The sequence below is a fragment of the Streptomyces sp. NPDC002734 genome (genome assembly GCF_040295685.1).
Taxonomy (GTDB): domain Bacteria; phylum Actinomycetota; class Actinomycetes; order Streptomycetales; family Streptomycetaceae; genus Streptomyces.
In genome coordinates, this window is the sequence record NZ_JBEOVU010000011.1 from 78,482 (window position 1) to 136,152 (window position 57,671).

Annotated in this window: 44 protein-coding genes and 2 pseudogenes (1 of these 46 cut by a window edge); 25 read left to right on the top strand and 21 right to left on the bottom strand. The window is 71.2% G+C overall.

Going from position 1 to position 57,671, the window contains the following annotated elements; translation table 11 throughout:
• Positions 1-993, top strand: the 3' portion of a protein-coding gene (locus tag ABT026_RS12435; protein ID WP_351114166.1) for a DNA cytosine methyltransferase. It extends 342 nt beyond the left edge of the window; the window shows 993 of its 1,335 coding nt (coding positions 343-1,335); the start codon falls outside the window, past its left edge; it ends in the stop codon at positions 991-993.
• Positions 994-1,036: 43 nt separating this feature from the next.
• On the opposite strand, the gene ABT026_RS12440 is transcribed toward ABT026_RS12435, so the two are convergent.
• The 3 genes from ABT026_RS12440 to ABT026_RS12450 are packed head-to-tail and all read right to left on the bottom strand — an operon-like array spanning position 1,037 to position 5,006.
• Complete coding sequence (locus tag ABT026_RS12440; RefSeq protein ID WP_351114167.1) at positions 1,037-1,912, bottom strand: DUF6339 family protein; 876 nt, start codon at positions 1,910-1,912, stop codon at positions 1,037-1,039.
• 2 nt (positions 1,913-1,914) lie between these two features.
• The gene (locus ABT026_RS12445; protein ID WP_351114168.1) at positions 1,915-2,895 is read right to left on the bottom strand and encodes a hypothetical protein; all 981 of its coding nucleotides are present in this window, start codon (positions 2,893-2,895) and stop codon (positions 1,915-1,917) included.
• A complete protein-coding gene (locus ABT026_RS12450; RefSeq protein ID WP_351114169.1) occupies positions 2,892-5,006 on the bottom strand; it encodes a helix-turn-helix transcriptional regulator in 2,115 nt (704 codons plus the stop codon). The genes ABT026_RS12445 and ABT026_RS12450 overlap by 4 nt, the downstream gene beginning before the upstream one ends.
• Positions 5,007-5,688: 682 nt before the next feature.
• Here ABT026_RS12450 and ABT026_RS12455 point away from each other — a divergent pair.
• The 5 genes from ABT026_RS12455 (at position 5,689) to drmB (ending at position 18,042) form a co-directional block, all read left to right on the top strand.
• Positions 5,689-6,081 carry a hypothetical protein gene (locus ABT026_RS12455; protein ID WP_351114170.1) on the top strand — a complete coding sequence of 131 codons (393 nt, stop codon included), beginning with the start codon at positions 5,689-5,691 and terminating at the stop codon, positions 6,079-6,081.
• A 282-nt stretch (positions 6,082-6,363) separates the two neighbouring features.
• Positions 6,364-11,079, top strand: coding sequence for a DEAD/DEAH box helicase (locus ABT026_RS12460; RefSeq protein ID WP_351114171.1), 4,716 nt, complete (start codon positions 6,364-6,366; stop codon positions 11,077-11,079).
• Entirely contained in the window at positions 11,076-12,986 is a 1,911-nt protein-coding gene (locus tag ABT026_RS12465) for a UvrD-helicase domain-containing protein (RefSeq protein ID WP_351114172.1), read from the top strand. Before ABT026_RS12460 ends, ABT026_RS12465 begins: the two co-directional genes overlap by 4 nt.
• Positions 12,983-16,198, top strand: a complete 3,216-nt coding sequence (locus tag ABT026_RS12470; RefSeq protein WP_351114173.1) for a helicase-related protein — start codon at positions 12,983-12,985, stop codon at positions 16,196-16,198. Before ABT026_RS12465 ends, ABT026_RS12470 begins: the two co-directional genes overlap by 4 nt.
• Positions 16,195-18,042, top strand: coding sequence for a DrmB family protein (gene drmB, locus ABT026_RS12475; protein ID WP_351114175.1), 1,848 nt, complete (start codon positions 16,195-16,197; stop codon positions 18,040-18,042). The genes ABT026_RS12470 and drmB overlap by 4 nt, the downstream gene beginning before the upstream one ends.
• A gap of 97 nt (positions 18,043-18,139) precedes the next feature.
• On the opposite strand, the gene ABT026_RS12480 is transcribed toward drmB, so the two are convergent.
• The gene (locus tag ABT026_RS12480; protein ID WP_351114176.1) at positions 18,140-22,846 is read right to left on the bottom strand and encodes a sacsin N-terminal ATP-binding-like domain-containing protein; all 4,707 of its coding nucleotides are present in this window, start codon (positions 22,844-22,846) and stop codon (positions 18,140-18,142) included.
• 401 nt (positions 22,847-23,247) lie between these two features.
• Positions 23,248-23,478: pseudogene (locus tag ABT026_RS12485) on the bottom strand (DoxX family protein); the annotation flags it as partial.
• Positions 23,479-23,548: 70 nt separating this feature from the next.
• Between ABT026_RS12485 and ABT026_RS12490 the strand changes: the two are divergent.
• Positions 23,549-24,031 (top strand): hypothetical protein, encoded by a 483-nt coding sequence (locus tag ABT026_RS12490; RefSeq protein ID WP_351114177.1) that lies wholly within the window; start codon positions 23,549-23,551, stop codon positions 24,029-24,031.
• 992 nt (positions 24,032-25,023) lie between these two features.
• Here ABT026_RS12490 and ABT026_RS12495 read toward each other — a convergent pair.
• Positions 25,024-25,485, bottom strand: coding sequence for a DUF5707 domain-containing protein (locus tag ABT026_RS12495; protein ID WP_351114178.1), 462 nt, complete (start codon positions 25,483-25,485; stop codon positions 25,024-25,026).
• 328 nt (positions 25,486-25,813) lie between these two features.
• Between ABT026_RS12495 and ABT026_RS12500 the strand changes: the two genes are divergently transcribed.
• From ABT026_RS12500 to ABT026_RS12510, 3 genes are all read left to right on the top strand, one after another.
• Entirely contained in the window at positions 25,814-26,428 is a 615-nt protein-coding gene (locus ABT026_RS12500) for a DsbA family protein (RefSeq protein ID WP_351114179.1), read from the top strand.
• 284 nt (positions 26,429-26,712) lie between these two features.
• A complete protein-coding gene (locus tag ABT026_RS12505) occupies positions 26,713-27,780 on the top strand; it encodes a hypothetical protein (RefSeq protein ID WP_351114180.1) in 1,068 nt (355 codons plus the stop codon).
• 160 nt (positions 27,781-27,940) lie between these two features.
• Positions 27,941-28,399: a protease inhibitor I42 family protein gene (locus tag ABT026_RS12510; protein ID WP_351114181.1), complete on the top strand. Its 459-nt coding sequence runs from the start codon at positions 27,941-27,943 to the stop codon at positions 28,397-28,399.
• A 256-nt stretch (positions 28,400-28,655) separates the two neighbouring features.
• On the opposite strand, the gene ABT026_RS12520 is transcribed toward ABT026_RS12510, so the two are convergent.
• Positions 28,656-29,033, bottom strand: a complete 378-nt coding sequence (locus tag ABT026_RS12520) for a VOC family protein (RefSeq protein WP_351114182.1) — start codon at positions 29,031-29,033, stop codon at positions 28,656-28,658.
• 122 nt (positions 29,034-29,155) lie between these two features.
• Positions 29,156-29,662 carry a DinB family protein gene (locus ABT026_RS12525; protein ID WP_351114183.1) on the bottom strand — a complete coding sequence of 169 codons (507 nt, stop codon included), beginning with the start codon at positions 29,660-29,662 and terminating at the stop codon, positions 29,156-29,158.
• A gap of 267 nt (positions 29,663-29,929) precedes the next feature.
• On the opposite strand from ABT026_RS12525, the gene ABT026_RS12530 reads away from it, so the two are divergent.
• Both ABT026_RS12530 and ABT026_RS12535 read left to right on the top strand, forming a co-directional pair.
• Positions 29,930-30,577, top strand: coding sequence for a hypothetical protein (locus tag ABT026_RS12530; RefSeq protein WP_351114184.1), 648 nt, complete (start codon positions 29,930-29,932; stop codon positions 30,575-30,577).
• Between the two features lie 141 nt (positions 30,578-30,718).
• Positions 30,719-31,807, top strand: a complete 1,089-nt coding sequence (locus ABT026_RS12535) for a DNA polymerase III subunit beta family protein (protein ID WP_351114185.1) — start codon at positions 30,719-30,721, stop codon at positions 31,805-31,807.
• 121 nt (positions 31,808-31,928) lie between these two features.
• On the opposite strand, the gene ABT026_RS12540 is transcribed toward ABT026_RS12535, so the two are convergent.
• Positions 31,929-32,609, bottom strand: a complete 681-nt coding sequence (locus tag ABT026_RS12540; protein WP_351114186.1) for an NAD(P)H oxidoreductase — start codon at positions 32,607-32,609, stop codon at positions 31,929-31,931.
• 130 nt (positions 32,610-32,739) lie between these two features.
• On the opposite strand from ABT026_RS12540, the gene ABT026_RS12545 reads away from it, so the two are divergent.
• Entirely contained in the window at positions 32,740-33,726 is a 987-nt protein-coding gene (locus ABT026_RS12545; protein ID WP_351114187.1) for an AraC family transcriptional regulator, read from the top strand.
• Positions 33,727-33,829: 103 nt separating this feature from the next.
• On the opposite strand, the gene ABT026_RS12550 is transcribed toward ABT026_RS12545, so the two are convergent.
• Both ABT026_RS12550 and ABT026_RS12555 read right to left on the bottom strand, forming a co-directional pair.
• Positions 33,830-34,300 (bottom strand): winged helix DNA-binding protein, encoded by a 471-nt coding sequence (locus ABT026_RS12550; RefSeq protein WP_351114188.1) that lies wholly within the window; start codon positions 34,298-34,300, stop codon positions 33,830-33,832.
• Between the two features lie 144 nt (positions 34,301-34,444).
• Complete coding sequence (locus ABT026_RS12555; protein WP_351114189.1) at positions 34,445-35,188, bottom strand: SDR family oxidoreductase; 744 nt, start codon at positions 35,186-35,188, stop codon at positions 34,445-34,447.
• A 104-nt stretch (positions 35,189-35,292) separates the two neighbouring features.
• Here ABT026_RS12555 and ABT026_RS12560 point away from each other — a divergent pair, with 104 nt between their 5' ends.
• Both ABT026_RS12560 and ABT026_RS12565 read left to right on the top strand, forming a co-directional pair.
• Positions 35,293-36,141, top strand: a complete 849-nt coding sequence (locus ABT026_RS12560) for a LysR family transcriptional regulator (protein ID WP_351114190.1) — start codon at positions 35,293-35,295, stop codon at positions 36,139-36,141.
• A 136-nt stretch (positions 36,142-36,277) separates the two neighbouring features.
• On the top strand, positions 36,278-36,820 hold the full coding sequence (locus ABT026_RS12565; protein WP_351114191.1) for a GNAT family N-acetyltransferase: 543 nt from the start codon (positions 36,278-36,280) through the stop codon (positions 36,818-36,820).
• Positions 36,821-36,918: 98 nt separating this feature from the next.
• Here the strand turns inward: ABT026_RS12565 and ABT026_RS12570 are convergent, their stop codons facing one another.
• The 3 genes from ABT026_RS12570 to ABT026_RS12580 all read right to left on the bottom strand — a co-directional run bounded on the left by ABT026_RS12570 (position 36,919) and on the right by ABT026_RS12580 (position 40,341).
• A complete protein-coding gene (locus ABT026_RS12570; protein ID WP_351114192.1) occupies positions 36,919-37,434 on the bottom strand; it encodes a hypothetical protein in 516 nt (171 codons plus the stop codon).
• A 233-nt stretch (positions 37,435-37,667) separates the two neighbouring features.
• Positions 37,668-38,759, bottom strand: a complete 1,092-nt coding sequence (locus ABT026_RS12575) for a C40 family peptidase (RefSeq protein WP_351114194.1) — start codon at positions 38,757-38,759, stop codon at positions 37,668-37,670.
• 592 nt (positions 38,760-39,351) lie between these two features.
• Entirely contained in the window at positions 39,352-40,341 is a 990-nt protein-coding gene (locus tag ABT026_RS12580) for a hypothetical protein (RefSeq protein ID WP_351114196.1), read from the bottom strand.
• Between the two features lie 222 nt (positions 40,342-40,563).
• Here ABT026_RS12580 and ABT026_RS12585 point away from each other — a divergent pair, with 222 nt between their 5' ends.
• Complete coding sequence (locus ABT026_RS12585; RefSeq protein ID WP_351114197.1) at positions 40,564-40,884, top strand: hypothetical protein; 321 nt, start codon at positions 40,564-40,566, stop codon at positions 40,882-40,884.
• A gap of 86 nt (positions 40,885-40,970) precedes the next feature.
• On the opposite strand, the gene ABT026_RS12590 is transcribed toward ABT026_RS12585, so the two are convergent.
• Positions 40,971-42,269, bottom strand: a complete 1,299-nt coding sequence (locus tag ABT026_RS12590) for a trans-sulfuration enzyme family protein (RefSeq protein WP_351114199.1) — start codon at positions 42,267-42,269, stop codon at positions 40,971-40,973.
• A 117-nt stretch (positions 42,270-42,386) separates the two neighbouring features.
• Between ABT026_RS12590 and ABT026_RS12595 the strand changes: the two genes are divergently transcribed.
• The gene (locus ABT026_RS12595) at positions 42,387-42,884 is read left to right on the top strand and encodes an Lrp/AsnC family transcriptional regulator (protein ID WP_351114200.1); all 498 of its coding nucleotides are present in this window, start codon (positions 42,387-42,389) and stop codon (positions 42,882-42,884) included.
• A 95-nt stretch (positions 42,885-42,979) separates the two neighbouring features.
• Here the strand turns inward: ABT026_RS12595 and secD are convergent, their stop codons facing one another.
• The 4 genes and pseudogenes from secD to ABT026_RS12615 all read right to left on the bottom strand — a co-directional run.
• Positions 42,980-45,346 (bottom strand): protein translocase subunit SecD, encoded by a 2,367-nt coding sequence (secD, locus tag ABT026_RS12600; RefSeq protein WP_351114278.1) that lies wholly within the window; start codon positions 45,344-45,346, stop codon positions 42,980-42,982.
• Between the two features lie 134 nt (positions 45,347-45,480).
• Complete coding sequence (locus tag ABT026_RS12605) at positions 45,481-45,930, bottom strand: hypothetical protein (RefSeq protein WP_351114201.1); 450 nt, start codon at positions 45,928-45,930, stop codon at positions 45,481-45,483.
• Between the two features lie 100 nt (positions 45,931-46,030).
• Positions 46,031-46,735, bottom strand: coding sequence for a response regulator (locus ABT026_RS12610; RefSeq protein ID WP_351114202.1), 705 nt, complete (start codon positions 46,733-46,735; stop codon positions 46,031-46,033).
• A gap of 589 nt (positions 46,736-47,324) precedes the next feature.
• A pseudogene (locus ABT026_RS12615) lies at positions 47,325-48,266 on the bottom strand (HAMP domain-containing sensor histidine kinase); the annotation flags it as partial.
• Positions 48,267-48,713: 447 nt separating this feature from the next.
• On the opposite strand from ABT026_RS12615, the gene ABT026_RS12620 reads away from it, so the two are divergent.
• The 8 genes from ABT026_RS12620 to ABT026_RS12655 all read left to right on the top strand — a co-directional run bounded on the left by ABT026_RS12620 (position 48,714) and on the right by ABT026_RS12655 (position 56,418).
• On the top strand, positions 48,714-49,037 hold the full coding sequence (locus ABT026_RS12620; RefSeq protein WP_351114203.1) for a TraR/DksA family transcriptional regulator: 324 nt from the start codon (positions 48,714-48,716) through the stop codon (positions 49,035-49,037).
• A gap of 97 nt (positions 49,038-49,134) precedes the next feature.
• Entirely contained in the window at positions 49,135-49,782 is a 648-nt protein-coding gene (locus tag ABT026_RS12625; protein ID WP_351114204.1) for a TraR/DksA C4-type zinc finger protein, read from the top strand.
• A gap of 89 nt (positions 49,783-49,871) precedes the next feature.
• Positions 49,872-50,678 (top strand): rod shape-determining protein, encoded by an 807-nt coding sequence (locus ABT026_RS12630; protein ID WP_351114279.1) that lies wholly within the window; start codon positions 49,872-49,874, stop codon positions 50,676-50,678.
• Between the two features lie 71 nt (positions 50,679-50,749).
• A complete protein-coding gene (locus ABT026_RS12635; RefSeq protein ID WP_351114205.1) occupies positions 50,750-51,235 on the top strand; it encodes a GNAT family N-acetyltransferase in 486 nt (161 codons plus the stop codon).
• A 281-nt stretch (positions 51,236-51,516) separates the two neighbouring features.
• Positions 51,517-53,844, top strand: coding sequence for a bifunctional glycosyltransferase/CDP-glycerol:glycerophosphate glycerophosphotransferase (locus ABT026_RS12640; protein WP_351114206.1), 2,328 nt, complete (start codon positions 51,517-51,519; stop codon positions 53,842-53,844).
• A 153-nt stretch (positions 53,845-53,997) separates the two neighbouring features.
• Positions 53,998-54,915 carry a UTP--glucose-1-phosphate uridylyltransferase GalU gene (gene galU, locus ABT026_RS12645; RefSeq protein ID WP_502967959.1) on the top strand — a complete coding sequence of 306 codons (918 nt, stop codon included), beginning with the start codon at positions 53,998-54,000 and terminating at the stop codon, positions 54,913-54,915.
• 120 nt (positions 54,916-55,035) lie between these two features.
• Positions 55,036-55,527: an SRPBCC family protein gene (locus tag ABT026_RS12650; protein WP_351114207.1), complete on the top strand. Its 492-nt coding sequence runs from the start codon at positions 55,036-55,038 to the stop codon at positions 55,525-55,527.
• Between the two features lie 264 nt (positions 55,528-55,791).
• Positions 55,792-56,418, top strand: a complete 627-nt coding sequence (locus ABT026_RS12655) for a hypothetical protein (RefSeq protein WP_351114208.1) — start codon at positions 55,792-55,794, stop codon at positions 56,416-56,418.
• A 33-nt stretch (positions 56,419-56,451) separates the two neighbouring features.
• On the opposite strand, the gene ABT026_RS12660 is transcribed toward ABT026_RS12655, so the two are convergent.
• Positions 56,452-56,955: a DUF2267 domain-containing protein gene (locus ABT026_RS12660; protein ID WP_502967962.1), complete on the bottom strand. Its 504-nt coding sequence runs from the start codon at positions 56,953-56,955 to the stop codon at positions 56,452-56,454.
• A gap of 176 nt (positions 56,956-57,131) precedes the next feature.
• On the bottom strand, positions 57,132-57,572 hold the full coding sequence (locus ABT026_RS12665) for an Hsp20/alpha crystallin family protein (RefSeq protein WP_351114210.1): 441 nt from the start codon (positions 57,570-57,572) through the stop codon (positions 57,132-57,134).
• Positions 57,573-57,671 lie beyond the last annotated feature (99 nt).

Consider the following 57,671-nt stretch of genomic DNA (forward strand, 5'->3'; position numbering starts at 1 on the left):
ATCCACCGTCTCGTGGACGATCCCGACTCCTCCGACGTCATCGACAAGGAACTGTCGAGCGCGAAGATCGACGAGCGCACCGCTCTGGTGCTCGAACCCCTCCGGTGGATTCTCGGGGCCATCCTCGACGAGGACCGCAAGCCGTTCGAGACCATCATTCTGGAGCAGGTGCCGGCAGTTCTGCCCGTCTGGGAGGTCTACGAGCGGGTACTTCGCCATCGTCTTCCTAACGGGGTCCGGTACCGTACGGTGTCGGGAGTTCTCCGCACCGAGCAGTACGGGGTCCCTCAGACGCGTAAACGAGCGGTGCTCATCGCTCAACTCGGTGACGGACCTGAGCCGCTCCTGCCGAGGTCCACCCACCAGCCGTTCACACGGCTACGGGGGACAGAGGCTTTGGCCTTCGAGGCAGGCATTTCCGAGCCGCAGGCCATGTTCGACCTGGAGCCTGCCCCGCAGAGCGGCACCCGTGAGCCCAACGATCCCGCCCCGCTTCCTGTGACCATGGCCGCCGCGCTGGAGGCGGCACGAGAGCAGGTCGGCCCCGCCGCAGACCTTCCACCACGCTCCTCCTTCGTGGTGCGCTCCAACTACGGTTCCGGCGGGGACCCCAAGAAGAGGGGGGAACGCGCCCATGACGAGCCCGCCTTCACCGTCACGGGGAAGGTCTCCCGGAATGTGGTCATGAGCAAGGAGGGGGCGGACAAATTCAGCATTCCGGAAGCCGGCGTGCTGCAGACCTTTCCGGGCAACTTCCCCTGGGGAGGGAAAGACCGCGCTCAGCAGGTCGGGAACGCTGTTCCGCCACGCTTCGGAGTGCACTTGCTCGCAGCGGCCCTCGGAGTCGATGAAGCGGCACGCGACAGGGCTCTGGCAGGCATGGGGATCTGGCCGGGTGTGACGCCCGAACAGAGCAATGCGCTCCGCGAATTGGGATGCGGTACTCACTGCCCACCCACCCCGCCCCACCCCGCCCGCGAGGACCTTCGCTGATCCCGAGCGGCACCGTGGACCGGTTCCACGGCGCCGCCGCCTCCTATTCCTCCCGGCGCCCCCGCACCGACGCCTCGGCGAACAACCCCTCGAACCGTTCCTCCAGCCAGTCGACTGCGGCCCGCCGCACAGGTCCGTCGTCCGGGCCCTCCGGCAAGGCGCGGCGCGGGACTGGCGGGGCGAAGTCGACGTCCGCGATCCAGGCGGCCAGAGCGGAACCGTCCCACTCGTCGTCCTCGGCCAAGGCGTCGTAGAGGAGCGTGCTCGCCGCAGTGTTGGCAACGGTGGACAAGGCGTTGACCTCACGGCCCGTGGTGACCTTGCCCTTGTCGATCAGGCGTATGAGCGCCTGCGCGGTGGGCCGATGGTCGATGATGTCGAGTCGAAGGATCGTGTTGAGCACGTCCTGGTTGCCGCAGGCCACCGTGACCGGGTGGTAGTCCTTGCCGTCCCGGAACAGCTCGGCCGCCCACCACAGACGGGCGAATGCCTGGGTGTACTGGGCGCCGGTGAAGCGGGCCACCGGGACGCTGGGCGTACTCCGATGGCCGCCCTTCGGCAGGTGCCGCCAGAGGACGTAGTCCGGAGCAACTGCCAGAGCGATGAAGTTCCACAGCGCTCGGTCAGCCGCCTCCCTCCGAGTGAGCCGCAGCGCCGCATGGAGGCGCGGGGCCAACCAGGCGTCGGCCCTGGTGTGGGCCTCACTGTCGAACTCCTGCATCGCGAGGTCGATCAGGTCCCGCAGGTTGGACACCTCGGTGCGAGCGGACATGTCCTCGATCGGCTCGGTCACCTTGTTGAGTGCGACGTACGGGGGCGCTTCCTGGCCGCTGAGCAGTCCCCCGGTGAGGTACTTGGCCGCATTGACATCGGCGAGCAAGGCCAGCCGCTCGGGCAGATGCCCGGGCTTGTCGATCACGATCAGCTCTCCCTACGGACTGCGTCGAGCGTTCTGACGGCGGTGCCGAGGTTCCTGGCAACCTTGGCCCGTCGTCCTGCTGCGTAGTTGATGCGGGGCTGGAGCTCGCTCCAGCCGGCGGACTCGATACGTCGGGCGTGGATCTCCCGCAGTGCGTCGTCCGGGGACAGGTCGGGGAGGATGTCGCCGAGCATGCTCTTCAGCACCGCGTCCTTCCAGCCGCCCGGCCACTCGGCCTCACCACGGCCGTCGGGGTCGAGGTTACTGACAGCGGCGTGGAACACCGACGTCCAGACCTCGGTGGCGATCTGTGTCGCGAGCATCTCCCGGACCGTCTTCGTCATGGGGTCGCGGGAGGTGGAGTTGAGGACCTCGGCCACACCTTCGAAGGCCGTGTTGATGTGGACGGTGGGCAGGTCTCCGGAGGTCTCGACGATCCACGGCGCGTCCTTGAATTGCTTGAGCCACTCAGGCCCGTCGGTGAAGTCCACCTCCTCGGTCCGCATCTCCGTCTGCCGGACCGGCATGCGGGCGGTGAGATCCACGATCCACGGGGTGTCGGTGCGACCGATCATCCGGCCGGCCACGTCGTCGACCGTGGCCACCACGACCACGGTGAGGTCGGCACGGTGGAGGTGCATCGACTTCCACATGCGGAGGTTGCCCGCCCAGACCCCACTGCCCTTGGGGCGGAGCTCGGCGGTGGTCCGGGCGTTGGTCGCCTTCTCCGTGAGGACGGCGACGACCTGCACCTCGCTCCACGGACCGGCGGACAGCTCGGCCTCGGGCAGCTTGGCCTGCAGGGTGAGGCGCACACTCTCCCAGTCGGCCCGCTCCACCTGGTGGAGGGCCACCACGCGCTCCTGCGCGTTGAAGGCCCACGTCTCGAGGTCGTGCTGGTAGACGCCCTCGCGCTCCTGCCGGACGGCCGTGACGTCGAGTTCGACCGATCCGGTGAGCCGCTTGTACGGATAGACCTTCACGACGACGCCCCCTTGGCCTTCTGCAGCTCCACGATCAACCCGGCGAGTTGCGCGCGGACGGGATGAGTGGCCTCGTCGGTGACCGCGGTGAAGCAGGCCTTCCTCTCACCACCGGCGAACAGCAACCGACCCCCCTCCACCACTTCGCAGTTCTTGACCGCTTCCAGACGGGACCAACCGACGGTCGGCTTCGCCCCCGAACGGACGTCGAACTTAGCGACGGGCATGAGCGCCACGGGGTCCGGGCCGCCCGGCAGCTTCACCTCGACGGTGATGCTCCACGCGCCGGAAGGCTCCAGCTCGGCGTCGACGCTCTGGATGGTCGGCTGCGTCTGAGCGACACCGCGCGGGACGGGCGCGCCGGCCCCGCCGTCCAACTTCAGCAGGTCACGGAGGACCTTGGGCCCGTCCTTCTTCTTCTCCTGCGCCCGTCCCACGAGCTGCCGCACGGCAGTGTTGGCCGCCCTGGTGAACTCGGTCAGCCGCGTCTGCGCGCCGACGACGTAGACGGCACGCAACTCGTCCGTAGGTCCCCACTTGTTGTGCTCCGGCGGCTCCGAGGCGCGCAGGAACTCCTCGGCCTGCTGGGCGCCGGGGACGTCGTCCCCGGCCGCGTGTCCGGCAAGGAGCACCGCTTGGAAGGCGATGGCCCCCAGCGGGAGGTCCGGAACCCGTGAGGTGCGAACGACCATGCGGCTACCCCGCATGGCGACCAGCTGGTTCGGCTTGCCGTCGTTGTCGTCCGCAGCCGTGACCAGGATGACGGCTTCGTGCTCGGCGGCACCACCGGCCCGGTTCCTCTTGGCCGGTACGCGCAGTGGAACGCGGGCGAGTGCGACCTGTCCGGTCTCGGTGAGGCGGTCGACGGTCTCACCGTCGAGGTACGCCTGGAGGGCCCGACTGCGGGACGGCTGGGCCGCGTGCGGATCGACGCGTTCCTCTTCGAGGACGACTCGGCCGTTGCGAAGCGTCCGGACGGATGCCTCGAGAATCGGCGACCTGGACCCGCCTGCAGTCATGGCCGCCCAAAAGTTCTGCCCCAACGCCTCGACGAGCCGCCTGTGCATGGACTCCACGCTGTCGAGGTCGTCGCCGTGGGAGCTGTCCTCCGCCTTGCCGGCGACGTCATGGGCGCCGACGATCAGGAAGCTCGTACCCGGCTCCGGGTTCTCACGCGTGATGTGCAGTTTCTCGACGGTGTCCTCGTCGGCCCACCAGGAACGCGCGATCTCGTTGCCCCGCGCGGTGTCCGGCTCTCCGAACCAGGCGGGACCGGCGTACAGCTTGCCGTCGGCCTCGTGCCACGGAAGGTCCAGCCGCCCGATCAACCGGCGCTCCGTCCGCCCTTCGTGCGGCTCGGACAGCGTGGAGTTGATCAGGACGAGCCCGAGACGACTGGTCGCCCACAGGGTGGCCTTGCCCAAGCCGTAGGAACCGCCGGCGCCTTGGGACTTCTTGTTGCTGTCGAGTTGCCGGCGAACGACGGCGGCGAAGCGACCGTCGTCGTAGTCGTCACCGATCAGTCCGGTGGCGTTGTAGTCGTCGACCCGAAGCAGCACCAGTCGGCTGCGCTCCCGCAGCTCGCGCAGGCCTTCGCGGAGGACCTTGCTGACCTTCTGGTCCTGGGCTGCGGCAGCTTCGTAGTGCGGGGCGAGTTGGTCCCACTTGAGCGCGTCCAGGAACTGGGTCAGGTGCTCGCCGCTCAGTTCGTGGATGGTGTAACGAACCCGTACGGGGCGGGTGGCGTCAAGCCGCTCGTCCAGGCTGTTCTGCGTCGCCTCACGGGCGAGCACGCCGACGTCCGCGTCGAACGCGAAAGCGGCTGCGTTGCCGAACTCGCGACCGCCGTCCTCGTGTGCCGGTCGGTGGTACCAACCGGTGGTAATGCTGCCGGCTATGTCCGTGGTGCGCAGGTGCACCGTGGCCCTGTCCGCGCCGAGCGCCGCAGCAATGGCCTGCATCGTTTCCTCGCGGGGGACCGCCCGCCCCGTGATCCATGCCGACACCGCGGCCCTGGTCAGCCCGACCTTCGCCGCGAGATCCGCCTGGCTCATCCCGGCCCGCGCCAACTGCCGTCCCAGCCACGGACCGAACTCTTCCCCGCCCTCCAACGCCCTGCCCCCTCGATCGGCCTACTCGTAGTACTGATGTGAACCGTAGCACGGGATTTGACAACCCATCGGCCCGACAACGGCGATTGACAACCCATAGGCGCCACCGTCCCCATAAGGAGAGAGAAGGGCCCCAGGATTGGAAAGGCCTCACGGACGCGCCGGACCATCAAAGGGGACTCACACCCACGCGACTCAGACGCGCCACATGGAGATCTTCCAACCGCAGCACCCACCGGCGCGCCTCCGGGAAGCGAACCGAAAGCGGCCGCGGGATCGCTCCCCGCGCGGAGGGGATGCAGTCCACACACCCCTCGCCAAGGCACACCTGACCTCACCGTGGGTAACCGGTTCGCCATGAAGCCCCGCATCGGCTCACTCAAGCACCATTCACCCCGGCACACTTCCACGCAATGGGAATGGAGCATTCCGACCCGGGCTCCCTGCCGACGACTCCAACACCCCTGTCTTGCAACCGATCTGACGATCAGGAAGCACGACGAACCGGTAGACAGATCGATGCCGCTTCCCCTACCGTAGATCTAAGGGCCAAGCGCCTCGGGGGAAACTCCCTCACCACAGGACACGTATATCTTCATGCGCATCCTGAGCATTTTCCTGGGGACCAAATCATTATGCATCAGCTGTTATTCGACCATGCCTGAAAGAGGGGGGCCTCCACATGAAGACGCTCATCGGGAACCCGGACGATTCCTCGGACTCCGAGGACCCGGAGCTGGCCAGAATTCGTCGACTGCTCATGCAGTTCGACTCGCGCGAAACGCCGCTCGAGCAGTCCGAGTTCCTGGAGCAACTCGGGAAGACCCGGCCCGTGATCGACCACTACCGCCGGTACGTCGCCCGTGCGGACCGGCAGGCTGTGGCCAGGAAGATGGCTGGTGAGGCCCCCCAGGAGCCCGACGTCCCGCTGGACGGCAGCGGCCCCGAGCACAAGGCGCCGCGCCTTCGACCGCAGCGCGCCCTCGGTCCGCGCACGCGGTCCGTCAGCGGCCCGCCGAACCGTGACGACAGGAACCGACGTCGCTTCCGTACCCCGGAGGACGGGGCGCTCTAGCCGCTCGTCATCATGGGGCTTCGACGACCGGCTCCGCCGTCCGATCGAGGCGGCAATCACTCTGTCGCGTTCGTATGACACCACCGATGGCCGGGTCTCGGTTTCGCCGTTCCGACGGAGGCCGACCTTGCCGGGCCCGGCCATCGGCACTTCAACTTAAATATGCTTCCAGTGGGGGGAATCCACGTGGCACATTTCCATCCGGAGTCGTCTTCGGAATCCAGCCGGCTCAACGCTTCCGATCAGAGCCGGCGGTCCTCGGGATCAGACGTACTGATCGTCGTGAACGACCAGTCCCGGCGCACCTTGGAGACCTATCGGGTGGATCCCGGCCTGGTGCAGGAGCACGCCAACGGGGAGCGTCGCATCACGCAGGGTGGTTACGGGGACCGTCAGCTCTACGAGATCGTCCAGAACGCTGCGGACGAGGTCGCCAACGAGCCCGGAGGGACGGTTCATGTCGTCCTCACCCAGGACCACCTCTACTGCGCGAACGTCGGCTCCCCTGTCACCGCCGCCGGCGCGGAGACGATTCTCCGCATGGGCGTATCCCGCAAGCGCGGTGGGCAGATCGGCCGGTTCGGTGTCGGCGTGAAGTCGTACCTCGTGGTGTCCGACGCCCCCCAGTTCTTCAGCGCCACCGGTTCGTTCGGCTTCGACCGCGCCTGGTCGCGGGGAGAAATCTCCCGCGCAGCGGGGTTCCCGCCGGAGACCGACTTCGAAGCCCCGGTCCTTCGCATGGCCCGTCCTCTCGACGAGGCCAAGGAACGTCGCCTCGACCCGGTGCTCGACGAGCTCCGAAAGTGGGCCGTGACCGTGGTGCGCCTCCCGTTGCTCCCCGGAGCCGCATCCCGTCTCGCCGGCGACATCCACAACCCGAAGCGCGCAAACGGCAGGCAGGAGTTCCCCAAGCTCTTCCAGCTCTTCTCCTCCCACGTCGGCAAGGTCGTGCTCGAGGACCGGCGAGCGATGCCCGTCCTCCGGCGTGTGATCACCGTCGAGCAGGACGGTGTGCGTCGCACCATCAAGGAGTCCGGCACGGGCCGCCCTGCCTCCAGCGAGACCTGGAAGGTGTTCACGGTCGCGCACTCCCCCGGTGCCGAGGCCCGGGGGACCGCGGGCGAGCTGCACGACCGGGCGACCATCGACCTCTCATGGGCGGTACCCGAGTACTCCGGGGCGCGCCCCTACGCCAACCCTGCGAGTGGGCGCGGGCGTTTCTGGTCGTTCTTTCCGACCAACTACGAGATGACGCTGAGCGGTGTCCTGAACGGCGCGTGGAAGACCAACGAGGACCGGCAGAACCTCTTGGACAAGAGCCCGTTCAACGGGGAGCTCCTGCGGGTCGCTGCCCGTCTGGTGGTGCAATCGCTGCCACAGCTCGCGCCCAAGGACGATCCGGGCGCCTACCTGTCCTTCCTTCCCGGCCGTCTCAAGGCGGTCGAGACCCTCTCCTGGGCCGACGAGATCCTCACGCGCAACATCTGGGAACTGACCGCGAAGCTGCCGTCCCTCCCCGACCAGGACGGTGTACTGCAGCTCCCCAAGAACATCCGTGTCCACCCCGACGAGGGCAGGCGGGCGGGCAAGGGCCTCTCGTCGACCTGGCTCGCGATGTGGAACGCGTACCCGGGACGTCCGAGGAACTGGGTGCACCCGTCCGTCGAGGCGGCCGACATCCGCTCAGGCAAGGTGCAGCACATCCTCACGGCTGCCGGACAGCAGCGTGCCTCCGTGCGCGAGTGGCTGGAAGCCCTGGTCTCCGACCGCCGCCCTGAGGCGTCGGCCGTCGCCGTCCGCATTCTCGCCGAGATGATCAGCACGAACTCCCCCTTCGCCGAGGAGGCGCGCAAGGCCGAGATCGTGCTGACCGAGTCCGACCGGCTCGTCGCCCCCGAGGCCGGTCAGGTCTGGCAGCGTGACGAGGCGGATGGCCTCAAGGACGACCTGATCTACGTCCACCCGTTCCTCTCCGAGGACCCGACTCTCCGCTACGCGCTCAACACCATCGGTGTCCGGGAGGCGGACAGCCGCGGCCGCTTCGCCGGCGTGCTCGACCAGGGGTTCGCGGCCTACGGCCCCCGCGACTGGCGCCTCTTCTGGGAACTCTTCCGCAAGGCGGGCGGCTCACACGCTCTCGGCGAGGTGCGCATCCGCCACCCGAAGCCTCAGGAGGTGCTGCACGTCCTCACCATGGACGGACGGTTCCACCCCATGCGGCAGTGCCTGCTGCCGGGACCGGTCGTCCCCGGGGACGGATCTCGTGATCCCTCCGTCGCGGTGGACATGGCCTTCCACTCCGACGACACGGCCGTCTTCCGTGACCTCGGTCTCCTCTCGCTCCCCGTGCGCGAGACCCAGGATGTCCAGGAACCCTGGTTCGAGGACTACCGGACCGCGATCTACGAGGCCTACTGCAAGACCCTCGGGACCAGGAGCCGGCCCACCATCGGTCGGATGCGGACGGAGGGCTCCCCGGTCCCCGACTCCCTCCATCTGCTCTTCCGACTGTCGGACGAGGGCAAGGCCGCCTATCTCAAGGCCCTTCCCGACCGCCTCGTCGTCGACCGGTGGACCCGGCAGATCGGCACCGCGACGGGCAGCCGGGAGGCCATTCCCTCCCCGGCCCGCTGGCTGATCCGCAAGTACGGAACGGTTCCGACCTCTCAGGGTCCGCGCCGTCCGGTAGAGGCCGTCGGCCCCCAACTCTCCTCCTACTCCGACATCCTTCCGGTGGCGGACATCAGCGAGGAGAAGGCCCGCAAGCTCGGTCTGCCCACCACCATCGAGACGGTGCCGGAGCAGCTCTGGAACAAGCTCGGCGAGCAACTCCTCGCCAGTGACAGCGACGTCTTCGTCGGCAGCACCTACGTGCTGATGACCCGGCTGGACCTGCCGTTCCCCGAGGGCCTGACGCGGTGCCGTGTCGGTGACCTGTGGGAGTCCCGGGAGGACGGCGAGATCGCGGTCGCCGCCACCCAGCAGGAGTACGCGACTCTGCGTGCGGAGCGGCTCCCGGCTCTCCTCGCGGGCAACGACGAGGACGCCAAGCTCCTGATCGAGAAGTGGGGGATGCTCTCCTTCGGTGACGTGATCAACAAGGAGGTGCGTCACGTCCCGGCGGGCGAGCCGATCGCCATGCGCGACGGGTACCCGACCCTCCGGCAGCGCTCCGGCAACCACGTGAACACCTACGAGATCCAGTACTGCTCCGAACTCGAGGAGGTGACCAAGACCCCCAGGGGCACCACGGGTGTCCCTCTGCGCAGCGCCCTGCTCGGCAACGCCGTGCTGGTGACCGACGAGCACGAGGGCGACCGTCTCGCCACACTGATCGCGGTCGACAAGGAGCTCAAGCTCAACCTGCGGCCCAGTGGCTGCCGAGACCTTCTGCAGGCCCAGGAGCGGCAGGAGAAGGACCAGGAGCTGCAGCAGACCCTCAGGGGGATCCGCTCCGCCGATACCGTGGCCCGTAAGTTGTGCCTCCTGATCGGACCGGACGCCCTGAAGGAGCGACTGCCGGCCGGCCTGTTCGACAGCGAGCGCGCCGAGCGCGGGGAGCCGTCACCGGAGCGCCTCGCCGAGATGGCCTACAACGCCCACGACGACGGCGTCCTGCAGGAGCACGTCCGGGACATCCAGGCCCGGATCCCCAACGCCCCGGCGTCCTTCACCGGCAGTTCCACGGCCGTCAAGTTCGTCTCGGACCTGGGGTTCCCGGACACCTTCGCCGGTGCCCGCACGCCGTCCCCCACTCCCCGTATCCAGGTGGAGGGTCCCCGCGAGTTCCCGCTGCTGCACGGTTATCAGGAGCGTCTGGCCGCCAACATCTTCGAGATGCTGGCGCGGTTGACCCCTCAGCGCGGCATGCTCTCCCTGCCTACTGGTGCAGGTAAGACCCGTGTGACCGCGGAGGCCGTGATTCGGTGGATCAAGAGCGAAGGCATCCTGGAAGGACCGATCCTGTGGATAGCGCAGTCCGTCGAGCTCTGCGAACAGGCTGTCCAGAGCTGGAAGTTCGTCTGGGAGAAAGTGGGGGCTCAGCGTCCACTGACCATCAGCCGTCTGTGGAGCTCCAACGAGACCGGTGAGGTCACCGGTGACGATCCGCACCTGGTCGTGGCGACCGACGCCAAGCTCGGGCACTGCCTCCACACCGACAGTTACGCCTGGCTGCGCAAGGCCGCCCTGGTCATCGTCGACGAGGCCCACGTGGCGATCTCCCCGCAGTACACCGAGCTCCTCGGCCACCTCGGGCTGGTCCATTCACGCACCGACCGACACCTGCTCGGCCTCACCGCCACACCGTTCCGCGGTACCAACGAGGTGGAGACCCAGCGCCTCATCCAGCGGTTCGGTGGTCGCCGTCTCGACGATGGGGTCTTCGAAGGGGATCCTTACGCCGAACTGCAGTCGCTGGGCATGCTGGCCCACGTCGACCACCAGATTCTCGAGGGCGGCACGATCGAGTTGAGTCAGGACGAGGTGGAGCACGCCACCAGGATGCGTGTGCTGGCCAAGGGGGCGGAACAGCGTCTGGCCGACGACCACGACCGGAACCGACGCATCATGGACAAGATCCTGGAGATGCCCGAGGACTGGCCCGTCCTGGTCTTCGCGACCTCGGTGAGCCACGCCAAGTTCCTGGCCGCCAAGCTCAACGACGACGGCATCGGTGCGGCAGCCGTCGACTCGGCGACCAGCCCCGGTGACCGCACCAAGCGCATCGACGCCTTCCGCTCCGGGCGCCTGCGGGTGCTGACCAACTACGGCGTCCTCACCCAGGGCTTCGACGCCCCGGCCACCCGGGCCGTGGTCGTCGCCCGACCGACGTACAGCCCGAACGTCTACCAGCAGATGATCGGGCGTGGCCTTCGCGGTCCCCTCAACGGTGGATCCGACCGCTGCTTGATCCTCAACGTCCAGGACAACATCAGCAACTACGGCGAGTCCCTCGCCTTCACCCGGTTCGAGCACCTCTGGAGGGAAGGCGCGTGACCGACATCTACGCAGGCACCCCACCGCTCACGCCCGAGCAACAGGCCGTCGTGGACCAGCCCTGGGACGCACGGCTGCTGGTCACCGCCGGAGCCGGAGCCGGCAAGACGCACACCCTGGTACGACGGCTCGACGCCCTCGTTGGGCGCGAAGAGGACGCACTCGAGGCCGGCGAGATCCTGGTCCTCACGTTCTCCCGGGCCGCGGCCCGGGAACTGCGGGACCGCATCTCCCGCTACGGGGAGCGTGCCTCCCGGGTCCGCGCGCAGACCTTCGACTCCTGGGCATACTCGCTCCTGACCAACGCGTACCCGGACGAGGACTGGGGCCGGCACAGCTTCGACGAGCGGATCCGGCAGGCCGAGACCGCCATCACCAACGGCGCCGTCGAGGCCGTGCACCCGGTGGCCCTCGCTCACATCGTGGTGGACGAGGTCCAGGACCTGGTCGGCGACCGGCGGCTGATGGTGGAGACACTGCTCGACCGGTTCCAGGAGTCCTGCGGCTTCACCATGGTCGGCGACCCGGCCCAGGCCATCTACGGATTCCAGGTCAAGGACCCGAAGGAGCGGGCGCTCGAGACCAACGCCTTCTTCGACTGGCTGCGCGCCTCCTATCCCGACGACCTGATCGAGCTGCACCTGACGGAGAACTTCCGGGCCTCCACTCCGGAGGCCCGAACGGCCCTCCCCCTGGGACGCGATCTCCAGTCACTTCCCTCCGCTCCCGACGCGGCGGAGGCCGCGGCTGCACGCCTCCACGACGAGCTGCGCTCCGCGCTGCTGGACCAGCCGTCGTTCGGTGCGCTGACCGACCGCTTCACCATCGATTCGCTCATCAACTTCCCCGACTCGTGCGCGATCCTCTGCCGGGACAACCGGCAGGCGTTGCTGATCTCGGAGGCGCTGTGGGAGAACGGCGTCCCCCATCGGCTGCGCCGGTCGGCCCAGGACCGGCCCGTGCCGTCCTGGGCGGCCGCACTGCTGCGACGTACGAACTCCGAGACGCTCACCGAGGAACGCTTCCGTGAGCTGATGACGGAGATCCCGCTCCTGCCGGACACCGAGGTGGAGCGCTGCTGGCGCTCCCTGCGCGCTGTCGCCCGCGCCAAGAACGGACTGCTGGACCTGAACAAGGTGCGACGGTCGATCGCCGAGGGCTGGTTCCCCGACGACCTGGCGCCGAAGGAGCTGTCCCCGATCACCGTCTCGACCGTCCACCGGGCCAAGGGCCTCGAGTTCGATCGCGTGCTGGTCGTCGAGCCGCTCTCGATCGCGCAGGTGCGCAGCCAGTTCGACGACGTGGACGTGCAGGCGGAAGCGCGCGCCCTGTACGTGGCCCTGACGCGCCCCCGGTACGACCTGTACCGGCTCACCGCGCCGGAGTCCTGGCGGATGCGGTTCCACCGCGCCCTGGACCGCTGGTACGTGGGGGGCAGACAGAGGTGGGAGCGGTTGGGCCTTGAGGCCAAGGGTCAGGACGTCTGCACCGAGCAGCCCCCCGGCACGGACGGCTTCGAGGACTCGCCCGCCGACCTGCAGGAGTACCTGGCCACCGCGGTCCGGCCCGGTGATCCGGTGGTGCTGCGCAAGCTGTACGACCTGGCCGTCGACGAGGACCAGAGCCCTCCCTACGTGGTCGTGCACCAGGGTCGGCCGGTGGCCATGGTCTCGAAGCGCTTCCGGCAGGACCTGCACGCCTCTCTGAAGGTGAGCAGGAGCTGGGAGGTCAGATGGCCCGAGGAGATCCACGGACTGAGGATCGACGCCCTGGAGACGGTCGCGGGAAGTCGGGCCGCCGGCAGCCGCGCCGGGCTGGGTGAACACGGTGTGTGGCTGGTGCCCCGACTTTCGGGACTCGGCCGCTACAAGTCGGGCAACGGCGCCCGGGAGGACGACAACCGATGAGCGACATGCACAACCGCCACGCGGCTCACTACGAGGCACGCGACAGTCTCCTCGTCCAGCTCCGTCGGGACCTGATGGGTCCTGGCGCGCCGGACGAGGTCCTTACGCACGACGCCCCGATCACGACCTACCCGATCGGTGTTCTGTTCCCGCGGCCGGCCGACGGCAAGGCCGAGGAGGAGATGAAGGGGGACAACCGCGAGCAGGAGGCGGACGTCGCTCCCGAGATCCGCGCCGGCGACGTCGAGGAGCGTGGCCTCGAGCTCGGTGTCTCCCTGGCCAACGACCGGCGCCCGTCGTCCATGGGCCTCACATTCGCCGTGGACCCCTCCGTCTCCCCCACCGTCGTGGTCCGCGTCGAGGCGGCCATGTACGAGCCGGTCGACGAGGCGGGCAACACCGTCGTCGCCCAACGGTCGACGGCCCGCAGTACCTCCGACCAGAAGGAGAACTGGCGGCGCAAGCGGCTCGAACTGCCCAAGGCAGAAATCGACGTGGAGCATCCGGGCATGGAGGACCACGATCTCGCCGACGGCGTACGGCTGCGTGCTCTCGTCCGCAAGCCGTCCTCCTCCGGGACCGTGTCCATCACCGTGACCCTCGTCAACGAGCTGAAGGTCGGCGAGCGCGAGCTGCAGGACGCCTTCAGCCTCTTCCAGCCGAGCATCACGGTGACCGCCCCGAACGGCGCACGCGCCTTCGTCGAGCGGCCCGCCCAGCTGGGTGCGGTCGACTCGGAACAGGCCGCCTCCCGGCTGCTGCACCGCCATGCCCCGACCTTCGCCGCCGGTCACGGTTGCGCCGCCGTCTGGGACTGGGCACCGCCGCCGATCGGTTCACCGATGGTGGAGCGCGCCGCGGTGGCCGAGGTCCGCACCGAGTTCGTGCCGGCGCACGAGGTACTGCTCACCGACTCCAACCCGGAGATCGACGACGCGGCGCTGACCATGCACGGCTTGGCCACCCGCCCGGACGCCGAGGTGTTCGCGGCCCTGGAGGGGCTTGCGTCCGGCTACGCCGAGTGGATCGACGCCAGGCGGGCCGAGGCGGGCCGACTCGCCGGCACGTCCTTCGTGGATGCCGCCGGTAAGCAGATCGAAGCCTGCGAGACGGCGCTCCGCCGAATCCGCAACGGGATCCGGGTGCTGCGGTCGGACCCCACGGCACTGCACGCCTTCCGTCTCGCCAACGAGGCGATGGCGAAGCAGCGGGCCCGCGGCGTGTGGGCGAGGGCCGGTCGCCACGGCATCCCCGACGTCGAGGCGGGCCGCTGGCGCCCGTTCCAGATCTCCTTCATGCTGCTCTGCCTCGAAGGCATCGTCGATGCGAACCACAGGGATCGCGAGATCGCAGACCTTCTCTGGTTCCCCACCGGCGGTGGCAAGACCGAGGCCTACCTCGGCCTGATCGCCTTCACCACGTTCCTGCGCCGTCTCCGGAAGAGGGCGAGCGGCGGGGGTGTCACCGTGCTGATGCGGTACACGTTGCGCCTGCTCACCCTCCAGCAGTTCGAGCGCGCGACTCTTCTGATCTGCGCCATGGAGCAACTCCGCCAGAAGCACGAGGCGGATCTCGGACAGGAGGAGATCTCCATCGGCATGTGGGTGGGGCAGTCGGCCACCCCGAACGATCTGGTGACGGCGGACGACAGTCTGAAGGAGCTCCGCAGGGGCAAGGAGGGCCTCCAGGAGAAGAACCCGGTTCAACTCCACGCCTGTCCCTGGTGCGGCACCAAGCTCGACGCCCACCAGTACGAGGTGGACCTTGATCGCAAGCGGATGCACGTCCGCTGCCCGTACGGGAAGTGCGACTTCGCAGGCGGCCTGCCCGTTCATCTGGTCGACGAGTCCGTCTACCACTGGCACCCGACGCTGATCATCGCCACGGTCGACAAGTTCGCCTCCATGCCATGGCGGCCGAACACGGCCGCCCTCTTCAACCGCGACCGGGCGGACGGCACACCGCCCCCGGAGCTGATCGTCCAGGACGAGCTGCACCTGATCTCCGGTCCTCTCGGTACCCTCACCGGGCTCTACGAGACGGCCGTGGACGTACTGGCCGACCAGCCGAAGGTGGTCGCCTCCACCGCCACGATCCGCCGCGCCGCCGACCAGGGGCGCGCCCTCTTCGACCGGACGGTGCACCAGTTCCCGCCGGCCGGACTGGACTCGCGTGACTCCTGGTTCGCCGTCGAGACTCCGCGCGAGCGGAAGGCGAGCCGCCAGTACGTGGGTCTGCTCACGCCGAGCACCAGTCAGTCGACGCTGTTGATCCGCACCTACGCCACCCTGCTGCACCAGGCCCAGCGCGCGGCGACCACCGAGACCGTGCGGGACGCCTACTGGACGTTGGTCGGCTACTTCAACAGCCTGCGGCTGCTGGCCGCAGCGGAACTTCAGGTCCATGACGACGTCGTCGCCTACCTTGAGTACCTGGCCCGGCGTGACGAGATGCCGGTGCGGCGGATCCGGGAGCAGACCGAGCTGACCAGCCGTGCCAACTCGTCCGAGGTGCCACGCCGGCTCAAGCAGGTCGAGTTGAAGCTGCCGCACGAGGAGGTGGTGGACGTCCTCCTGGCCACCAACATGATCTCCGTCGGCGTCGACGTCGATCGTCTCGGCCTGATGGCCGTGATGGGCCAGCCGCAGACCACCGCGGAGTACATCCAGGCCACCAGCCGTGTCGGCCGCGCCCACCCCGGACTGGTCGCCGTCATGCTCAACTCCACTCGTTCCCGCGACCGTTCGCACTACGAGAACTTCCAGCACTTCCACTCGGCCCTGTACCGCGAGGTCGAGTCGACGTCCGTGACGCCCTTTTCCGCGCGGGCCCGGGAACGTGGCCTGCACGCCGTGGTGGTGGCGCTCACCCGCATCCTCATCCCGGAGGCCGCCGACAACGCCGCTGCCGGCGACATCGAGCGCTACCGGGACCGGATGGAGACGGAGGTCCTGCCGTTGTTGCTCTCCCGGGTCGGGTCGGTCGACAAGGAGGAGGTCGACAACACGGAGAAGGACTTCGAGGAATTCGTCGAGTGGTGGAGCAGGACGGCTGCCGCCAACGGCGGTCTCCACTACGAGCGTAGGCGTGGCCAGAAAGTCCCCGCGCTGCTCGAAGCCTTCGACGAGAACATCACCGATTCCTGGCCGACCCTGTGGAGTCTGCGCGACGTCGACGCCGAGTCCGCCCTGTTCATGGAGAGCTCACGATGACCCCGCCTCCCGCCCGCCGTCGCCGTGGTCCCGGTGTTCCGGCCACGCCTCTCATGCCCCGCAAGGGTGCGGTCGGCCGCGCCCAGATGATCACCACGTACGGCGTCGGTTCGACGGTCGCCGTGGACAACGAGTCGTTCATCGTCGCGGGCATCGACACCTGGGACATCACGGATGCGCCCGAGATCCACGAACACCGGCTCGCCCGTTACCTCGGTGTCAGGTCCTTCCGCCTGCCGCCGGCGTCGGACGAGAACAGCCGGGACGGCGTCCATGTCCGACGCTTCCCCCTCTGGCACTCCTGCCCCGACTGCAACGTTCTCCAGCCTGTCGGGAAATTCAACCCGGCTCCTGGAACGAACGAGTGCGGGGACTGCAAGGAAGATCTGGTCCCCTCCCGCTTCGTGATCGCCTGTCCGCACGGCCACCTGGACGACTTCCCGTACTGGAAGTGGCTTCACCGCAACAACCGGGACGACGGGGCCACCGGTGCCTGCGGTGGCACGTTGAAGCTGACCACCAACGGCCGCACCGCCTCGCTGCGCTCCATCGTGATCTCCTGCACCTGCGGTGTTCCGGAGGTGTCGATGGAAGGCGCCTTCCGGAGCAGCGCCCTCACGAACCTCGGCGTGCGGTGCGAGGGTCGCCGACCGTGGCTGAGGAACGCGCCCGCCGAGAAGAGCTGTACGGAAGCCCCGCGCACCCTGCAGCGCGGTTCGTCGATGGCCTGGCAGCCGATCGTGCGCTCGGCCCTCTCGATCCCGCCGTGGAGCGACGGCCTGGCCGCCCTGCTCGCCCCTCATCTCGACGACCTGCGGGATTGTGAGTCCGACAAGGAGCTGGCCCGGGCCGTCAAGTTCCTCACCAAGACGGACTCGACCTCCTTGGAGGCCGTGCGGGACCTGTTGAAGGCGGACCAGGCGGAACTCGCGGACATCGGCGAGGAGCCCACACACGACACCTACCGCATGGCCCTGCTGGAACAGGAGTACCGGAAGCTGCGGGCCGGGAGCCGCGAGGCCGACAGCCCCCACGACGAGGAGTTCATCTGCGAGAAGCCGCAGAGCACCTCGCCCGTCCTCGACGGGACCGGGATCGTCGGGCCCATGCTGGTCAAGCGCCTGCGTGAGGTGCGGGCCCTCACGTCGTTCACCCGGGTGATCTCCCCGGACTCCGCGCTCGACGACCAGATTCACGAGGCCGAGATCGCACTGACCAAGCAGGACTGGCTGCCGGCCATGGAGGTGCGCGGCGAGGGGGTCTTCTTCCGCATCGACGAGCAGCGTCTCGCCGCATGGGCAGCACACCCCGAGGTGGTCCACCGTGTCGACCGCATCCGCTCCCACCACGAGCGCCTGCTGCGCGAGCGCGCGGCCGACCCTCAGCATGTCCCGCCCTCCCCGGCGACACCGCGTCTGGTGATGCTCCACACGCTGGCGCACATTCTGATCAACGAGTGGAGCCTGAACTCCGGTTACCCCGCTGCGTCCCTGCGTGAGCGGCTCTACGCGGAGAACACCGACATGGCAGGCGTGCTGGTCTACACGGCGACCAGCGACTCGGCCGGCAGCCTCGGCGGCCTGGTCGCACAAGGGGAGCCGGACCGCCTCGCCGAAGCGCTGCGCTCCGCCGTCCTCCGTGCCGAGTGGTGCAGTGCCGACCCGCTCTGCATCGAGTCGGAGGTCTCCGGAGCCGGAAGCGTCAACCTGGCCGCCTGCCACGCGTGCGTGCTGCTTCCCGAAACCAGCTGTGAGCGGAACAACACCCTGCTGGACCGGGCGCTTCTGGTCGGGACTCCGGAGGACCCGTCGATCGGGTTCTTCCACGGTCTCACCGGCGACTGACCCGACAGGGCCCGAACCGGAGACCCGTCTCACCGTGGGAAGGGCCGACTGACCGACGATCTGATCGGTCATCGGCCCTTCCCACGGGCCGGAACGCCTACGTGCCGGGCTTCGGCGTCTTCTTCCAGAGGTACTCCATCCGCGTGTAGGCGAGATCACGACCAAAGTTCTGGATGTTGTCCTTGACGTTCAGGATGAGGCAGGTGTCCTTGCCCCCGTTGAGCTCACCGCGCAACCCTCGACCGATCATCTGGATGTACGTGTTGGGACTGAACGTCGGCCGGGCGACCACCACGGCACGCACGGCAGGAGCGTCGAAGCCCTGCGTGAGCACCTTGTAGTTGGTGAGCACTCTGATCTTGTTCTCCTTGAACGCGGCGATTCGCCGCCGCCTGGTGCTCGGCGGAGTCTGTCCGTCGATCGAGGCCGCAGTCACTCCTCGGTCCTGCAGGAGGGCCGCCAGTACGTGTGCGTGCTCCACCGAGGTGGCGAAGACCAGGACCGGCCAGTCCGGAGGCATGATCCGGATCCGTTCCACAATGCGCCGGGTCCGTTCGACGTCCTTGGCGAGACGATTCACGGCGTCCGCCGGCAGGGCCATCGCGTTCGTGCGCTCCATCTCGGCGACCTGTGCCGGCGAGAGCTGGTAGCGGCCACCATCCAGGGTCTCCTGCTCGACGGACGCAAGAACCTTCATCGCCTGTAGATGCTTGTACGCCTCGTCGTTCTCGAATGCGCCGTAGTCCAGCCTCTTCCGGCCGAAGCGAAGGGCCAGCGCACGGCTCTCCACCTCGTTGTCGCCTCGGAAGGCGGTAGCCGTCAGGCCGATCAGGTGACGCGAGGTCTTGCGCTGACTGATGCCCAGGTGGTCGAGGATACTGGTGTAAGTCTTGGGGACCGCGAAATGAGCCTCGTCGACGATGACCAGAGCGCAATCACGCAACCAGGCGTAACCCTCCTTCGGCAGTCGATTCACGGCCGTGTCGTCGATGGCGACCACGACGTGCGGGCCGTCCGCGACCGGCACCGCGTCCGGCATTCCACCCCAGAGACGGCTGATCCTGAGCGGCTTGCTCGTTCCCTCCGCCTGCCAGACATAGGACCACGTCTCGATGGCCTGCTCCGCCAGCTCCTGGCTCTGGGAGATCCAGAGGACGGGACCGTCGAGGATGCCGTCACGGATGGCCCGAACACCGGCTTCGGCGGCGATCCGTGTCTTGCCCGAGCCGGTCGGGATCTGCAGCATCGCCCGCTTGTCGCCGTCCTGGGCCAGGTGGTCGTACATGTGCTGCACCAACGTCTCCTGGTAGGGATGCAGCTTCAACGACCTCCGCGGACCAGGCACGGTCTCGTAAGGATTGGGGGTGTTGGGGGTCTGGGGGTCTCCGGCCCAGGACTCGGGGAAGCCGTACGTCTGAACGAAGGCGCGCGCGGTGGAGCCACCGGTCCAGTTCCGGGGAACGGTGAAGCCGGCTTCGTCGAGAGCGGGGCCGAGAACACGCAGCACGTCGTCCCCGTGCGCAGCGAGAAGGAGCTCGGCAGCCCGCGTGCCGTCCACAGGAGCACCGCGCAGTTCGGCGTCGGCCAATGCGAGTCCTGGAGGGAGCTCACCCTTCAGACGGCCTTCCCCGACCGCCAGCAACAGCTTCCTCGCCAGGTCCGGCTCCTTGGCGACCTTGCGCAGTCTCTGGTCGCTCTGGTCCTGCTCCTGCTGGCTCAGCAGGCTCCGCCGAGAGGCTTCTGTGAGCCTGAGGTCGAGGAGCCGGTTCACCGCCTCCAACACCCACTCGTCGTCGGCGTCGCCGCACAGCAGCACCGACTTCCCCTGGACAGCCTCGGTAAGCGTCAGCTCGCGTCGCCCCTCCGGACCACGGATGATCTTCACCAGCTCCGAGCAGTGGATCAGCTTGTACGCGGACCCGCGGGAGACCCACTGCCGCAACCGCGGAAAGGCGTCGGTCAGGGCGATCGGTTCGGCAGCGGGCACATGGTGGATCTCCTCCACCAGAAGATCCGCCGGGGCCCGGAAGCGGAAGCGTTCGAGGAGAGCCGTCGCGTCCTCGTCGGTGGGCACGAGAACGACCGGGACACGTGCGGCGAGCAGTGCCTCGTACGGCCCTTCGTCCGAGGTGACAGCAATGCCGTCACTTCGGACGGCCGTCCAGTCGTCCCCGACGCGGCAGCGGAAGAGCGTCTTGTCGATGTCCACGACTTCCGAGGGAGCACCTTGTGCCAGAAGAGCGAGGGCCCTACCGACGAAGTCGGTGTCGACGGAGGTCGAGAGGCGTTCCAGCAGCTCGAACCACAAGGCACTCGAGACGGACCCGAGGTCGACCGGCAGCTCCAGGGCCCTGGCGTAACCCGTAGCGATCTCCGCGACCGGGAGAAGATCGACGTCGACCCCGCACTCAGGGCTCACCACGTCCCGCCACCGTCGCTCCCCCAGAGAGGTAGGCAGCATTCCCTTGTCGCGAAGCAGCCATGTCAGCGGGGAATCGACCTGAATTTCGTTGAAGGGCGCAGTCGTGCGCTCGCACGTCCAGTTCGGAACCGCACCGATGTCCGGCAATGCGCGCACGAAGGCTGCTCTACCCTCAGGCGACAAGGCGTTCAGCAGGTGAAGGGGACCGGGCGGGTTCATGCCCTGCAGGGAGAGGGATGCCTCTCGCGGAACCCTCGCATCGGGTGACAGAGTCGCGCGGAAGGACATGTGCATGGCCTTGGCGTAGCTGGTGTACCACGGGTCCCCCTTGGGATCCATGTCCACGACAGGCCGGTCCACGGCACCGAGGGCCTTCAGAGCCTCGACGTCGGGGGAATGGACGATCGGGTCGATCAACACCGAGCTGTCCCGCCCCCCGACCTCGGGCACCACCGGGCCGGCCAGCAGGCAGTCGCGGACAAGGCGGTACTCGCCCGCCGCACTGCGCACCTTGAGCACCCGAGCGGGCTCGGGGTGATACTCCGTGACGATCTCGATCAGCTCGTCACGGTCGATCGACCGGGCAAGTGCCCAGAAGTTGTCCCAGTCGCTGTTCCGGTACCTGGCGAAGTTCGACGCCACGGCAGATCGGACCCGGCCGGCCTCGTCGGCCAGCTCGACACCCAGGGTCTGCAACGCGGGCACCATGTCCGGGTCCTGGGCGATCGCCTCGTTCAAGTACTTCGTCGGGTCGTCAGGCAACCGCACGCCGTGTGGCCGCCGGAAGACATCACCGCTGGAGGGCGCTTCGAACTCGCCGGTCTCGGTGAGAAGGACGGCTGCCCCGAGCGCCTCGGTGGCCTGCGCCTGATTCCCGGACTCCACGATTGCAGCGGCCAAGCGCATCGCATACTTGGCGCCTTCGACGGAGCGGTCCGAGACGAGTGCCTCCAACCACTCACCGAGAGTGGCCGGCTTCCCACCCGAATGCTCGATGATGTCGCGCGCCCGGGACCTCCGCTCCCGGCTCTCCACACTCTGGTGGCACCAGTTCTTGGGTCGCCCCGGGTGACTCGCCCAGAGATCGAGCCACTTCGGATCCATGCCTTCGGGGTGCAGACGCATGTCCTTCGGAAGCCTGAGACCGCCGTTCTGGTCGGGCAACGACGGTCTCCTGGCGGCTGCCTGCAGGACCTCCTGGCTCAGCATCTCGTCGCCCCACTGGGAGGCTTCACGTCCTCGGGCAGTGAGCAACGTCAGGAACGAACCGGGATCGCTCTTGTCGAGCAGGTCGGGAATGGAATCGACCACGAGCTCGGCGGCCCGGGTGACCAGTTCCTCGTTGAAGTCGCTCTTGGTGAGGTTCTGGCGGTCTTCCGGCGTCTTCCACGGAGCGTTGAGGATGCCGGTAAGGGTCGTGTCGTAGTGGGTCGGGAAGTACGCCCAGAAGTTTCCCCGCTTCTGGCGCTGGGGGACACCCTTGCCGGGGACCGCCCAGGAGAGGGTGACGACGGGCCGGTCGTGGAGCTCTCCCGCGGTCTCGGCAGCGGCCCCACTCGGCGCATGATCGACGCTGAACACGTACCAGTCCTCGGCGGACTGCTTCTTGCCGTTGCGCTCCTCGACGATCCGATGGTTGACACCCTGCGTCTCCTGGGTGATGTCCCGTCGTAGCTGGGCACCGGAGCGCGTGTCCTCGAGCACGAGACGGTCGACGTGCGGGGAGAAGAGCATGAAGTGGGCGGGAAAGTTCTCCAGGTCACGCCCCAACCGGGCGTCCGCACCCTGATGCAACGGGAGCACCACAGTGGTCGATGCCCACTGCATCAACTCGTCGAGCTGCTCGTCGTCCTCACGGTCGGCGGCCAGGCTCAACGGCTGTGCCATTCTCAGTACCGGCAGCGGATGGTCCGCCGGAAGGTCCGGAACGGTCTGCCGAATGATCTGGGCAGACCACTCCTTGTCGAAGCCGAAGGATCCGGAAAGGCTGTAGAACCGAGGAGTGTCGGAGACGCTGAGGACCGACTTGACGCCGACCCCGAAGCGGCCGATCTTACCCGTCCGCTTCTTGGACACAGCCATGCGCAGGATGGTCTCGGCACCCTCCGGGGTTATCGGAGTACCGGTGTTGGCGCAGTACAGGTGGGTGTCCGTGAGCAGTACGTGGATTGTGCCCGACCGGCACTCCATGTTCTCGTCGGCAGCATTTTGGACGAGCTCGTAGATCTGGCGCTCACCGTAGCCGCCCTGGGTGATCCGCCGCTCGTTGTTCGCGTGCTCCAGCACGTGACCGTCGTCGGCCCGGTACACCTCGAGAACCCTCTGGGACAGCGCTTCGACGCGACGAACGACGTCTGCCGCCCCCGACAGGAATGTGGACATGGAAAGCATCCCCCCAAGGCTGCTTGGAACGGGGATTCCAGGTGTCGGTCAGCTGGAATCCACCGGGTGCCTCCGTCCCCCACGGAGCGCGGCGCAGCGCTCGACACGCAACTCTCCAAGTCGCGCCGGCGAGACATCTGCATGTGGTTCCCCAGGCGTACACACTGTAACAACGGGGGCTGGTTGCAGTTCCGTTGACAGTGATCACAACACGCCAGGGCACCCATCTCCGCCCTCTTGGTGCCGGTCAACGCCTCACAACACTTTCTTCCACATCTCAGCCGCCACGGCCACGGTAGGCGAACAGATCGACGCAACAACAGCCTTCGGCGAGGCAGCGGCGGCATCGCGTCACTGAGGACAGGTAGGGCCCGAAGGCGCGACCTGCCCTCCTCGGTGCGTCAGAGTGCGGTGGCGAGCCAGGCCGCGACGGCGGCGAGGAGGATCAGGACCCAGTTCAGGCCCGTCTCCTTGACCTCCCCCCGTGACAGGTGGAGGCCGGTCGCGAGGATCTGCAGGACGACGAAGCCGATGGCGGCCGCGAGTGCCAGGATCGGCGCGATGCCGGTCAGCGGCGGCAGGATCAGCCCGGCTGCGCCGAGGATCTCCACGGCGCCGATGCGATCAGTCCAGCGGGGCAAGCGCCCGGGCCGATGGGTCACGATGGGTCCTGGGAGCGATGGACTGCGAAGGAGCGCGCCGTTGAGCAAGGCAGTGCCGGTGGTCTTCGGAGACGCGATGTTCTGGGCTTATGACGTGGCACTCGGGGTTCTCTTCATCGAGGCGGCACGAGTCGTTGCCGAGACACCGTTGGACCTGCAGCCCTCCTGCTGCCTCGAGTTGCAGCAAGATCTGCGCACGCACGCGCTGGTGGGCGGCAGTTCCGCTGTCGTCCTCGACGCATTCGGCATCGAACAGCGACGGGTACTCCTGAACTGTGTTGCGGAGGCAGCTCGCCGGATCGAGGCTCGTGGAGGGGTGGACCGGGATCAAGTCTCGACCTGGGCCGAGTTGGAGGAGAGCGCGACCAGCTTCCTGCGCGGTGCGGAGCACATCGACGCGGCTCCACTTGTCGAGCTGGCGGAGGCTCTGGTCGATCTCGCTGCCGGCACCCTCTCCGCAGCTCCGGCTGGGCGGTCCTGGTTGTACGGAACTCCCGAGGGCCGGATCGTGCAGGGCGGATGAGCAGGGAGCCACCGCGGTGCACACCGTCACTCCGAGCATCCGACCTTCGCCACGCTCAGTCTCCGGTCATCGAGCCGGAGTTCGCTCGTGGCCGGTGTCCGCCGCGGAGATCACGGCATCACTCGAGTCTGCTCCAGTTAGCCCCGGCGTCGGCACCACGGCGACTCCGAGAGGAGCGAGCAGGAAGCCCTTGGTCAGGCCTCGCGGACCGGAACGGCATCGGTTCGACCAGGGTGGCCCGCCATTCTCCGCGGGTCCGCCCCCAGGATGGTCCAGTACTCCGCCCCACGCACGACCCAGCCGTCACGCACGGCCCAGAAGGACGCCGCGCGAAAGACGCCCAGACTGTCGTGGGGCGCGGCCAGCCCGTCCAGCGTCCGCACGGGGCAATACTTGTCCATGACTCCGAGCCGTTCTGGAGTCGTGATCCCTCAGGACTGTGATCACACTCGCGCACCCTACTGCTCAATCCAGACAGAACATGGGTGCATTTCGTTCTTCAATGACTGTATTTCGTTGGATCTTCAGATTAAAGATGAGAAACATCGGAGATCTGGCCCAACCCCCACGGAGCTGGCCTAAGTTCCTCCACAGAAGACACAAACATCACCTTGGAGGACAGGCATGGGCGAGGGCCAGAGGACGCGTACGTGCGCCACGTGCGGTAAGGCAGGCCACGACAGGCGGACGTGCAGCGTTCCTGTCAACGCCGGCAAGTGCAGCGTGTGCGGCTTCCGCGGACACGACAAGCGCAACTGCCCTGGGTGAGATCAAGGAGGTGAATCCCTGCCGCCCCGCAGCCTCCGCGCTCGCCCGTCGTGGCGATGGACACCTCGGTCAAGCGAGCGGCAACTCGGACGGGGCGTGACGGGCGGCGACCCGGCTCCGTGCCGCGAGGAAGCTGCGTCGCGCCTTCCGACAGTTCGCCCTCACCACCGCGATGGCGCCGCCCGCAATGGGGCGGCGCCATCGTCGTGTCGGTGGGGGCACCGTCACTTCACCGTGAAGGTGGCCGTCCGGTCGGCGAAGGTGGTGGTGCCGTCGTTGGCCGTGGCCAGGGTGGCGATGTGCCAGGTGCCGCGCGGGGAGTCGGTGAGGTCCTTGGCGGTCACGGGGGCGTCGTAGGTGCAGACGACGGTGTCGTCCTCGGCGTCGACGCAGGCGGCGGACTCGACCTCGGCCATGTCCTTCGCCGTCAGCTTGTTCTTGGCCTCGCTGAACGGGCCGTCCTCCGGCCAGGCGAGGACCTTGAGGCTCTTCACGCCGGAGGACGCGGTGACGTCGGTGATGAAGACGAGGCCGCCGTCCCGCTTCGCGGTGGGAGCGGTGAAGCGGGCCGCGCTCTCCGAGAGGACGGGCGGCTCGTCCGCGGTGCGGGCGACGGCGAACGCGCCGGCGCCGCCGACGAGGAGCGCGGCGGTGAGCGTGGACAGGACGACGGTACGACGAGACATGGCAGAACCCCCGTTGGTCATGCGGTCATGCGGCAGATGAAGTCGGTGCGGCAGGCGGTGCGCCGTTGCTCCGCGCCGCTGTACTGATCCTCGCGGCCCGAGGCGGGCGCGGCCTGAGCACGGATACTCAGGTCGGTCTGAGTGACCTCGCCACCGCAGCGGAGCATGGGGGAGAAACTCCGTGCGGGTTGCGAGCCCGGTTGCTTACACTCTGCGCGGTCAAGGGGAGGGGAACCCGCAGGTGAGGTATGTAAGAGGGCTGTCCGCCGTGCTGGCGGCCGCTGTGGCCGTGGGCGTGGTGGCGGGGTGTGGTTCGAGGGTGCCGACCATGAAGGCCGAAGAGCTTCAAGAGGTGCTGGCGGCGGACGGTACGACCATCGTCGTGGGTGACGCCGACGCAGCGGTCACGGTCGAGTTGTTCGAGGACCCGCGCTGTCCGGTCGTGGAAGAGTTCGAGGCGACCGGTGGCCCGGCCTTGCGCGAGAAGCTGGCGCGGGGAGAGGTGCGGGCCGAGTACACCTTCGCGTCGTTCAAGGACGACCGGATAGGTGGGGACGGTTCGAAGAGGGCGGTCAACGCCCTTCGGGCGGCGCTGGAGGCGGATAAGTTCGCCGAGTACCACGCCGTGTTGTTCGAGAGCGCGGGAGCGATCGAATTCGCGGGCGGGTTCACGACGGCGTCCCTGCTGTCGCTGGCCGACCAGGTCGAAGGGCTGCGGAGCAGGACGTTCGACGACGCCGTGAGGACGATGAAGTACGAGGACTTCGTCACCGCGTCGGAGGAGGCGTACGAGGCGTACGACGGTGACGATCCACGCGGTCCGGGCACTCCCACGGTGGTCATCAACGGCAGCCGGATGACCGGGGGTATGTACGACCTGATCTTCGACAAGGAGTCGTTCGGCATGCTGCTGGAGGCGCGGTTCTCGACGGGCAGCGAGTAGTCCGCGGAGGTAATCCCTCGGAGGTAATGGTCACGTTCCGCATATGCCACGCAACGCTGTGTGTTGTACGGTCGCGACGACAACGTGCTCCGGTGTGCCGAGGGTTGGGTGCGCATGGGGCGGCCCCCGCGTGCGGTTGCAGCCGTTCGCGAGGGCCTGGACCACGAGTGGATCGGCTTCCACCAGTGATTTACCGGCACTTTATCGCGCCTACGCGCGGCTATACGGCGTTCTCCAACGCCATCATTCGGCACCCGCGGCTCGGGTCGGACGCCTGTCGTCTGTTGACCTGGCAGCTCTCGCTGCCGCCCACGGCCAGGGAGTGCCTCTCGCGCACGGCTGAGCGCTGCGGGATCGGCGCGTCCGCCTTCACCAAGGCGAAGCGGCAGTTGATGGCGGAGGGCTTCGTGCACGAACGGCGGGTGCAGGCGGCCAAGGGGCGCTGGACCACGCAGCAGCTCGTCTCGTGCGTGCCGCTGGGGGTGGCGGAGGCGGTCAAGATCATGGCGGGGCTGCCGCTGCCGGTCGGGGCGGAGGGCGCGGCGGAGGGCACGGCGAGGGTGTTCTCGCAGGTCGCGCCGAGTGGCCGCATTCCGGCCGTCGGCGGGCCGGGTGGTCGGCCGGCCGACGGTCTTCCATCCCGCGATGACTGTGTTGAGAAGACTTCCCACCGTCCCTCCCCGGCGGAGGCGGACGGTTCGACTGCGGCTGCGGCTGCGGCTGCGCATGAGCCGGAGGGGGAAGCTGAGCCTTCCGGGCCAGGGCAGGAGCCGGAGGCGGCCGCGGAACCGGAGTCGAGGTCGGAGTGGGCCGCGGAGGCGGATCGGAACCCGGACCCCGAACGGGAACCGCGGCCCGAGCCGCACCCCGCGCCCGATGCCCTCGGCGCCCCCGAGCTGCACGCCCAGGCGCGGGAGCTCGTGGAGTCGCTCCCCCGGCTGACGCCGGACCTGCGCGGCGTCCCCGTCGGCATGCGGCGGGAGCTGACCGGGCTGGTGCTGCGCTGGCTGGAGGCCGGGCACAGCACCGGTGACGTCCGCACGCACCTGCTGCGCGGCATGCCCTCCGACGGCTCGCCCGTGCTGCGTCCCGGCGGCCTGGTCCGGTACCTGCTGCGCGAGGTTCCGCCCGTGTGGCCGCCGACCCCGACGGCCGTCGATCCCGACCGTCGCGACGTCACGCCGCCTCTGCCGGCGGCGGTGGACACCGCCCTGCGGGAGTGCGAGGGAGAGCACTACACCGTGACCGTCTTCCGCCCGACGGGTGACGAGACGCTCTGCGGCCCATGCCTGCGCGAAAGGGCAGGCACGGGTGGGGAGTTGGTGGGAACCGGACCATTGCCCCCGTTCTGACGAGCAGGCGGCGAGAGGGCTGAGGGCCGTGGCATGCTGGCCTCGCCGGCAGCGAGCCGGGAGATCCGGGGTCCAGGAGGTGACGCGGTCTGCCGTCGGGCACTCGGGGCTACGGACACCGGGGACGGGCGACCACGAACGGACGGAGAGGCATCACATCATGACCGCTTCCGCACCCACCCCCTCCGGCGGCATACGCAGGCCCAGAGGTGGTGCCGTGGTCGTGGCGACAGCGGCGGCCGCCGCGCTCCTCGTGCTCGCCACGGCCTGCGGCTCCGGCTCTCCGACGAGCCGCCCGTTGGACAACACCGGCATCAACGCCGAGCCCGGCGAGAAGTTCACCCTCACGGTCACCGAGAATCCGTCCGCTCGCAGGACCTGGCACCTGGTCGATCCCAAGCCGGACAGTTCCGTGCTGGTCAGTCACGGCAGCCGTCACGTGGACGCCGACGAGTACGAGGACCAGCCCGGCAGCAACATCCCGACCGTCTTCACCTTCGAGGCGAAGGGCAAGGGGACCACGCAGTTCACCCTGCTGCAGTGCTTCAAGACCTGCGACGCCGGCGCCGACTCCCCCGACGCCCCCGAGCGCATCACCTACACCGTCACCGTCGGATAGGCGGCAGCGGCACGTGACTGGGTGGGCTACTCCCCCCGGCGCACCGCGCTGATCGGCGGCACCGGGGGCCGGCCGTGATCGGGCTCGGGGTGACGGTGGCCGTCACCGGACGCGCCGACTCGACCCACGGCTGGGCCGAAGACGGGGCCGACCCGGCCGACCGGGCGGTGACTGTGCGCTCAGCCGGGCCCCGGCCGACTCGTTGGCCCGGCCGTGCTCAGCCGGTCAGCAGGTCAGGGGTCTGCCGGTCAGCCGGTCAGTCCTTGGCCATCTCCCCGGCACTGCGTTCCACGCAGAACTCGTTGCCCTCGGGGTCGTGCAGCGTGACCCACCCGGATCCGTCCGGCCGCCGGTGGTCGCCCTGAAGCGTGGCGCCGAGCGAGAGCAGCCGCTGGACCTCCTCGTCCCGCGTGAGGTCCTGGGGCTGGAGATCCAAGTGCACGCGGTTCTTCACTGCCTTGCGGTCGTCGACCTTGATGAACAGCAAGGTGGCGCCGGCACTCGTGACGAGAGCCATCGGGTCCCCGGGGAAGTCGTCGTCGGCCAGTGAGCCGTCCAGGGCCTGGGCCCAGAAGCCCGCGAGAACGTAGGGGTCCGCGGCATCGATGGTCACATGACGTATCAGGGAGCTCATGCGCCAAGTCGATCACGGAGGCCTCCCGCCGTACAGGGGGCGGACGGACGAGACAGCAACGCGCTTGCGGGGAACAGGGCTTGAGCGATGAGGCGTGCCCCGGGGCCACGCCGGCACCGGCCTTAGTCGCCGGTCGTGCCGTCGAGCAGCTCGCGCAGGATGTCCAGGTGGCCGTTGTGGCGGGCCGTCTCCTCGATGAGGTGGAGGAGGATCCAGCGCAGGTCGGGCTGGAGGCCGTCGCGGAGGGTGCGCCGGGCCCGCTGGTCCAGGCCGGTACCGGCGACCAGTTCGCGGTAGCGGGCGCTCTGTTCGGCGTACTCGTCGAGCAGTTGGGTGAGCGGGAAGTCGACGGCGACGCGCATCTCGCGGTCGGGGTCCTCGTCGGTGCAGGGGCTCTGATCCTCCTCGCCGAGGAAGACCACCTGGAACCAGTAGTTCTCGACCCAGCGGAGGTGGTTGACCACTCCGCACAGGGTCATCAGGGGTGAGCCCGGCAGGAGGGCCTTGCGCGCGTTCTCCGCGGAGACGCCCTCGCACTTGGCGCGGACGGTGTCACGGGCGTAGTCGAGGAACGTGACGAGCTGGGTGCGCTCGTCCCAGGCGGGAGGGGTGTCACCGATTCTGGTCATCGTGTGAAGCGTCCCCGATCACCGGGGCCGGTGTCGAGGCGTTTGTCCGGGCAGCGCCCGCTCCCGATGCCCCGGAGCTGCACCGCTGGGCCCGGGCGCATCGGTCGACCGGCTCCACGGCATTGCTTCCGCCCGCGGGATGGCAGACGCTGGTTGGCCGGACGAGCTGGACGAGGCCGGTCGGGGGGTGTCGTAGGGGTGTTCTTACGAGGCGTGAGGCGTTGGTCCCGGAGCCTGAGCCGGACGCAGAGGAGGGTGCTCCACGCGGTGGCACGGGTGCTGACACTCGCGGTGGCGGTGCCGGGGTTGTTCCTGTGCGTCGACCGGATCGGGGACAACGCGGACGGCGTGGCCCAGCAGTGGAGGGCGCCCACGTGCCCTGTCGGCACGCCGTGGCGGACGGCCGAGGACTGCGTCGCCGAGGCCACGGCCGAGGTCCTGGCGTTGGGCAAGAGCGTGTCGTGCACCTCGGACTCCAACGGCTCCCAGACGTGCACCACCAACTACTCCGCGCGGGTCCGCTTCGGTGAACGGACCGAGAAACTGGGCGTCGGGAAAGCCTTCTACGACGACGTGGAGCGGGGGGACCGCGCCGAACTGCGGTTGTGGCGGGGCGACGTGGTGCGGATGACCGCCGAAGGGCACACCGAGAGGTTCTTCACCAACACGGAGATGGCGTCCGCAGGGTGGCTGATCCTCGGCTGGGTGCTGCTGGGCCTGGCGTGGGTGGCGGTGCTCGGGCTGCGGCTGTTCCCGTTGCTGGGCGGATGGATGGTGCTGTCGGTCCCGTACGTGCTGGTCGCGTACAACGTCCTCGGGCTGAACCCGATGGGCGTGCTCGGGTGGAGTACGGCGGGGGTGTTCACCGTGGCGGGCGTCTGGGCCATGGCGGCGACGCGGGAAGCACTGCGGTGACGCTGCGGGCGCTCCGGGCCCGGGCCCGGTGGAGCGACCCGCGGCCGTGCGCGACGAAGCTGTTCGCGTCAGCGGGCGTGACCAGCCACTGTTGACCCTCGACCTGGTCGAGGGACCAGGCTCCTGGGTGTGGAGAGCGACATGCGCAGCATTGGTGAGATGGCCCGGGACAGCGGGCTGAGCGTCAGCGCCCTGCGGTTCTACGACCGTGCGGGCGTGCTGGTGCCGGCCTGGGTGGATCCGGTCAGCGGCTACCGCTGGTACGCGCCGGAGCAGCTGGAGGAGTCCCGGTTGCTGGCCCGGCTGCGCCGGGCGGGGATGCCGCTGGCGGACATCCGGCTGGTGCTGGCCGGCTGGTCCGGCACGGACACCGGTCTGGTGCGCAAGCTGCTGGAGGGGCACCTGCGCCGCCTGGAGCTGGGCCTGTCCGACGCCCGCAGGGAGCTCTCCGCGCTCCGAGCGCTTCTCGACGACAGGGAGAAACCCATGACCACGGTCCGTACCGACGCCGTCCGGCTGACCGTTCCCGCCTCCGAGCTGGCCGCCGCGGTGGACGCGGTCCGCTTCGCCGCGGGCACCGATCCGGAGCTGCCGATGCTCGGCGGGCTCCTGTTCGACCTGGAGGGCGACGTGCTGCGCGTCGTGGCGACCGACCGGTACCGGATGGCCGTCGCGCAGGCCGGGACCGCCGGTCACGGCGGACCGCGGGTGCAGGCGGTCGTGCCGTCGCCGCTGGTCGACGCGATGCGGGCGCTGCTCGGCGAGGACGCGTCCGCCCAGCTCACCGTGGACGGTGACCGTGTGGCCCTGGAGGCGGGCGGCCGTCAGGCCGCCGGGCCGCTCCTCGACCACGAGTTCCCCGACTACCGCCGCCTCGTCAACCTGTCGGCGGGCCGCCGCGTCGTCGTCGACGTCGCGGACCTGCGGGAGGCGGTGGAGACCGGGCCCGTGCGGGCGAGCGAGGTACGCGAGCAGGACGGGGTCACCTTCGACATCACCGTGCTGGAGGTCGCGGGCGACGGCACGGTGGGCGTCCGCGGGGAGGAGGGGACGGGCGGGAAGGACCACGTTGCCGTCAACCGGGTGTTCCTGTTGCAGGCGCTCGCCGCGGCCGGGGAAACGGAACGGCTGGTCCTGGAGTTCGGCGACCCCACCGCACCCATGGCGGTCCGCCGGACCGACACCGAGGACGCCTTCTCGATCCTGATGCCGGTCCGGCTGGAGGACTGACCCCGGGGCGCAGTGGGGGGATGCACCGCACGGACCGTGCCCCCTCGCCGGCGCGTCTCCCCCCGGCGCCAGGCCTCCCCCGGGCGCCAGGCCTCCCCCGGGCGCCAGGCCCCCCCGGGCGTCAGGCCGCGACGAGTTCCTCGGCGATGAAGGCCTCCACGAACTCCTGCGCACGATGGTCGAACGCCGTGTACTGGGCCTCGCGGTCCGCGCCCGTGATCGCCTCGCCGATCAGGAGGTTGCCTTCGGCATCGACGCGCTGCGGGCGGTCCTCCGCGTCGGTGAGCAGGCCGACGGTGGAGCGGGAGAAGCCGCAGTAGTAGGCGATGCCCTCGCTCAGGTGGTTGTCGAGGACGGTCCGCATGTCTGCCACGGCCGGATCGTCGGAAGGGGCGCCGGCCAGACCCAGCCACAGGATGCGCTTGCCGGCGAGGCGGGGCTTGCTGCGGCCGTAGGCGAACCCGTAGTTCCACACCCGGTCGATCCAGCCCTTGAGAAGGGCGGGCACGCTCTGCCAGTACACCGGGAAGACGGCGACGACGGCATCGGCGTCGAGGATGCGTCGCATGTGGGACTGGACCTCTTCCGAGTACCTCTTCTCACGGTTGCCCCAGTCCGGCTGGTCCGCCGCGTTCATCCGGGGGTCGAACCCCTCGGCGTGCAGGTCGAGCAGGTCGACCCGGTAGCCGGCGCTCTCGAGCTGTGCGGCGGCGCGGCGGGCCGTGTGCGCGGTGAGGGAATCGGTGCGGTGGTGTGCGACGACGACGAGGGCTGTCCTGGCAGGGCTGTCGTGCTGCGTCACTGTGGTCTCCCGGTGGTCTCGGTCAGTTGTCCTGGTCGGTTCCGGTGCAGGAGTCCAGTTCAGCCGTGCCGGCGCAGATGATCCATGGGAGAACCGCTCCGGAACATAGGAGTTCGTCTACGGTCGTTCCATGGATCCTTTGAGTTCGCTGCTGGGCGGAATCCGGGCCGAGGGATCGGTCGTCAGCAACGTCGTGCTCACGGAGCCCTGGGCCGTCCGCTTCGCCGACCTCGCGCCCCTCACCATGATCACCGTGCTGCGCGGCAGGGGCGGCGCCCTGGTCCTGCCCGACGGGACGCGACGAGCCATCGGCGCGGGTCACACCGCCCTCGTACAGGGCCCCGGACCGTTCCACCTCGTGGACCACCCCGCCACTTTGGAACGCTCCCACGCCGCGTACGAGATCAGCTGTTTCGCCGAGAGCTCCGAGTGCGGCGCCCAGGAACTCGGCGGGATCCGGTGGGGCGACGGCTCCGAGGAGGCGACCGCGCTGGTCGTGGGCGCCTACCGTGCCTCCGGCCACCGCCACGAGCGGCTCCTGCGTGCCCTGCCGTCCGTTCTGGTGGTCGAGGAGGACGCCGAGGTGTGTGCCTGGCTGGAGACGGCCGCCGCCGACGCCGCCCGTCTCACGCCCGGTTCGCAGGCGTTGATGGACCGGCTCCTCGACTGGGGCCTGGTGTGCACCCTGCGCAGCTGGTTCGACAGGGCGGGCGCCGACGCTCCCGTCTGGTACCGGGGTCTTGCCGACCCGGTCCTCGCTCCCGCGCTTCAGTCGTTCCACGACCGGCCTGCCGAGCCCTGGACGGTGGCCTCCCTGGCGGCTCGAGCCGGCGTCTCCCGGGCGCTGTTCGCCAAGCGCTTCACCTCTCTGATGGGCCGCCCTCCCCTCGCCTACGTCACCGAATGCCGGATGGACGAGGCCGAGACGCTGCTGTCCGACACCGACCTCGGCATCGCGCAGATCGCCAGGGCCGTCGGCTATGCCGACGCCTTCGGCTTCAGCGCCGCGTTCAAGCGTCACAAGGGCCGAAGCCCCAGCGTCTGGCGTCGCGCGGCGGCCGAGGCGGCGTCCGGTTCCCTCGCGTCGCGACAGGAGAGCGGTGCGGCGGCGCGGTAGCGGAGAACACCGTGTGCGGTTGCGGGTGCGGTGCGGTTGCGGTTGCGGTGCTGCGAGGCGACCGGCCGCCGCCCCGTGGCGCCGCCCCGTGACGCCGATCCGGTCAGGCGACCGTGCCGCCGCCCGCGTTGCGGATCAGCCGCCGCAGCACCTTCATCGTGGTGACGTAGTCCGCGTCGTCGATGCCCTCGTGGAGGGCGGCACGGATCGCGGGGGCGTTGCGGGCGATGTCGACGCGGGCCTGCTCCCCGGCCTCGGTGAGCCCCAGCCGGTCCGCGGCGTCCCTGGTCAGCCATCCTCGTCGCAGCAGCACCTCGGACTCCGCCGTCAGGTCGTCCTCCGGCCGGAGGTAGGAGGCCATGGCCTCCCGGAGCTGCGGGACGGTCATGCCCTCGCCGTCCGGGGAGAGGTCGTGCGGGGACAGGTTGCGCAGCAGCCAGAACTGGGGCTGCGTGTACCCCGCTTCGGCCTGCCGGGCCCTGGTGTGGGCGATGAGCGCCTCGTGGGCGACACCGGTCCAGTACGCGGCGGGCTGTGCGGCGAGTTCGGCGTCGGTGGGGTGCGGAGTCGTCATGAGGTTGCCTCCCGGTGGTTCGGTCGGAGCCCGCGCTGTGCGCGGCACGGGAGGAACGTAGGACCTCGAGTCCGGTTGAGATCAAGGGGCGGAGGACGGCGAGGGGCGGCCCGGAAGCCGCCCCTCGCCGTCGTCACATCACGGTCACCACGGGAGCTCACCGTCGTCGTTGAAGAAGCGGCCCCGCGGTCCGTCGTCCGGTACGGTCGCCAGCCGGATCGCGGAGGCCGCGCCCTGCTGCGGGGTGCGCACTCCCCGGAAACCGTTGAGGTCGGTGGCGGTGAAGCCGGGGCAGACGGCGTTGACCAGGACGTTCGTGTCGGCCAGTTCCTTGGCGTACTGCACGGTGACGGCGTTGAGGAAGGTCTTCGACGGGGCGTAGGCGACGGAGATCGGGCCGGTGTCCGCGCCGGGCGTGGACTGCAGGGTGAGGGAGCCGACGCCGCTGGAGACGTTCACGATGCGCGGCGAGGGCGAGCGGCGCAGCAGCGGCAGCAGGGCGTTGGTGACGCGGATGACCCCGATCACGTTGGTCTCCACGGCCGCCCGGACCCGGTCCAGGTCGACGGTGGTCGGCTCCTGGGGTCCGCCGCCGGTGATGCCCGCGTTGTTGACCAGGGCGTCGAGCCGCCCGGCACGTTCCTCCAGCAGCCGGGCCGCCGCCGTCACGCTCGCGTCGTCGGTCACGTCCAGCGGCACGCCGAACGCGTCGATCCCGTCCGCGCGCAGTTTCTCCACGGCGGCCTCGCGCCGCTCCTCGTCGCGGGCGCCGATCCCGACGGACCAGCCGAGGGCGCCGAGCCCGGCGGCGATCTCGTAGCCGATGCCCTTGTTGGCCCCGGTCACCAGGGCGGTCTTGTTCCGGTTCACGTTGGTGTCCTCGCTCATGACCTCGATGCTGCTGCCGGACCGGGTGGAGCGTCCAAGACCGATCCGGTGCGCGGCGATACCGGCCGGGTATCGCCGCTGGTCGGCCCCGTTACGCTGGCGGGGTGGAGACACGTGAGTTGCGGTATTTCGTCGCGGTCGCCGAGGAGTTGCACTTCGGTCGGGCCGCGGGGCGGCTCGGGATCGCCCAGCCTCCCCTGTCGCGGGCGATCGGCGCACTGGAGCGGCGTCTGGGCGCCGCCCTGCTGGAGCGCGGGAGCCGGGGTGTGTCCCTGACCGAGGCCGGGGCGGTGCTGCTGCGGGAGGCGCGGGCGGCGCTGGACGCGGTCGAGGCCGCCGAGCGGCGCACCCGCCGGGCCGCCCTCACCGCCGCCGGGCGCCCCTCGGTGGTCCTGGCCGCGAAGGCAGGCGCCTCGGGCGAACTGCTGGCGAAGCTCCTCGACGTCTACGCCGCCGAACCCGGCGCAGTCGCCGTGGACGTCCTGCTGTGCGGGCCGGGTGAGCAGGCGGGGGTGCTGCGCGACGGCCGGGCCGACGTGGCCCTGCTGCACCGGCCGTTCGACGACACGGCCGGCTTCGACACCGAGGACCTGCACACCGAGGGGCAGGTCGTGCTCCTCCCCGCGGGGCATCCCCTCGCCGTCCGCCCCGACCTGCGGCTCGCCGAGGTCACCGCGCTGCCCGACCTGCCGTTGCCCCGCTGGCCGTGCCCCGACGGGTCCTTCCCCGACGGGCCGGGCCCGCGGGTGCGCGACCACACGCAGCTCACCCAGCTCATCGCCCTCGGCCGCGCCTGCGCCGTCGTGCCGGAGTCCGGCCGCACCGGCCTGCGCGAGGACCTGGTCGCCGTGCCCGTCCTGGACGCTCCCCTGGTCACCACGGTGATCGCCTGGCCTCCCCACAGCCGGTCGACGGCGGTCGCGGGGCTGGTCCGCGCCGCCACCGGCCGGTAGCCCCGCCGGCTCCGCCACGCTCCCCGTGCCCCGCGCGTGCCCGCGCGTGCCGCGCCCGGCATGCGTGGACCCCCGGCCCGAACGCCCTGGTGGAGAGGGCAACTGTCGTGCGGAGCACGGCTGTTAGCCTGCGCGCATGTACACGGAACTGGGAGTTGCCACGTGGCCGCCCGCGCCGATCAGGACCGAACGGCTGGTGCTCCGCGCCTCCGAGGCGCGGGACCGTGCGGTGTTCGTCGAGCTGCTGGCGTCGGCGGAGGTGCACACGTACCTGGGCGGCCCGCAGGACCGTGACGAGCTCGAACGGGAGCTGCCCGAGGTGCCGGAGCAGCGGGCCGGGAGCTTCGTCGTGGAGCTCGACGGCGAGATGATCGGCTGCGTCCTGCTCAGGAGGGCGACGGGGCACCGGCGCCCGGCCGCGGCGGGGAAGCTGGACCTCGGCTACCTCTTCCTGCCGCGGGCGTGGGGGCGCGGGTACGCCGCCGAGGCGTGCGCGGCGGCGCTCGACTGGCTGGACGGCGCGCTTCCCGGGGAGCCGGTCGTGCTCACCACCCAGTCCGCCAACGTCGGGTCCATGCGGCTCGCGGAGAAGCTCGGCTTCGGCGAGGTGGAGCGGTTCGTGGCCTGGGACGCCGAGCAGTGGCTCGGCATGCGGCCCCCGGCCACGCCCGCGGCCTGAACCCACCGCCCGAGCCCCACCGCCAACCCGCCGTCCGACCTCCGCCGTCCGGCCCCCGCCGCCCGGGACCCGCCGCCCCGTCCGACCCCCGCGTGGGCTCAGGCGGCCTGGACGTCCAGGTGGTAGGTCGTGTCGACCCAGAAGCCGGACGTGGACCTGCCCTTGATCTCCAGGACGTACTCGCCGGGGGTCAGCGGGGCGACGGCGCCCCAGACTCCCCACGCGTAGCGGCGGGTCAGTCCCGTGCGGAACGGTCCGGCGAACTCGCGCAGGTCGATCGGGACGCCGTTGAGCGCGGCGGTGGCCTTCGCGACCGTCATGCGCTCGAACCTTCCCTCGTAGCGCGCCACGTACTGCATGTTGATGACGGGGAAGAACAGCGGCAGGGCCGAGGGCACCGTGCAGCGCCGCGTCACACGGCCGCCGTAGGTTCCGGCGAGGAAAAAGAGGTCCTTCGGCTGCTTCCAGTCGGCGTGTTCACCCGTCGTGTCGCTGACCGGGCTCCGGTCGGCGGGCGCGGACATGGCCCACTTCCACCACCGGCCCGCGAGGACCCCGCCCTCGTCGTAGGTCAGCTTCCAGTTGCTGTCGGTCGACTGGCCGAAGCCGTCCATGACACCCCTCCCGCGTCGTTCCGTGCAGGTACAGCGGGGTTTCTCGCCCCCGCCTCGAACAGGCGGACCATACTCCAGCCGGGTCACGACGCACGCCGACGGCCCCTTCCTCCGCGGTGGCGGGGAAGGGGCCGTGAGTCGGTCGGCGGGACCGCGGGTCAGCGGCTGCCGGGACGAGCGGGTTCAGCGGCCGGCGGCAGGGGTGCGCTCGGCGGTTGCCGCGAAGTGGGCGCTCAGCGGCTGCCGAGCAGGACGCGCCAGGTGTTCGGGCCGATGACGCCGTCCACCGTGAGGTTGTGCTTGGACTGGAAGGCGGTCGTCGCGGACTTGGTCTTCGTGCCGAACGAACCGTCCACGCCCAGGCCGTAGTTGTAGACGTTCAGCTGGGTCTGGGCCGCCTTGACCGCCGAGCCGGACGAGCCGGACTGCACGGTCTTGATCAGCTTGGCCCAGGTGAGGGGGCCGATCACGCCGTCCGCGGAGAGGCCACGGGCCTTCTGGAAGGCGATCACCGCGGACTTCGTCTTCGGGCCGAAGCTGGCGTCCGCGTCGAGCGTGAAGCCCTGCGCCTTGAGCAGGTACTGCGCCGAGCGCACGTCGGCGCCCGAGGAGCCGCTCTTGAGGACCGGCCAGGCGACGCTGGGCGCCGGGGCCGGGGCCGGCGCGGTCCCGCCGCCGCCACCGAACTTCACCGGACGGAACGGGTCGTAGTTGTCGTTGCCGATGCCGTACTTCAGCTGGCGGTGGGTGGTGCCGTAGGTGCCGCGCTGCTCGTAGGCCCAGTAGGCGCTGTGCGCCGTGTTGGCCCACTTCTCGAAGATCACCACGTGGCGGAAGTCGCCGTCGTTGGTGCTGTAGTCGATCAGCAGGTCGCCCTTCTGCAGCTGGCTGACGCTGCTGAGGCGCTTGGTGACGCTGCTGTTCGTGGCGAGACCGACCGTGTTCAGGCCCGGCTTGTTCAGGGCGAGGGCCATGGAGACGTAGCCCGAGCAGTCCTGGCGGTAACCGTCCTTCCAGTTCCGCTCCATGCTGTACGGGACCGGCTTGCCGTTGTTGGCGGTCAGCCAGGTCTTCGCCCGGGCGATCATCTGGTCGCGGGTGATGGTGGCCGTGGCCTTGGTCTCCAGGTCGCCGGCCTGGGTGACCAGCTTGCTGTCGGCCTCCGGCTCCGCCCCGTAGGCCGCTTCCTTCACCGCGACGTCCTTGCCGCTGCCGCTGTCGGTGAAGGAGGGCACGAAGGCGATCGCGCCGGCCGCGACACCCGCGGCGGCCACACCTATCAGCGCGATGCGAGTGCGGCGCGTGGCGTTGCTGTTCGAAGACATGCTTCCCCCGAGGTCCTGTGTGACGGATGACTGCCGCTGTGCGCCGGGGGCCTTCGGTGACTCCCGACGAGTCATGACGATGGCAAGGAACGGACCCCCGGCCCAGCGATGTAGGGAAGGCGCGTCCGCCGGTGACGGGCCGCGCGCAATGTCCCGTCCGTGTGACCGATCGTCACAGCGGCATCAGAAGACGCAGGTTGAGACGGATTCCGTTGTTCGTCGTCCGGTGGCGTGAAGCGGTCGGCGTCCGGGGCGGGAGAGGTGGCCGAGGCGGGCGTGACAGCCGCGTCCACGCAGGTCACGGTGCTCGGACGGCGCCTTCGGCCCTCGTTCCGGCGTGACGTCGGCGGGGTGCGGGTTCGTCCCGAACGGTGGGGCCGGGTTTGTCCCGACGGCCGTGTCGCGCGGCGGGGGCGACGAATTCCGTCGTCGCGTCACGGTGACCGTTTCACGGAACGACGACCACCGTCGCCGGGTGACGGGACGCGCCCGAGCCCTCGCGGGCGGACGTGCCGCCTGCGAGGGCTCGGGCGTGGCCGGGGTGGTGGCGGCATCGGCGCACCGCGGAGCGGCCGCCCCGCCGTGGCGACGGTCAGGAGAGGCCCTCGACCTCCGCGTCCACCTCCTGCCCCCGCTGGGCCTGCTCGGCGCGTTTCGCACACATCCGGGCGAAGGCGAACACGCCGTCGGAGTGGGCGTCGTCGTAGGCGTAGTCCGAGCTCACCCTGCACACCACGGTCCCGACCCGGACGACGGCCGCCGTCGCCTCCCGCACCGGGACGGAGTAGACGCGCGCCATGCTCTCATCGCCCATCTTCGGCGGGTCCGCCACAAGCGCGGTCGCCCTGCCGTCCCTGTCGTCCATCCAGTCCATGTCGTCGTGGGCGAACGCGTCGACGGCTTCGTCCTCGTCCTCGAAGAAGCCCATGGACACGGTGACGTGGTAAGCGGGCCCCAGGTACGCCACTCCGCCGAACAGCGGCGGGTCGTACGAGCCCTTCTTCGGCCGCTTCGTCTGCACCTCACGCGGCCCCAGGTCCCAGCCGGCGACCAGGACGACGGACGAGTCCGGCACGATCGCGTCCGCCGCCTTCACACTGGTCACGGGCTTCAGAGCGGGCTCGTCACCACCGGCCGTGCCGAGAACGCCGTACGCCGTCAGCCCCAGCGCCACGACCAGGGCCGCCGGGATCAGGACCGCCCGCCGGGAGCGCCGCGACGGCTTGGCCTCGCTCGCCGGGCCGACCGCGGCCGTGCGCGTCAGCTCGTCGGTCAGCGCCTGCCGGAACGCCGGGTCCGCGTAGACCGCGCCGGCCAGCGCGGCCCCCAGCCGCTGCCGCGCCGCCGGGTCCGAGGGCCGCGCCTCGAACTCCTCCAGGGCCCCGCGTCCTTCCGCGGCGCCGTCGAGCCTCTCCCGCACCAGCGACCGCACGGCCCCGCCGCCGTGGACGGCCCCGGTCCCGTCGGCCTCGCCGGTTCCCTCGGCCGCGCCGGTCACCACCGCCGGCTCCGCGGGCGCGGCGAGCACTGTCAGCGTCGTGCCGACCAGTCGCTCGATGTCGATCTCCACCGTCTGCGTCATTCCATCCCCCCGGTGAGCTGTGCCGCATCCCCCCATGGGAATGCCGTCGGCACCTCGGGCAGAGCGTAACTGTCATGCACCGGACCACCGTTGTTCACGACCGCGGTCTGGCCGGGCGGTCGGGGCCCGTGTGAGAGTGACGCCCGGACGATCGTTCGGGGGTGGGGTTCCCGCGCGGGCGCACGGTGCCCGTCGGGCGCCGTGCGACGAGGGGACGGATGTATGTGGGAACCGGTGGTGCACATCGCGGTGAAGGGGGACGCGGTCGCCATGTGCGACGCGCCCATCGATACGTGGACGCCGCGAGCGCAGGACCCGGAGCAGGCGACGTGCGGGGAGTGCGTCGAGGCGTACATCGAAGGCTGGGACGCGTCGCAGGAGACCCCGGACGGGATCGTGCACCCGCCCGGGGCGTCCCCGGACCCCGCCGGGCCGAACACCGGTGACCTGCGGACGCCTTCGCTGCTGCTGGCCTTCGGCGGGGTCCTGGCGCTGGTCGCCGCGCTGGTGGCGCTGCTGGTCACCGGGGGCGGGAGCGGCTGAGGAGCGGGTGCCGCCGCGGTACAGCCGAGCACGGCGACGGGGCATTCCCCTCCCAGAGATGTCCCGCCGCCGTGGTTCTGGGGGCGTCAGCTCACCGGCGCCGGGGACGGTACCGCGGCCGGCACCGGTCCGGTGGCGTGGGCGGAGAGCGGGAGGACCTCGGGCGTGACCGAGGGGGCCGTGGGGTCCGCGGCCGGCGCGAGGGCCGTCTCGAGGTCGGCGATCAGGTCGTCGACGTGCTCCAGGCCGATGGACAGGCGCACCACGTTCGCCGAGGGGCGCGCCTCGGGGGCCACCGGGCGGTGGGTGAGCGCGGCCGGGTGCTGGACCAGGGAGTCGACGCCGCCGAGCGAGACGGCGTGGGTGAACAGGGAGAGCGAGGAGGTCAGCCGCTTGGCCGCCTCGTAGCCGCCGCGCAGCGCGACGGAGATCATCGCGCCGGGGCCGCGCATCTGGTGGCGCAGCGAGCCGGTGCGGCCGTCCGCGAGCACGGCGGAGTCCAGGTCGGGGAAGAAGACGCGTTCCACGGCCGGGTGACCGCCGAGCCAGGAGGCCAGTTCGCGGGCGGTCTCCTGCTGGGCGCGGACCCGGGTGGGCAGGGTGGCCAGGCCGCGGTGGAGGAGGTAGCCGGCCAGCGGGTGCAGCAGGGCGCCGGTGATCGCCCGCACCCGGCGCAGCGCCTCGGCGGTGGTCTCGTCGCAGGCGATGACGCCGCCGATGACGTCGCCGTGTCCGCCGAGGTACTTGGTGGCGCTGTGCAGGACGAGCGAGGCGCCCAGCGTGACGGGGTTCTGGAGCACGGGCGTGGCGAAGGTGTTGTCGACCATCACCGGCACCGGCCCGGCCTGCCGCACGACGCCGGCGATGTCGACCAGGTCGAGGGTCGGGTTGGCGGGCGTCTCGAGGATGACGAGGGCCGTGTCGGGGCGGGCGGCGAGCGCGCCGGCCACCTCGGCGGGGCCGCAGAAGGTGGTCTCCACGCCGAGCAGGCCGGAGGCGAGCAGGTGGTCGGTGCCGCCGTACAGGGGGCGGACGGCCACGATGTGGCGCTTGCCGCTCTCACCGGTCAGGGCGAGGATCGCGGCGGTGGTGGCGGCCATGCCGGAGGCGAAGGCGACCGCCGCCTCGGCCTGCTCGAGGTCGGCCAGGGCGGTTTCGAAGCGGGCGACGGTGGGGTTCCACAGGCGCTGGTAGACCGCGCCGCCGTCGGGCAGCGGACGGCCGCCGGTGGCCATCGACTCGTAGGAGTCACCGCCCCGCTCGATGTCGGGGAGCGGGTTGGTGGAGGACAGGTCGATCGGAGGCGCGTGCACGCCCAACTCGGTCAGGTCCGCGCGTCCGGCGTGGACGGCCAGCGTCTCGAAGCGCTCAGGAGAGATGCCCATGGCGGGAGCGTTGCACCAGAAACAGGAAGGACGCATGATCGCTGCAGAATCGGCAACGAGCCCGGCGACATTGGACGTCATCGGTGAGATCGGCCGTCCGTCGTCCTGGGGAATTCGTTGAAAAAACGAGAGCAGCGGCCGCTTCTCGACGAGTTGGACCGCCGGATCGTCGGTCTGCTCGCCGAGGATCCCGAGCTGACCAACAAGGCCCTGGCCCGCCGCCTGGGTCTCGCCGAGTCGACCTGCGCCTACCGGGTGCGGGCGCTGCGCGAACGCGGGGTGGTGGAGGGGACGACGCTGCGGCTCGACCTCGCCGCGCTCGGACACCCGCTGCAGGCGCTGATCAAGGTGCGGCTGGAGCGGCACAACGCGGAGCACGTGAACCGGCTCTACGCGAGCCTGGTGAAGACGCCGGGGGTCATCCAGGTGTTCCACGTGGCCGGGGCGGACGACTTCTACCTGCACGTCGCGGTGGCGGACGCCGAGGCGCTGCGGGACTTCGTCCTCCTGCACGTCACCGTGCACCGGGTGGTGCGGCAGACGGAGACGCACCTGATCTTCGAGCGCCGCGAGGGCGTCGGGGTGCTTCCGGTGCCGGACCAGGCGGCCGACTGAACCCTCGACGCCCCCGACGCCCTCGGCGACACCGGAGTGAGCGGGGCGGGCGGCCCGGCCGGCACCGTCGCGCCGGCCGGGCCGCCCACCCCGGTTCACCGTCGTGCGGGCTGCGCCGTCCCGCCTCGGGCCGGGCGTCGTACCGGGCGGCCGGTGGCGGCGGCCCGGGGACCCCCTTCCAGCGCGAGCGGGGCGGCCACGAAGACGGAGGAGTACGTGCCGACCACGACGCCGATCAGTGCGGCGAGGGCGAAGTCGGTGAGCGTGTCGCCGCCGAGCACCGCCAGGGCGGCGAGGATGAGGACGGCGCCCATGCCCGTGTTGACGGTCCGGGGCAGGGTCTGCAGCACCGCCGTGTTCACCAGGTCCGGCAGCCGCCGGCCCGCCCGTCCCTCCTTCCCGCCACCGCCGCGCAGCAGTTCGCGGACACGGTCGAAGACGACGACGGAGTCGTTGACGGAGTAGCCGATGACGGTGAGCAGCGCGGCCAGGAAGACGCCGTCGAGCGGCTTGCCGAGCCAGGCGAAGACGCCGACCAGCACGACCACGTCGTGGGCGAGGGCGCCGACCGCCGCCGCGCCGAACCGGCCGCGGAACCGGGCGGCGAGGTAGAGGAGCTGGGCTCCCAGGGCCACGCCGAGCGCGATCAGGGCGTTGCGCCGCAGCTCCTCCCCCAGGCTCGGGCCGATCAGCTCGTCGCGCACCTTCTCCACACCGCCCGCGTCGCCTTCACCGGCCGCACCGGCCGCACCGGCCTCGGCGGCCTCGGCGGCGAGGGTGCGGGTGACGGTGTCGGTCTCGGCGTCGGTCAGCCGCTCGGTGCGCACCGTCAGACCGTCGTCGCCCGACGACTGGACGACGGCCTGCGGGAATCCGGCGTCGGCGAGGGCGGCCCGGGCGCGTTCCGGGTCGACGGGGTGCGTGGTGGCGTACTGGAGGAGCCGGCCGCCGGTGAAATCGATGCCGAGGTCGACGCCGCGGACCGCGATGCCGGATCCGGCGAGCACCAGCACGGCGGCGGAGGCGGCGAGCCAGCGGCGCGGGCGGCGCATCAGGTGGATGTCGCGGCGGGCGAGGGCGGTGCGGACCCGTCCGGCGGTGGCGATGCCGGTGATCGCCGGGCGGCGGCGCACCCACTGCCGGGAGACCGCGAAGTCGGCGAGCACCCGGGTGACCACCAGGGCGCTGACCATGGAGGCGAGCACGCCGATGCCGAGGGTGACGCCGAAGCCGCGGACCGGGCCGGACGCCAGCAGGAAGAGCAGCCCGGCGGCGATCAGCGTCGTCACGTTGGAGTCGGCGATCGCGCTGAAGGCGTTGCGGAAGCCGGCCGCCAGGGCGGAGCGCAGTCCGGGCCTGGCGCGGGCGGCGTGCTCCTCGCGGGCACGCTCGAAGACGAGGACGTTGGCGTCCACCGCCATGCCGATGGCGAGCACGAAACCGGCCAGTCCCGGCAGGGTGAGGGTGGCGCCGAGGACGGCCAGGGCGGCGTAGGAGATCAGGCCGTAGCAGAGCAGCGCGACGACGGCCAGGACGCCCAGCAGGCGGTAGGACCGGATGATGAACAGGGCGGTCAGCGCGGTGCCGATGACCGCCGCCCAGGCGCTCGCCTCGATGGCGCGGGCGCCCAGGGTGGGGCCGACGGTGTGCTGTTCGACGGTCTCCAGCGGCACGGGGAGCGCGCCGCCGTTGATCAGCATGGCCAACTGGCCGGCCTCGTCGCCGGTGAAGGACCCGGTGATCTGGGTGGTGCCGCCGGCGATGCCCTCGCCGCAGCCGACGGACGGGTCGACCTGCGGGGAGGAGACGACGCGGTCGTCCAGGACGATGGCGACGCGGCGGGCGGGGTCGCCGGGCGCGGCGCAGGCCGCCTCGCCCGTGAGCTCGGCCCAGCGGTCGCTCCCGGCGCGGTCGAAGTCGAGCGTGACGTGCCAGCCGGCGCCGGTCTGCGCGTCGTGGCGGGCGTCGGCGGTGTCCACGTCGCCCCCGGTGAGGGCGGCGGGTCCGACGCGCAGGTGCTCGCCGGACTCCCCGGGCAGCACGCGCTCGCCCTCGGCCAGGTCCTCGGCCGCGGCGGAGTCCTTCGCCGCTGTGGGGTCCTTCGCGGTGGTGGAGTCCTTCGCGGCGCCGGGGTCCTCGGTGGCGCGCACCGGGTGGAAGGTGAGCTGGGCGGTGCGGCCCAGGACCTCGGCGGCCTCCTCGGGGTCCTGCACGCCGGGCAGTTCGACGACGATCCGCCGGTCCCCGGAACGCTGGAGGGTCGGCTCGGCCACGCCGAGCGCGTCGACGCGCCCGCGCAGCACCTCGAGGGTGCGGTCGGTGGTCTCGCGGTCGGCCTCCACGGTGGAGGTGGAACGGGTCTCCAGCACGATCTGGGTGCCACCGCGCAGGTCGAGTCCGAGACGGACCGGCACGGTGAGGGTGACGAGGACGGACAGGGCCACCACGGCCAGGGCGATCAGCGCCCTCACGCGGGTGGATCGGGACGATCTGGACAACGACGATCTGGACAACGGGGCCTCCGGCAGGGCATGCCGCGGCGACGGCCGGCGCGGCCGCGGCACGTGTCGAAACGGGGGTGGGTGGGCGGGGACGGTCAGACGCCGGAGGGGGGCGACCGTCCGCGGTGCGGGAGGGCTTCGGCGGGGGCGGGGAGCCGGTCGGGGGACCGGACGCCGGCCCGCGCGAGGGCGGGCGGGGCGGTCGCGGTCCCGGTGGGCGCGACGGCCGGCTGGCCCGGGTGCGACGGGTGGTCGACGGGGAGGTGGAGGCGGACCGCCGTGGGGGTCAGGCACGCGGCGGCGCACGGGGGGTCCGCCTGCGGGACCGTCGAGGCCTCTGCGGTCGCCGTGGTCGCCGCGACCTCGGCGCCCTCGGCGGGGGGTGGCTGCGGGGCCGCGTGCGGGAGTGGGAGCGCCTGCGCGTGCGCGGTGGGGAGCGCGTGCGCGTTCGGGCCGCCGGGGGCCAGGACGGCGAGGAGCGCGAGCAGCAGGGCGGTGAGCAGGGGGAACGCGGGGGCGGGGCGGTGCTGTGAGGGTGGGTGCACGGCGTCGTCCCCCTTTCCGGGCGTTCCCGTGAGTCGGTCGGCGGTGCCGGTGGGGCGGACCCGGGGCTCCGGCCCGGGAGGTGTACCGGAGCCCCGGGGGTCAGGGTTCGACGAGTCCGGCCCGGATGGCGTAGCGGGTGAGTTCGAGCCGGTCGCGCAGCCCGAGCTTGCTCAGCAGGTTGGCCCGGTGACGCTGCACCGTCTTGACGCTGATGAACAGCAGCTCGGCGATCTCCTTGGAGGAGTGGCCCTCCGCCACCAGCTTGAGGACCTCCTCCTCCCGCGGGGTGAGGATCTGGCCCGGGGCCTCCTCGCCCTGCCGGACGCGGTCGAGGTAGTGGCGGATCAGGGCGGTCACCGCGCCGGGGTAGAGGAAGGGCTCGTCGCGGATCGCGGCCCGGCAGGCGGCGACCAGGTCCCGGTCGGCGACGGACTTCAGCACGTATCCCGAGGCCCCGGCCTTGAGAGCCTGGAAGAAGTACTGCTCGTTGTCGTGCATGGTGAGCATGAGGATCCGCAGGTCGGGCTTGAGGGCGGCCAGTTCGCGGGCGGCCTGGAGCCCGGTCATCCGCGGCATCGCGATGTCCAGCACGGCCAGATCCACCTCGTGGGCACGGGCCTGCTCCACCGCCTCGGCCCCGTCGCCCGCCTCGGCGACCACCTCCAGGTCGGGTTCCTGGTCGAGGATCAGCCGCACGCCGCGCCGCACCAGGGCGTGGTCGTCGGCGAGGAGGATCCGGGTGGGCCGCGGCCCGGGGGTCTCGGCGGGGCCGGTGGGGGCCCCGGTGGCGTGGTCGTCGTGCATCTCAGGTGTCCTGGGCGTCGGGTCGTGCGGCGTCCCGCCGGGCGGGACCGGGTTCGGGTTCGGGACCGGGTTCGGGTTCGGGTTCGGGTTCGGGTTCGGGTTCGGCGGCATCGTGGTCGGCGGTCTCCGCCCCGGTGGCCCCGGGGCCCGTGGCGGTGGGTGGCTCGGGAGCCGGGGGCCAGGCCACCGGGGTGTCGGCCGTGGGGTCGTCCACGGAGAGCTCGGCGGCGAACACGTCGTCCGCGAACGGACCGTCGGCGAACGGAGACGCGCCGACCACCGGGGCGGCGACCGCCGGATCGGTGAACGCCGAGCCGGCGGGGTCGGTCACCGCCGCGTCGGCCACCGTCGAAGCGGGGTTGACCGGCAGGTCGGCGGACGTCGGGTCCGCGGACGTCAGGTCCGTGGACGTCGCGGCGGCGCGCCGCGTGCCCGCGGCCGGACCGCCCCGCGTGGTCGCCCGTGAGGCGGGAGCAGGACCACGGTCGGCGCCCCCCGACGGCGGGCGGAGTATCCCGGGCAGCCCGCCCGGTTCGGGGAGCACGAACGGCCCCCCGGCGAGCGAGGCGGGCGACGACGGGGACGCGGAGGGAACCGGCACGGTCAGCCGCACCGTCGTCCCCGCGCCGGAGGCCCCCGCGGTGACCTCCAGCGACGCCCCCACCAGCAGGGCCCGCTCACGCATGCCGCGGATGCCCGCACCCTCGGCCAGCCGCCGGATGCCGTGGCCGTCGTCGGTGACCGACAGCTCGACCGCGTCCTGGACCCGCCGCAGTCGCACCACGACCGTCTCGGCGTCGGCGTGACGCGCCGCGTTGGTCAGGCTCTCCTGGGCCACGCGGTAGACGACCAGCTCGGTCCCGGGGTCCAGCGGCGGCAGGTCGGTGTCGAACGCGCGGCGCACCACCAGACCGGTGTGGGTGGCGAAGTCCCCCGCCAGCGAGGTGAGGGCGCTGACCAGGCCGAGGTCCTCCAGGACGCCGGGACGCAGCCGCCGCAGCAGCCGCCGGATCTCGTCCAGGCCGGCGCGGGTGGCCTCCTGGATCAGCCCCAGTTCCTCCCGCAGCGGCGGGTCGGCCCTGTCGGCGACCCGCTTGAGGGCCAGCAGGATCGCCGTCATGGTCTGCCCCACCTCGTCGTGGAGTTCCTGCGCGATGCGGCGGCGCTCGGCCTCCTGGGCGTTCAGCACGCGGGCGCTGCTGGCCACCCGCTCGTGCTCCAGGCGGTCCAGCATGGCGTTGAAGGTGCGGATGACGTCGGAGACCTCGCCGGTGCCGTACTCGGGCAGTCGCTGCCCGGGACGCAGCAGGTCCACGGTGGTCATCCGGCGGGTGAGGCGGGCCAGCGGGGCCAGCCCCCAGCGGATCAGCGCGGCGTTGGCGACCAGCATGACCGCCAGGCCGACGACCAGGATCACGGCCTCGGTCAGCAGCACCGGCACGGACACGGTCACCGGCGCCCACAGCAGCAGCGACGTCGCCGCGCCCAGCACGACGGCGTTCAGCAGGAAGATCCGCCAGAACAGGGACACCGGGTCACGCCTCCTTCAGCGATGCGTCGCGCACCACTCTCGGGCATCGCGGTCCCCGGACGCGCAGCGGCTTGCCGGTCGGCCCGCTCCGGACGGGCCGACCGGGGCCGTCCTCCAGCCTGCCGGTCCGCGAGGCCGGCGTCGATGGGTCGCGGACCCCATTCGGCGGGGGTCGCGGACCCCATGCGGGGGTGGGGCACAACGGGCGGAAATGGGGCGCGCGGCCGATGTCCGCGAGGCCCGCGAAGGACCAGGCTGGAGAGCGTCCCCGGCCCCCACGGCCGCCGGACCCAGGCACTCGGCCCCGTCGTCGAGGGCCCGACGCCCCCTGCCGTCGGACCCTCCCCGGCGTGGGCCGAGCGCTGTTGCCCGGGCTTCGCACCGGGCAGTCCCACGGCTTCCCGCCGCAACCGTCCGGTCCGCCGGACCCGCTGGAAAGGACGTCCCATGGCCTACGACGCCGCTCCTCCCGAACTCCGCCCGCAGCGCCCCGGCTCGCACGAGATCCGGCAGCGCCTCGAGCACGAGCGCGGCAGCCGGCTGGCCCAGCTGCGGTCCCTCACCGGCAGCGGCCAGACGGTGGACGACCACCTGATGTCCACCCAGAAGGAAGCCGTCACCAAGGTGCTGCGGGAGATCGAGGACGCCTTCGCCCGCCTCGACGACGGCACCTACGGGTCGTGCCTGCGGTGCGGGGAGGCCATCCCCGAGGAGCGGCTGGAGATCCTCCCGTACACCCACCACTGCGTCGGCTGCCGCCGCAGCGCCTGACCGACGCCTCGCGCCCGTCGTTCTCCTCGGCCCGTCGCCGCCGGCCGCGCGCAGTCCGCGCGGCCGGGTGCGGGCCCGTGCCACCAGAGGTGAAGTGGTGAACTCCCCGACCGCCGACGCCGGTGACCGTACCGCGCGGCACCTGACCCCGCGGGACCTGACTCCGGGGCACCTGACCCCGCGGGACCTGGCCGGCCTGCGGGCCGCCCTCGACGAGCAGCTCCGGTTCCTCCGCAGGCGCCCGACGGGAGGGAGCCCTGGCGTCGCGGCCCCGGCGCGCATGGTCCTCGCGGACGTCGAGGCGGCGCTGCGGCGGATGGACGAGGGCCGGTACGGCGTCTGCCACCGGTGCCGGCTCCCCGTCGACCGCAAGCGGCTGCGGGTCGTGCCGCAGGCCCGCTACTGCGCCCCCTGCCAGCACCTGCACGCCACCCGCCACCGGCCGGCCAAGGCCGCGGCTCCGGGCACGGCTTCGGGTACGTCTTCGGGCGCGACCCCTGGCCCCACGGGGCACACCGCCGGCCCGACGGACCTCACAGGCCCCGCGGACCTCGCGGGCCCGGCAGACACCGCAGGCTCCGCGGGCCCCGCGGACCTCGCAGGCCCGGCAGACACCGCAGGCTCGACGGGCCCCGCGGACCTCGCAGGCCCGGCAGACACGGCAGGCCCCGCGAACCCCGCAGGCTCCGCGAACCCCACAGGTCCCGCCGACCTCGCGGGTCCCGCACGCGCCGGGGACCGGTGACCGTGGAGCGGCTCGACGGCGCGGACACGGGCGCCGGCCCGGTCCGCGCCCGGTTCGGGACGCCGCGGACGGACCCGTACGGCGTCGCGCTGGACCTGGGCAGCGCGCGGACCCGTGCCTGGACGGCCGGGCACGGCGCCGTCCTCGACGTCCCCACCGTCACCCACCCCGACCGGAACACCGGCCCCGGCCCCGCCCTCGCCCCCGGCCCGGGCGACGCCCCGGGCGCCGGCCCCGCCCGCCGCGGCGGCCGCCCGGTGCACCGCGGCGCGGTCGTCGACGAGGCCGGCTGCGCACACGTCCTGCGCGGGCTGCTCGCGCACCGGCTGCCCCGCACGGCCCGCCCGCTGGTGGTGCTCACCACGCCGGCCCTGGCCTCCCCCGCCCACCGGGCGGCGGCCCGGTCCGCCGTGGAGGTGCTGCGGCCGCGGAACGTGCTGACCGTGCCCGCCGCCCGCGCCGTCGCGGTGGCGGCCCGGGCCGACCTGTCGCGGCCGCTGCTGGTGGTGGACATCGGCGCGCACCTCACCGAGGTGGTGCTGCTGGACGACGGCGCGGTGGCCGACGCACGCCGCGTGGGCCTGGGCACCGGCGACCTCGGGGTCGCCGCGCCGGAGGACATCGTGGACGCGGTGACCAGGATGATGACCGCCACGATCCGGCAGGACGGCGCCTCGCTGATGCCCGGGGCGCTGGCCCGCGGCGTGCTGCTGGCCGGCGGCGGCGCGCTGCGGCCGGAGATCACCTACCGCCTCGCCGCCCGGCTGCACGCACCGCTCGACGTCGTCCCCGCCCCGCACACGGCGGCCGTGCGCGGCGCCGCGCGCCTGCTGGAGGCCGCCCGCCTCCACCCGAGCACCCGCGGACACGACGCACCCGGCACGCGGTCCGGATGAGCGGCCGGGGCCGGTCCCGGTGACCGCCCCGGCCATGGCCCCGCATGCCGCGGACCGGCGAGAATGGCCGCATGCCGACCGCCTCCGCCCTCCTGATCGCCGCCGACTCGCCCCTGCGGAAGGACGTCGCCGCGCTGCTCGACGAGCACCTTCAGGACATGTACGCGACCAGCCCGCCGGAGTCGGTGCACGCCCTGGACCACGGGACGCTGGCCGGCGAGGGCATCGTCTTCGTGACCGCGCGCACCGCGGAGGGCGTCCTGCTCGGCTGCGGGGCGCTCAAGGAGATCGAAGCCGGCCACGGGGAGCTGAAGTCGATGCGCACCACGGCGGCGGCCCGCGGCCGCGGCGTCGCCTCCGCCGTCCTGGAGCACCTGACCGGCCTGGCCGCGCGGCAGGGCTTCACACGGCTGAGCCTGGAGACCGGCGCGGCGGACTACTTCGCGGCGGCCCGGCGGCTGTACGCCCGGCACGGGTTCACCGCGTGCGGGCCCTTCGCCGGCTACACCGAGACCCCTGACAGCGTCTTCATGACCAAGTCCCTCGGACGGGCCTGACCGGCCGGGGGACTCGGACGCTCCGGCGTCCGGCCGACGAACATCCCGTCACCCACCGCGCGGCGCGCAGGAGTTGGGCGCGCCGCGGCCCCCTCACCGGCCACCCCCGTGGTCTGCGTCACATCCGCGGCGTACGTACAACGTTCGCCCAGGGTCATCCATCTGTTCACGTAGGACCGGAAATGCGCCTGTCCGGGGGACGTCGTGTGCCTCGGACTCTTCCTGCTCCGCCGGGCGCTCGGGGCAGGGACCGCCAGCACTTCGACCCCAGGATGTCCCGCATGAGCTTCGGCCAGACAGGCACGACCCCGAACAGCCCGCGCATCAGCCTCGTCGTCCCCGTGTACCGGGTACAGGGGTATCTCCGCGCGTGCCTGGACTCGGTACTCGGGCAGTCGTTCACCGACTTCGAGATCATCGCCGTCGACGACCGGTCACCGGACTCCTGCGGCCTCATCCTGGACGAGTACGCCGCCCGCGACAGCCGGGTGCGGCCCTTGCACCTGGAGCGGAACCAGGGCATCGGCAAGGCCCGCGACCTGGGCGTCCGCGAGGCTCGGGGCGACTACATCTTCTTCCTGGACAGCGACGACACCCTGGCCGACGGCGCCCTCGCCGCCGTCGCCGAGCGGCTCGGGCAGACCGGGGACCCGGACATCCTGCTGGTCGACCACGTCCGCACCTACTGGTGGAACCGGGTGCAGGGCAGCGCGGCCCGCGAGATGCTCGCCGAGGCCGGGCCGGACGTCTTCACCGCCCTGGAGCGGCCCCAGTTCCTCACCATGTTCACCGTGGTGTGGAACCGGCTCTACCGCCGGGAGTTCTACCTCGCCGGCGGCTTCTCCTTCACCGACGGCATCTACGAGGACGCCCTCATGGTCTACCGGACCATGCTGAGCGCCGAGCGGATCGCCTGCCTGCCGCAGGTGTGCGTGGAGTACCGCCAGCGCCGCAAGGGCAACTCGCTGCGCACGCCGGGCCGTCAGCACTTCGCCGTCTTCGAGCAGTACGAGCGGCTGTTCGCCTTCCTCGACGAGCGCCCGCACCTGGACCCGGTGCGCCCGCTGATCTTCGAGCGGGTGATCGACCACTACCTGTTCCTGCTCTTCCGCGAGGAGCGCATCCAGCCGCGCGACCGGGCCGAGTTCTTCCGGCGGGCCGCCGCGCACTTCCAGCGCTACCGGCCGGCCGGCTACGTCCGGCCGCAGGGCTCGCTGGGCGTGCGCTTCGACCTGCTGGCGCGCGGCTCGTACCCGGCGCTGGTGGCCGCCCGGACCGTCGCCGACGCCCGCAACCACCTGCGCAAGCGGGCCGCCAAGGCCCGCGTCGGCCTGGGCCGCAAGGCGTACGACCAGCTGTACCGGATGCACCTGCGCCGGCCGATCGACGAGAACCTCGTGGTCTACAGCGCCTACTGGAACCGCGGCGTCAGCTGCAACCCGCGGGCGATCCACGACAAGGCGCGGGAGCTCGCGCCCCACCTGCGCGGCGTGTGGGTGATACGGGCCGGCGCGGAGCACACCGTGCCGGAGGGCGTGGACTTCGTGGTGGCGCGCTCGCCGCGGTACTGGGAGGTCATGGCCCGGGCCAAGTACCTGGTCAACAACGTCAACTTCCCCGACGAGATCGTCAAGCGGCCCGGCCAGGTGCACCTTCAGACCCACCACGGCACCCCGCTCAAGCAGATGGGCATCGACCAGCAGCGCTTCCCGGCCGCCGCGAAGAACATGAGCTTCGGGAAGATGCTGGAGCGCTGCGACCGCTGGGACTGGAGCCTGAGCTCCAACCGGCACTCCACGGAGATCTGGGAGCGGGTCTACCCCTGCTCCTTCGAGAACGTGGACAGCGGCTACCCGCGCAACGACGTCTACTTCCGCTCCACGGCCGCCGACGTCGCCCGGATCCGCGCCGAGCTGGGCATCGAGGAGGGCCGCACGGCGATCCTGTACTGCCCGACGGTCCGCGACTACCAGAAGGGCTTCGTGCCCCGGCTGGACCTCGAACGCCTCACCCGCGAGCTCGGCGAGGACCACGTCGTCCTGGTGCGCACCCACTACTTCTACGGCCGGGACCCGCGGCTCCAGGCGTTGCAGGACCGCGGGCTGATCAAGGACGTCTCGGCGTACCCGGTGGTGGAGGACCTCTGCCTGGCGGCCGACGCCCTGATCACCGACTACTCGTCGATCATGTTCGACTACGCCTGCCTGGACCGGCCGATCATCTCCTACGTCGACGACTGGGAGGTCTACGCCAAGGCGCGCGGCGTGTACTTCGACCTGCTGTCGCAGCGGCCGGGCGAGACGCCGGGCGCCACGGCGACCAGCGAGGACGAACTGGTCGAGGTGCTGCGCTCGGGCGCCTGGAAGGACGAACGGGCCGCGGCGCTGCGGGCCGCCTTCCGGGAGCGGTTCGTCCAGTTCGACGACGGCAACGCCGCCGAGCGGGTGGTGCGGAAGGTGTTCCTCGGCCAGGAGGCGGCCCCGGCGGTCCTGCCCCTCGCCGAACGTACCCCGGCGCCCGCCCCGGAGGCGGCCGTCCTGCCCGTCATCCCGCGGCAGTCCACCGGCGGCGAGGACCTGGTCCCCGCCGACCGGAGCGCCACCGCCTGAGGGCAGGCGCCCGTCGCGCCGCCCGGCCGTCGCCCGTCGCGCCCGTCGCGCCCCCGTCCTGCCGTCCGTCCCGCCGTCCGTCCGTTTCCCCGTCCCCCGCGGGCACCCGCGCCCAGGGGGCGGCTTCCCACTCACCGAGGACCCACCGCACCCATGAGATCCATGAGGTCCACCCTCAGCAAGGCGGTCATTCCCGCGGCCGGGCTCGGCACGCGGTTCCTGCCGGCCACCAAGGCGACGCCCAAGGAGATGCTCCCGGTCGTCGACAAGCCGGCCATCCAGTACGTCGTCGAGGAGGCCGTCTCCGCCGGGCTCGACGACGTCCTGATGATCACCGGCCGCAACAAGCGCCCGCTGGAGGACCACTTCGACCGCAACCACGAGCTGGAGTCGGCCCTGGAACGCAAGGGCGACGCCGGCCGGCTCGCCCGGGTGCGGGAGTCCACCGACCTCGCCACCATCCACTACGTCCGCCAGGGCGACCCCAGAGGTCTCGGCCACGCGGTGCTCTGCGCCGCCCCCCACGTCGGCGACGAAGCCTTCGCGGTCCTCCTCGGCGACGACCTGATCGACCCGCGCGACCCGCTGCTCTCCCGCATGATCGACGTGCAGGCCCGGTACGGCGGCAGCGTGGTCGCCCTGATGGAGGTGGACCCCTCCCAGAGCCACCTCTACGGGTGCGCCGCCGTCGAGGCCACCGAGGACGGCGACGTCGTCCGGGTCACCGGCCTGGTCGAGAAGCCGGCGCCGGGCGACGCCCCGTCGAACTACGCGGTCATCGGCCGCTACGTCCTGCACCCGGGCATCTTCGGCGTGCTGCGCCGCACCGAGCCCGGCCGCGGCGGGGAGATCCAGCTGACCGACGCCCTGCAGATGCAGGCCGCGGACGAGAAGGTGTGCGGCCCCGTGCACGGCGTCGTCTTCTCCGGCCGCCGCTACGACACCGGCGACCGCGGCGACTACCTGCGCGCCATCGTGCGGCTCGCCAGCGAACGCGAGGACCTGGGGCCGGAGTTCCGGGCCTGGCTCCGCGACTTCGTGCGCGACGAGATCGACGGCCCGCGGGCCTAGCGCCGGCAGCCCGCCGAGCGGGGCCGGCGCAGGGCCCGTGATCGAGTGGCGGGGGCGCGGACACGGGGTTTTGCTGGGAGGAGCACCTCTGTCCGCGTCCGTGCCGAAGGACTGGGAATCATGACCGTCACCAGCGTCAACGAGGACTTCGACCAGCTCGAGCTGACCCTGGCCGCCGATTTCGACGCCCCCGTGGAACGGGTGTGGCAGCTGTGGGCCGACCCGCGGATGCTGGAGCGGTGGTGGGGCCCGCCGGCCTACCCGGCCACCGTGGACGAGTTCGACCTCAACCCCGGCGGGACGGTCAGCTACCACATGACCGGTCCCGAGGGGGACCAGCCGCACGGCTGGTGGAAGGTCGACTCGGTGGCGCCGCCCACCCGCCTGGAGTTCACCGACGGCTTCTCCGACGACCACGGCGAACCGCTTTCCGACTCGCCGAGGATCGGTATGCGGGTCACCCTCTCCCGGCGCGGGACGGCCGGCTCGGGCACCCGCATGGAGCTGTCCTCGACGTTCCGCAACGAGCACGAGATGCATCAGATGTCCGACATGGGCATGGCCGAGGGCATGCGGGAGGCCGCCGAGCAGATGGACCGGCTCCTGGACTGACCCCACCGGCGCCTGCCCGCGCTCGCCCGGTCCGTCGCGACGCGGCCGACGACCCGGTCGGCGGGCCCGGTCGGCGGGCCCGGCGCGCACCTCCGGCCCGGCCCGCGCGCACCTCCGGCCCGGCCCGCGCGCACGCCCGGCGCACCGCGCGCTCCGGCCGCGACACCCGCGTACGCGCGGCGGGAGCCGGAAGGCATGATGGACCCCACAGGTGAGATGGACCGGCCCCCGGGCCGGCCAGGGCTGTCAGGGGGAGGGGGAGGCATGGACGGAGCGGACAAACACGCGCCGCGCAAGGCCATCCGGCTGACTCCGGCCCTCTTCAAGCCCGCCGCCGACGGCCCCGTGACGCTCTCCGAGACGGCCCCGACCGCCCGCACCGAGGCCAGCGGCGTGCTGCGCATGACACTGCGCCCGGCCGACCGGCTGGCGGGCGCGGGAGTGGCCGCGGGCTGCCTGGTGCGCACCCGCGACGGCCGCACCGGCGTGGTGCGGCTCCCGTCCCGGGGCGGCGCCGACCGCGCCGCGGACGCGGCGGGGACCGGAGCCCTCGACGCCTGGCCGTTCGTCGCCCTCACCGACGACGGCACGGCCGTCGATGTCGCCCTCGGCCGGGCTGACCGCTTCGAGCGGCTGCTCCTCTACGCCGACGTCGCCCAGGGCGCCGCCGACTTCCGCGGCCCCGCCGCCGAGGCGGTCTTCACCGCCGGCCCGGGCCGCACCTGGCGCATCCCCCTCGACTCCGCGCCCGCCCCCGCCGGGGCCTGCGCGGTGGCGCTGCTGGCCCCCGGCCCGGGCGGGCTGGAGCTGCGGCGGGAGGTCCGGTGGTACCGGGCCAAGTGGCGCACCTCGTACCGGCGGGTGCTGGCCCGCGACTACCGGTTCGCCTAGGAGCCGCTCTCGCGGCTCACGGGGCGCGAACTTTCAGGCGGCGCGGGAGAGTTCCGCCTGGCCGAACAACAGGGCGTAGCCGGACGGGAGTTGGGCGAGGAGCCGGTGCGTCAGGTCGTCGCCGATCAGCCCGGGGAGCACCCCGAGGACCGACGTGGTGTCCCAACGCGCCGTGGCGTGCGTGGCGTTCGGCAGCCTGCGGGACAGCTCGGCGACGAACTCCGCGGCGGCCGGCACCTGGTGGGCGGGAACCTGGGCGGCGACGATGCGCGCCGCCTCCTCGGGCAGCGCCCGCGCCAGGTCGACGCGCTCGTCGCCGACGACGTGCTCTCCGAGTGCCGCGAGCACGGCGCGGGTGACCCGCTCGGCCTGCTCCTCGGTCGGGTAGAGCCCGGCCTCGCGGACCTGGGCGACCAGGCCGTCCCAGGACGTCGCGGTCGCCGTCGCGGCCGTCGAGCCCTCGCGGGGCTCGGGCACGGGAGCGGTGGCAGGGACGGCGGGAACGGTGGCGGCGGCGCTGGCGTCGCTCGAAATCATGGGAATGGTCAAGGGGACTGCTCCTCTTCAGCTCCCGTCAGATGACTGCCGGGCCGGGGCGGCCTGTCCCGGCCCGGTGCTGCGGCTCGTATGCCCGCCTTCGCGGCACGTACACCTCCGTTCACACCGTGTGCATGGCGTGACGGCGGTGCGACCGTGGTGCAACCGCGGTGCGGTCAGCGGCTGATGGCCTTGCGACCGCCGCCGTCGGGGCCGCCGCTGATGCGGATCCTGCGCGGCTTGGCGTGGTCGGCGACCGGGATCCGCAGCGTGAGGACGCCCGCGTCGCAGGAGGCGTCGATCCGCTCGGTGTCCAGCGTGTCGCCGAGGAAGAGCTGCCTGCTGAACGTGCCGGACGGGCGCTCGGCGACGATCACCTCGGCGTCCTCGGGGGCCGGAGCGCGCCGCTCAGCGCGGATACTCAGCACGTTGCGCTCGACGTCGAGGTCCACGGTCTCCGGGTCCACCCCGGGAAGGTCCACCTGGACGACCAGGTCGTCGCCCACGCGGTAGGCGTCCATCTGCAGGGCGGCCGGCCGGTTCGGCACTCCCGTGTTCCCGAGGACCTGCTGGGTGAGGCGGTCGAACTCGCGGAACGGATCGGTGCGCATGAGCATCACGGTCACTCCCTTCGTACGGTTCCTGGGTGCGATGCCCTGATGTCTTCTTATATAGCTCCGGTCCGGAAAATTGACAAGCCTGGACTCAACCCTGGG

What these genes read in the sequence shown, in the direction of transcription:
- ABT026_RS12495 (WP_351114178.1), bottom strand. Translation starts at nt 25,485, where the DNA reads ATGTCTCGTCGTACCGTCGTCCTGTCCACGCTCACCGCCGCGCTCCTC.
- ABT026_RS12620 (WP_351114203.1), top strand. Translation starts at nt 48,714, where the DNA reads ATGGCCTACGACGCCGCTCCTCCCGAACTCCGCCCGCAGCGCCCCGGC.
- ABT026_RS12655 (WP_351114208.1), top strand. Translation starts at nt 55,792, where the DNA reads ATGGACGGAGCGGACAAACACGCGCCGCGCAAGGCCATCCGGCTGACT.
- ABT026_RS12525 (WP_351114183.1), bottom strand. Translation starts at nt 29,662, where the DNA reads ATGACCAGAATCGGTGACACCCCTCCCGCCTGGGACGAGCGCACCCAG.
- ABT026_RS12500 (WP_351114179.1), top strand. Translation starts at nt 25,814, where the DNA reads ATGAAGGCCGAAGAGCTTCAAGAGGTGCTGGCGGCGGACGGTACGACC.
- ABT026_RS12580 (WP_351114196.1), bottom strand. Translation starts at nt 40,341, where the DNA reads ATGACGCAGACGGTGGAGATCGACATCGAGCGACTGGTCGGCACGACG.
- ABT026_RS12660 (WP_502967962.1), bottom strand. Translation starts at nt 56,955, where the DNA reads ATGATTTCGAGCGACGCCAGCGCCGCCGCCACCGTTCCCGCCGTCCCT.
- drmB (WP_351114175.1), top strand. Translation starts at nt 16,195, where the DNA reads ATGACCCCGCCTCCCGCCCGCCGTCGCCGTGGTCCCGGTGTTCCGGCC.
- ABT026_RS12545 (WP_351114187.1), top strand. Translation starts at nt 32,740, where the DNA reads ATGGATCCTTTGAGTTCGCTGCTGGGCGGAATCCGGGCCGAGGGATCG.
- ABT026_RS12610 (WP_351114202.1), bottom strand. Translation starts at nt 46,735, where the DNA reads ATGCACGACGACCACGCCACCGGGGCCCCCACCGGCCCCGCCGAGACC.
- ABT026_RS12640 (WP_351114206.1), top strand. Translation starts at nt 51,517, where the DNA reads ATGAGCTTCGGCCAGACAGGCACGACCCCGAACAGCCCGCGCATCAGC.
- ABT026_RS12455 (WP_351114170.1), top strand. Translation starts at nt 5,689, where the DNA reads ATGAAGACGCTCATCGGGAACCCGGACGATTCCTCGGACTCCGAGGAC.
- ABT026_RS12555 (WP_351114189.1), bottom strand. Translation starts at nt 35,188, where the DNA reads ATGAGCGAGGACACCAACGTGAACCGGAACAAGACCGCCCTGGTGACC.
- ABT026_RS12585 (WP_351114197.1), top strand. Translation starts at nt 40,564, where the DNA reads ATGTGGGAACCGGTGGTGCACATCGCGGTGAAGGGGGACGCGGTCGCC.
- ABT026_RS12665 (WP_351114210.1), bottom strand. Translation starts at nt 57,572, where the DNA reads ATGCTCATGCGCACCGATCCGTTCCGCGAGTTCGACCGCCTCACCCAG.
- ABT026_RS12470 (WP_351114173.1), top strand. Translation starts at nt 12,983, where the DNA reads ATGAGCGACATGCACAACCGCCACGCGGCTCACTACGAGGCACGCGAC.
- ABT026_RS12520 (WP_351114182.1), bottom strand. Translation starts at nt 29,033, where the DNA reads ATGAGCTCCCTGATACGTCATGTGACCATCGATGCCGCGGACCCCTAC.
- ABT026_RS12635 (WP_351114205.1), top strand. Translation starts at nt 50,750, where the DNA reads ATGCCGACCGCCTCCGCCCTCCTGATCGCCGCCGACTCGCCCCTGCGG.
- ABT026_RS12535 (WP_351114185.1), top strand. Translation starts at nt 30,719, where the DNA reads ATGCGCAGCATTGGTGAGATGGCCCGGGACAGCGGGCTGAGCGTCAGC.
- ABT026_RS12575 (WP_351114194.1), bottom strand. Translation starts at nt 38,759, where the DNA reads ATGTCTTCGAACAGCAACGCCACGCGCCGCACTCGCATCGCGCTGATA.
- ABT026_RS12650 (WP_351114207.1), top strand. Translation starts at nt 55,036, where the DNA reads ATGACCGTCACCAGCGTCAACGAGGACTTCGACCAGCTCGAGCTGACC.
- ABT026_RS12570 (WP_351114192.1), bottom strand. Translation starts at nt 37,434, where the DNA reads ATGGACGGCTTCGGCCAGTCGACCGACAGCAACTGGAAGCTGACCTAC.
- ABT026_RS12550 (WP_351114188.1), bottom strand. Translation starts at nt 34,300, where the DNA reads ATGACGACTCCGCACCCCACCGACGCCGAACTCGCCGCACAGCCCGCC.
- ABT026_RS12510 (WP_351114181.1), top strand. Translation starts at nt 27,941, where the DNA reads ATGACCGCTTCCGCACCCACCCCCTCCGGCGGCATACGCAGGCCCAGA.
- ABT026_RS12590 (WP_351114199.1), bottom strand. Translation starts at nt 42,269, where the DNA reads ATGGGCATCTCTCCTGAGCGCTTCGAGACGCTGGCCGTCCACGCCGGA.
- ABT026_RS12565 (WP_351114191.1), top strand. Translation starts at nt 36,278, where the DNA reads ATGTACACGGAACTGGGAGTTGCCACGTGGCCGCCCGCGCCGATCAGG.
- galU (WP_502967959.1), top strand. Translation starts at nt 53,998, where the DNA reads ATGAGATCCATGAGGTCCACCCTCAGCAAGGCGGTCATTCCCGCGGCC.
- ABT026_RS12480 (WP_351114176.1), bottom strand. Translation starts at nt 22,846, where the DNA reads ATGTCCACATTCCTGTCGGGGGCGGCAGACGTCGTTCGTCGCGTCGAA.